42 protein-coding genes and 1 pseudogene are annotated in these 44,605 nt (G+C 59.7%); 19 read left to right on the forward strand and 24 right to left on the reverse strand.

Annotation, left to right across the window (positions count from 1 at the left end):
* Positions 1–354: 354 nt before the first annotated feature.
* The 7 genes from hflK (at position 355) to QZ377_RS06155 (ending at position 7,711) form a co-directional block, all read left to right on the forward strand.
* The gene (gene hflK / locus QZ377_RS06125; RefSeq protein WP_291440309.1) at positions 355–1,518 is read left to right on the forward strand and encodes an FtsH protease activity modulator HflK; all 1,164 of its coding nucleotides are present in this window, start codon (positions 355–357) and stop codon (positions 1,516–1,518) included.
* Positions 1,518–2,366 carry a protease modulator HflC gene (locus tag QZ377_RS06130; protein ID WP_291440310.1) on the forward strand — a complete coding sequence of 283 codons (849 nt, stop codon included), beginning with the start codon at positions 1,518–1,520 and terminating at the stop codon, positions 2,364–2,366. The genes hflK and QZ377_RS06130 overlap by 1 nt, the downstream gene beginning before the upstream one ends.
* A complete protein-coding gene (locus tag QZ377_RS06135; RefSeq protein WP_291440311.1) occupies positions 2,366–3,094 on the forward strand; it encodes a helix-turn-helix domain-containing protein in 729 nt (242 codons plus the stop codon). The genes QZ377_RS06130 and QZ377_RS06135 overlap by 1 nt, the downstream gene beginning before the upstream one ends.
* Before the next feature lie 2 nt (positions 3,095–3,096).
* Positions 3,097–4,341: a lytic murein transglycosylase gene (locus QZ377_RS06140; RefSeq protein WP_291440312.1), complete on the forward strand. Its 1,245-nt coding sequence runs from the start codon at positions 3,097–3,099 to the stop codon at positions 4,339–4,341.
* Between the two features lie 602 nt (positions 4,342–4,943).
* The gene (locus QZ377_RS06145; protein ID WP_291440313.1) at positions 4,944–5,600 is read left to right on the forward strand and encodes an HDIG domain-containing metalloprotein; all 657 of its coding nucleotides are present in this window, start codon (positions 4,944–4,946) and stop codon (positions 5,598–5,600) included.
* Positions 5,563–6,483, forward strand: coding sequence for a D-alanine--D-alanine ligase (locus QZ377_RS06150; protein WP_291440314.1), 921 nt, complete (start codon positions 5,563–5,565; stop codon positions 6,481–6,483). Before QZ377_RS06145 ends, QZ377_RS06150 begins: the two co-directional genes overlap by 38 nt.
* A 313-nt stretch (positions 6,484–6,796) precedes the next feature.
* Entirely contained in the window at positions 6,797–7,711 is a 915-nt protein-coding gene (locus tag QZ377_RS06155; protein WP_291440315.1) for a DMT family transporter, read from the forward strand.
* Between the two features lie 131 nt (positions 7,712–7,842).
* Here QZ377_RS06155 and QZ377_RS06160 read toward each other — a convergent pair whose 3' ends face one another.
* The 4 genes from QZ377_RS06160 to rfbF all read right to left on the reverse strand — a co-directional run bounded on the left by QZ377_RS06160 (position 7,843) and on the right by rfbF (position 11,330).
* Complete coding sequence (locus tag QZ377_RS06160) at positions 7,843–8,820, reverse strand: prenyltransferase (RefSeq protein ID WP_291440316.1); 978 nt, start codon at positions 8,818–8,820, stop codon at positions 7,843–7,845.
* Positions 8,821–8,822: 2 nt separating this feature from the next.
* On the reverse strand, positions 8,823–9,320 hold the full coding sequence (locus QZ377_RS06165) for a dTDP-4-dehydrorhamnose 3,5-epimerase family protein (RefSeq protein ID WP_291440317.1): 498 nt from the start codon (positions 9,318–9,320) through the stop codon (positions 8,823–8,825).
* A 1-nt stretch (position 9,321) separates the two neighbouring features.
* Positions 9,322–10,437, reverse strand: coding sequence for a CDP-glucose 4,6-dehydratase (gene rfbG, locus QZ377_RS06170; protein ID WP_291440318.1), 1,116 nt, complete (start codon positions 10,435–10,437; stop codon positions 9,322–9,324).
* 128 nt (positions 10,438–10,565) lie between these two features.
* The gene (rfbF, locus tag QZ377_RS06175) at positions 10,566–11,330 is read right to left on the reverse strand and encodes a glucose-1-phosphate cytidylyltransferase (protein WP_291440319.1); all 765 of its coding nucleotides are present in this window, start codon (positions 11,328–11,330) and stop codon (positions 10,566–10,568) included.
* A 186-nt stretch (positions 11,331–11,516) separates the two neighbouring features.
* On the opposite strand from rfbF, the gene QZ377_RS06180 reads away from it, so the two are divergent.
* Positions 11,517–12,203: a hypothetical protein gene (locus QZ377_RS06180; RefSeq protein WP_291440320.1), complete on the forward strand. Its 687-nt coding sequence runs from the start codon at positions 11,517–11,519 to the stop codon at positions 12,201–12,203.
* 179 nt (positions 12,204–12,382) lie between these two features.
* Here the strand turns inward: QZ377_RS06180 and hflX are convergent, their stop codons facing one another.
* Both hflX and QZ377_RS06190 read right to left on the reverse strand, forming a co-directional pair.
* Complete coding sequence (gene hflX / locus QZ377_RS06185) at positions 12,383–14,029, reverse strand: GTPase HflX (protein ID WP_291440363.1); 1,647 nt, start codon at positions 14,027–14,029, stop codon at positions 12,383–12,385.
* A gap of 125 nt (positions 14,030–14,154) precedes the next feature.
* On the reverse strand, positions 14,155–14,745 hold the full coding sequence (locus QZ377_RS06190; protein ID WP_012624512.1) for an IMP cyclohydrolase: 591 nt from the start codon (positions 14,743–14,745) through the stop codon (positions 14,155–14,157).
* Between the two features lie 180 nt (positions 14,746–14,925).
* Between QZ377_RS06190 and QZ377_RS06195 the strand changes: the two genes are divergently transcribed.
* The 3 genes from QZ377_RS06195 (at position 14,926) to QZ377_RS06205 (ending at position 18,489) form a co-directional block, all read left to right on the forward strand.
* Positions 14,926–15,732: an exodeoxyribonuclease III gene (locus tag QZ377_RS06195; RefSeq protein ID WP_291440321.1), complete on the forward strand. Its 807-nt coding sequence runs from the start codon at positions 14,926–14,928 to the stop codon at positions 15,730–15,732.
* A 190-nt stretch (positions 15,733–15,922) separates the two neighbouring features.
* On the forward strand, positions 15,923–17,344 hold the full coding sequence (locus QZ377_RS06200) for an FAD-linked oxidase C-terminal domain-containing protein (RefSeq protein ID WP_291440322.1): 1,422 nt from the start codon (positions 15,923–15,925) through the stop codon (positions 17,342–17,344).
* A gap of 2 nt (positions 17,345–17,346) precedes the next feature.
* Positions 17,347–18,489, forward strand: coding sequence for a (Fe-S)-binding protein (locus QZ377_RS06205; RefSeq protein ID WP_291440323.1), 1,143 nt, complete (start codon positions 17,347–17,349; stop codon positions 18,487–18,489).
* 271 nt (positions 18,490–18,760) lie between these two features.
* Here QZ377_RS06205 and QZ377_RS06210 read toward each other — a convergent pair whose 3' ends face one another.
* The 6 genes from QZ377_RS06210 to QZ377_RS06235 all read right to left on the reverse strand — a co-directional run bounded on the left by QZ377_RS06210 (position 18,761) and on the right by QZ377_RS06235 (position 23,245).
* Positions 18,761–19,051, reverse strand: coding sequence for a pseudouridine synthase (locus QZ377_RS06210; RefSeq protein WP_291440324.1), 291 nt, complete (start codon positions 19,049–19,051; stop codon positions 18,761–18,763).
* Positions 19,052–19,265: 214 nt separating this feature from the next.
* On the reverse strand, positions 19,266–19,889 hold the full coding sequence (locus tag QZ377_RS06215; protein ID WP_291440325.1) for a tetratricopeptide repeat protein: 624 nt from the start codon (positions 19,887–19,889) through the stop codon (positions 19,266–19,268).
* The gene (locus tag QZ377_RS06220; protein WP_291440326.1) at positions 19,886–20,278 is read right to left on the reverse strand and encodes a hypothetical protein; all 393 of its coding nucleotides are present in this window, start codon (positions 20,276–20,278) and stop codon (positions 19,886–19,888) included. Before QZ377_RS06220 ends, QZ377_RS06215 begins: the two co-directional genes overlap by 4 nt.
* 145 nt (positions 20,279–20,423) lie before the next feature.
* Positions 20,424–21,095, reverse strand: coding sequence for a YkgJ family cysteine cluster protein (locus QZ377_RS06225; RefSeq protein WP_291440327.1), 672 nt, complete (start codon positions 21,093–21,095; stop codon positions 20,424–20,426).
* 300 nt (positions 21,096–21,395) lie between these two features.
* Complete coding sequence (locus QZ377_RS06230) at positions 21,396–21,584, reverse strand: ferredoxin (protein WP_291440328.1); 189 nt, start codon at positions 21,582–21,584, stop codon at positions 21,396–21,398.
* Between the two features lie 218 nt (positions 21,585–21,802).
* A complete protein-coding gene (locus QZ377_RS06235) occupies positions 21,803–23,245 on the reverse strand; it encodes a trypsin-like peptidase domain-containing protein (RefSeq protein WP_291440329.1) in 1,443 nt (480 codons plus the stop codon).
* Positions 23,246–23,379: 134 nt separating this feature from the next.
* Between QZ377_RS06235 and cobT the strand changes: the two genes are divergently transcribed.
* The gene (cobT, locus tag QZ377_RS06240) at positions 23,380–24,498 is read left to right on the forward strand and encodes a nicotinate-nucleotide--dimethylbenzimidazole phosphoribosyltransferase (RefSeq protein ID WP_291440330.1); all 1,119 of its coding nucleotides are present in this window, start codon (positions 23,380–23,382) and stop codon (positions 24,496–24,498) included.
* A 119-nt stretch (positions 24,499–24,617) separates the two neighbouring features.
* Positions 24,618–25,577: an oligopeptide/dipeptide ABC transporter ATP-binding protein gene (locus QZ377_RS06245; protein WP_291440364.1), complete on the forward strand. Its 960-nt coding sequence runs from the start codon at positions 24,618–24,620 to the stop codon at positions 25,575–25,577.
* Positions 25,578–25,854: 277 nt separating this feature from the next.
* Here the strand turns inward: QZ377_RS06245 and proC are convergent, their stop codons facing one another.
* The 5 genes from proC to QZ377_RS06270 all read right to left on the reverse strand — a co-directional run bounded on the left by proC (position 25,855) and on the right by QZ377_RS06270 (position 31,187).
* Positions 25,855–26,685, reverse strand: coding sequence for a pyrroline-5-carboxylate reductase (gene proC / locus QZ377_RS06250; protein ID WP_291440331.1), 831 nt, complete (start codon positions 26,683–26,685; stop codon positions 25,855–25,857).
* A gap of 3 nt (positions 26,686–26,688) precedes the next feature.
* Complete coding sequence (gene ndk / locus QZ377_RS06255; RefSeq protein ID WP_291440332.1) at positions 26,689–27,108, reverse strand: nucleoside-diphosphate kinase; 420 nt, start codon at positions 27,106–27,108, stop codon at positions 26,689–26,691.
* A gap of 204 nt (positions 27,109–27,312) precedes the next feature.
* Positions 27,313–28,785, reverse strand: coding sequence for a divergent polysaccharide deacetylase family protein (locus QZ377_RS06260; protein WP_291440333.1), 1,473 nt, complete (start codon positions 28,783–28,785; stop codon positions 27,313–27,315).
* Between the two features lie 26 nt (positions 28,786–28,811).
* On the reverse strand, positions 28,812–30,143 hold the full coding sequence (locus tag QZ377_RS06265; protein WP_291440334.1) for a S41 family peptidase: 1,332 nt from the start codon (positions 30,141–30,143) through the stop codon (positions 28,812–28,814).
* A 540-nt stretch (positions 30,144–30,683) separates the two neighbouring features.
* Entirely contained in the window at positions 30,684–31,187 is a 504-nt protein-coding gene (locus QZ377_RS06270) for a rubrerythrin family protein (protein WP_291440335.1), read from the reverse strand.
* A gap of 399 nt (positions 31,188–31,586) precedes the next feature.
* Here QZ377_RS06270 and QZ377_RS06275 point away from each other — a divergent pair, with 399 nt between their 5' ends.
* Positions 31,587–32,171: a cupin domain-containing protein gene (locus QZ377_RS06275; RefSeq protein WP_291440336.1), complete on the forward strand. Its 585-nt coding sequence runs from the start codon at positions 31,587–31,589 to the stop codon at positions 32,169–32,171.
* Entirely contained in the window at positions 32,168–32,803 is a 636-nt protein-coding gene (locus tag QZ377_RS06280) for a YigZ family protein (RefSeq protein WP_291440337.1), read from the forward strand. The genes QZ377_RS06275 and QZ377_RS06280 overlap by 4 nt, the downstream gene beginning before the upstream one ends.
* A 264-nt stretch (positions 32,804–33,067) precedes the next feature.
* On the opposite strand, the gene QZ377_RS06285 is transcribed toward QZ377_RS06280, so the two are convergent.
* Entirely contained in the window at positions 33,068–34,222 is a 1,155-nt protein-coding gene (locus tag QZ377_RS06285; protein ID WP_291440338.1) for an efflux RND transporter periplasmic adaptor subunit, read from the reverse strand.
* Positions 34,223–34,232: 10 nt separating this feature from the next.
* Positions 34,233–34,478 (reverse strand): hypothetical protein, encoded by a 246-nt coding sequence (locus tag QZ377_RS06290; protein ID WP_291440339.1) that lies wholly within the window; start codon positions 34,476–34,478, stop codon positions 34,233–34,235.
* Between the two features lie 79 nt (positions 34,479–34,557).
* Here QZ377_RS06290 and speA point away from each other — a divergent pair, with 79 nt between their 5' ends.
* The gene (speA, locus tag QZ377_RS06295) at positions 34,558–36,474 is read left to right on the forward strand and encodes a biosynthetic arginine decarboxylase (protein WP_291440340.1); all 1,917 of its coding nucleotides are present in this window, start codon (positions 34,558–34,560) and stop codon (positions 36,472–36,474) included.
* Positions 36,475–36,751: 277 nt separating this feature from the next.
* On the opposite strand, the gene QZ377_RS06300 is transcribed toward speA, so the two are convergent.
* From QZ377_RS06300 to pyrR, 5 genes are all read right to left on the reverse strand, one after another.
* Positions 36,752–37,639 carry an NAD(P)H-hydrate dehydratase gene (locus QZ377_RS06300; RefSeq protein ID WP_291440341.1) on the reverse strand — a complete coding sequence of 296 codons (888 nt, stop codon included), beginning with the start codon at positions 37,637–37,639 and terminating at the stop codon, positions 36,752–36,754.
* Entirely contained in the window at positions 37,627–38,289 is a 663-nt protein-coding gene (locus tag QZ377_RS06305; protein WP_291440342.1) for a DUF3343 domain-containing protein, read from the reverse strand. Before QZ377_RS06305 ends, QZ377_RS06300 begins: the two co-directional genes overlap by 13 nt.
* Before the next feature lie 243 nt (positions 38,290–38,532).
* Positions 38,533–38,748 carry a sulfurtransferase TusA family protein gene (locus QZ377_RS06310; RefSeq protein WP_291440343.1) on the reverse strand — a complete coding sequence of 72 codons (216 nt, stop codon included), beginning with the start codon at positions 38,746–38,748 and terminating at the stop codon, positions 38,533–38,535.
* Positions 38,748–39,842, reverse strand: coding sequence for a YedE family putative selenium transporter (gene yedE / locus QZ377_RS06315; RefSeq protein WP_291440344.1), 1,095 nt, complete (start codon positions 39,840–39,842; stop codon positions 38,748–38,750). The genes QZ377_RS06310 and yedE overlap by 1 nt, the downstream gene beginning before the upstream one ends.
* Before the next feature lie 309 nt (positions 39,843–40,151).
* On the reverse strand, positions 40,152–40,691 hold the full coding sequence (gene pyrR, locus QZ377_RS06320; RefSeq protein WP_291440345.1) for a bifunctional pyr operon transcriptional regulator/uracil phosphoribosyltransferase PyrR: 540 nt from the start codon (positions 40,689–40,691) through the stop codon (positions 40,152–40,154).
* Positions 40,692–40,818: 127 nt separating this feature from the next.
* Between pyrR and QZ377_RS06325 the strand changes: the two genes are divergently transcribed.
* The 3 genes and pseudogenes from QZ377_RS06325 to mfd form a co-directional block, all read left to right on the forward strand.
* A complete protein-coding gene (locus QZ377_RS06325) occupies positions 40,819–41,136 on the forward strand; it encodes an IscA/HesB family protein (RefSeq protein WP_081428279.1) in 318 nt (105 codons plus the stop codon).
* 90 nt (positions 41,137–41,226) lie between these two features.
* Positions 41,227–41,547, forward strand: a complete 321-nt coding sequence (locus tag QZ377_RS06330; RefSeq protein ID WP_291440346.1) for an IscA/HesB family protein — start codon at positions 41,227–41,229, stop codon at positions 41,545–41,547.
* A gap of 291 nt (positions 41,548–41,838) precedes the next feature.
* A pseudogene (gene mfd / locus QZ377_RS06335) lies at positions 41,839–44,605 on the forward strand (transcription-repair coupling factor); the annotation flags it as partial.

Here is a 44,605-nt window from a genome sequence, read left to right on the forward strand (position 1 = left end):
TGAAAATAAAAAAGAAGTTGCAAAGCGCAGCAGTCTCTGGAATACTCTAAAATGTATGCCGTTGACCCCTATATTTGTGCTTCATCCTTCATGATATGAAGTAGTTAGGGGAGTCGAGCGGAGGCAGATGATGAACAAGACAGGGCTGCCGGTGAAGTACCGGGCAGGCTTGACGGTGGATATGCTGTATCTTGTTTAGTATGCACTTGCTTACCACGGAAGCATTGGCGTTCTTGACCACACCGCATTCATGCCCTATTTTTATCTCTTCACACATATTAAAATCGCAAACATTTTGTCAGTCATGATCGGCTGAAATCATGTCGCGAACCAAAAAAAAGGTAAACCTCCGTCATGAATTGGGATTGGGACAAGCTACAGGAAAAGAGGCAACGGCAGCAGGGGGCCAATCCTCCCCCCAAGCCGCCCCGCAATACTGACCTTGACAATGATGAAGGGCAGGACCGGCAACCCCCACGGGCGCGGCGAAATCCTTTTAATGGTCGCGGCAGAGGGGATGACAATCCTTTGAAAAAACTGTCGCAAATGAACCTTCCCAATGGAAAGGCCTTTTTTCTGATTGGCCTGGCGGTGGTGGGGTTGTGGCTTTTATCCGGCATTTATATCATTAACCCTGACGAACAGGGTGTGGTGTTGCGCTTCGGCAAGTACAACCGCACTGAAGGTCCCGGCCCTCATTACGCATGGCCTGCACCCATAGAAAGCGTGTACAAGCCGCAGGTTACCCAGGTGCTGCGTAGTGAGGTGGGTTTCCGCTCGGTGGGGCAGAGCACCACTTTTCAGCAGGGGCAGGTGCGTACGGTCTCTGAAGAAGCCTCCATGCTCACCGGCGATGAAAATATCGTCAATGTGCAGTTCAGCGTGCAGTACAAAATCGGTGATCCGGTACAGTATCTGTTTAACGTGAGCGCGCCCACGGCTCTTGTGCGCAATGCCGCCGAGGCCGCCATGCGCGAGGTCATCGGCAACAGCCAGATTGACTCGGCCATCACTGACGGCAAACTGAAAATCCAGAGCGAGGCCACGCAGCTTCTGCAGACCATTCTGGACCGTTACGGCGCGGGCATTCAGGTGCTGGCCGTACAGTTGCAGGACGTGCACCCCCCGCAGGAAGTCATTGACGCCTTCAAGGACGTTGCCAGCGCCAGAGAAGACAAGAGCCGCATTATCAACGAGGCTGAAGCCTACCGTAATGAACTGCTGCCCAAGGCACGAGGCCAGGCCGCGGCCATGCTCAACGAGGCAGAGTCGTATCATGCGGTGCGCGTGCGCACTGCCGAAGGTGAGACCTCCCGTTTTGACGCCCTGAGCGCGGAACATCGCAAGGCTCCCAAAGTCACTGAACAGCGCCTTTACTATGAAACCATGGAAGACATACTTGCCGGTGCTGATGAAAAAGTGCTTATGGATGCCCCGGCGGCATCCCGTGCCTTGCCTTATCTGAATCTGCCCAGCATGGGCGCCCCTGTCGCCCCCAAGGCGTTGGAGAGAAAATAATGCGTAATAATCCTCTGCCGGCTGTCATTGTACTGCTGCTGATCGTTGTGGTGGGTAGCCAGTGTTTCTTTACAGTTCATCAGACGCAAACGGCTCTTGTGCTTCAGTTGGGTGACCCTCTGGACAAGGTGTATGGTCCCGGCCTGCACTTCAAGATGCCTTTTATCCAGAACGTGGTGTATTTTGATTCGCGGGTGCTGGATTACGAAGCCCGCTCGCGTGAAGCCTTTACGGTAGACAAGAAAGCCATTGTGCTTGACAACTACGCCCGCTGGAAAATTATCAATCCCCTGCAATTTTACCGTACCATGCGCACCATACCCGGAGCGCAGGCACGGCTTGACGACGTTGTTTACTCCCAGCTGCGGGCGCTGGTGGGCGCGTACACCCTCACTGAGGTTGTCTCCTCCCACCGTGCGGCCATTATGAAGGAAGTAACAAACAAGGTTTCAGCCTTGATGCATAGTTACGGTGTTGAAGTGCTGGACGTGCGTATAAAACGCACCGACCTGCCGCCGGAAAACCAGCGCGCCATCTTCGGGCGCATGCGGGCGGAGCGTGAGCGCCAGGCCAAGCAGTACCGTTCCGAAGGTGAGGAAGAATCCACGCGTATCCGTTCCGACGCTGACCGTCAACGTGCAGTTATATTGGCTGAAGCCGCGCGCGAGGCTCAGATAAAGCGCGGTGAAGGCGACGCCAGCGCCGCGTCTATCTACGCCCAATCCTATAATAAGGCGCCTCAGTTCTATGCGTATCAACGCTGGCTGGAGGCCATGCGCAAATCTCTCAAGGAGAACAGCAAGATGGTGCTGGCCAACGAAGCGCCTCTTCTTAATCCTCAACATTGATGATGCGGCTTGTCCGCATTATGGAGTTCAAGATCATGCCTGCCTTTGCAGAAATATACGAACGCATCAAACTGGCGACAAACAGCCGCACTCAGGTGGAATTGGCCGAGGTGCTGGATATACGCCAGTCGAGCATTTCTGATGCCAAGCGCCGCAATTCCGTTCCCGGCAACTGGTTTATGAAGCTGTTTGAAAAGTTCGGGCTCAGTCCCGACTGGCTCAAACAGGGCATAGGGCCCATGTACCTGCGTACCGAGCAGGGCTACATGCCGCAGGATGCGCCTGCGGCGCTTGCAGAAAACGCCGCCCACTACGGCGATACTCTTGCAAGAGGATCTGTGGTCTCTGTTTATCACATGAACTGCGACTATGATGACGAGCAGCCACGCCCGTCCCTTGAAGTGGCAGGAAAAATTTCCTTGCCGCATTCTTATATGAAAGACAGCCTTGCTGTCCTGCGCATGCGCGGAACCAACATGTCTCCCACTATCATGTCTGATGCTCACCTTGGTGTGGACACTATGGACAGGGACGTGATTTCCGGCCGCGTGTACGCACTCTTTGCACCCAACGAAGGCGTGATTCTTCGCCGTCTGTTCCTGAACAGTGCGCAGGACGGGTATGTGCTGCGTTCTGATTCTGCGAACTTTCCCGAAACGACACTCGCACCCGACCTGATGGCCAAGCGCTTGCTGGGCCGGGTTGTGTGGGTATTTCAGGACTTATAAGCATGACCGTAAAACTGGCCGGAAAAGCTTCTTTAGCCACGTTCAGAACGGTCAGTCTGGTCTGTTGTCTGGCTTGTTGCATGCTTGTCGCCGCCTGCGGCGGCGCGCATACCCAGCCTGTTTCCGAACCTGAAGCCGGACCGGCCCATGGGGCTGGTCCGGCCAGGGTTGCCGGCCACGATTTGCCCGCAACGGGCGAAGCGGCAACTGGCCGGAGCGGCGGGGGAGAGTTTTCCCCCGTTCGTCCCGGCCTCCAGGCGCAGCCGGAACTACCCGGCAGCCAAAACACTCCTCAAGCGGGCATACCTGCCATGGCTCCGGTCTGGCAGCCGCTGGCCACGCGGCTCGCCGCCGACGGGCTTTCCGGCCCGCGGGTAGACGCCCTGTTGGCTACGCTGGCTTCTACGCCCAGCCAGTCGCCCATGGGGCGCAAAATGCTCGAGCTTTACAAAAGCCGTTTCATGCCCCGGCCCCCTTCCGCCAAACCCACGCCCACAACGTATTACAAAGGGGTCGTAACGGAGCAGAATGCCCGCCTGTGTCGCGCTTTCATTGCCGAGCACAAACAGGCTTTCAGCCAGGCCCAGGCCCGCTACGGGGTTCCTTCATCCGTGGCTGTGGCGCTGCTTTTTGTAGAAACACGCCTTGGCAAGGTTTTGGCTGATGTGCCGGAAAACGCCCTTTACACCCTGGCCAGCATGGCAGTAAGTCGCGACCCTTCGCAAATCGATCAATGGCTGCCGCGCATGCCGGGGTATGAAGCGCATATGGACTGGTTGCAGGAAACCATGCCGAAACGTGCCGACTGGGCCTATAAAGAAGTGCGGGCTCTTGTACGTCACATCCTGCAGGATGACCTGGATCCCCAATATCTGCCCAGCTCCATTTATGGTGCAGTAGGCCTGTGTCAGTTCATGCCCTCCAATATCGCGGCTTATGGCGCGGACGGCGACGATGACGGCAAGATTGACCTGTTTCATGTGCCGGATGCTGTGGCAAGCCTGTCCAACTATCTGGCCCGGCATGGCTGGAAACCCGGCATAAGCCGTGCGCAGCAGCACAAGGTGCTCATGACCTATAACCGGTCAACGGTCTATGCCAATACCATTCTTGCCCTGGCCGATCTCGTGCAAAAGCCTGAAGCTGCCGCCGGTAAGACCTCTGCGCGGGGCCAGAAGGAAAAAAACACTGGTTCCGGCAAAAGCGGCAAGACCCGTCCCGGTGTGCCTGCCGGGCAGGGTTCTTGAAGCAGGCTGCACAGCACGGATTTACCGGTCTTGTCGGAGCAACTGGATGTGTGGCGCATACGCCCGCGCCGTTTGCCTGATGTTCCGTCCACGGAATCTTGAAAAAACAGACGTTTTTGTGATAAGCTGGCATATTCTGCCAGTCAGGCGCGACACCTGCCCGGCAGGGTTGTTGCGCGGTTATGCCGGAGGTGTGCTCCGGGAAAAACACGCAACGCATACCGATTTTTTCAATACAGGGACATTCCGCTTTCCGAGCCTCTTGTTCCTTGTTCTCTCAAGTTATTATTTCATCTACCGATGAAGTGAATGTGGGGGTTCCCCACTGTGGCTGCCTGTTTCGTCAACAGGCCTGCTCCGGTGTATCTGGCGATATACCGGAGATGGATGAGCCACCGCTGCCGGGGTGTCCCGGTAATGGCTCGCTTTCATGCTGCCCGGCACAGGGTCGGAGCAGTCATCCGAAAGCGAGTATTTGCGGTTGTGTGCCCGCAAATCGCCCGGCGTTCTTTTGAGCGCCGGGCGCACTTTTTGGGCCGCGTAAACATATGAGCCTTGCGGCTTTTCTTGCCATCGCGCCTGCTGGGTGGCATACTTTACAGATGAAGTGTTCATCACAGTCCGAGTTTCCCCGGATCCGGCGGCCGCTGGCTGATCTGCCGCAGTTGCCGGAGCTTGAGGATCCCACCCGGCCCCGCAGCGTGCCTGACGATGCGGCATGCTTTGCCCTGTGGGATAAATACGAAATGCTGCCCAACATCCGGCGGCATTCGCTTCTTGTGGCCCATATTGCGGCTACCCTGGCCGCGCGCGCGGCCTTGTCGGGTTTTGACGTCAATGTGTCCGAAGTGCGTGCCGGAGGGCTGTTGCACGATATCGCCAAAACGTACTGCGTGCGCCATGGCGGCAGTCATGCCCAGGTGGGCGCTGCCTGGGCCGTGGCCGAAACAGGCAACTATGCTGTGGCACAGGGTGTCATGATGCATGTCTGGTGGCCTTGGGACCTGCCTTCGGGGCGGGGCATCTGCGCGCTGCCGTTTTTTGTGATGTATGCAGATAAAAGAGTCAGACACGATGCTTGCGTCAGTCTGGAAGAAAGGTATGACGACCTGCTGGGCCGTTATGGGCACAGTGAGGCGGCGCGTGAAGGTATTTGCGCCGCCTTCCGTCAGGGAAAAAATATTGAAAGCGCTCTTTCGGAGCAACTGGGATGGACACTGAATGAAGATTCTTTTGATTGCGGGCGGCTGGTCTCCTGAACGGCAGGTATCATTGAACGGCGCAAGGGCCATGGTTCCTGCCCTGGAGGCGCGCGGTCATCAAGTGACGTTTTTTGACCTCCTGGAAAATTTTAACGGTTTGCTTGCCGCCGCCGAACAGCACGATTTCGCCCTCATCAATCTGCACGGAGCTCCGGGCGAAGATGGCCTTGTGCAGGCCATGCTGGATCAGGTGGGCTGTCCCTATCAGGGGTCCGGCCCCGCAGGCTCTTTTCTGGCGCTCAACAAGTGCGCGGCGAAACAGATTTTTCGTCGGGCGGGTCTGCCCACGGCGGATTGGGACTTTGTGCCCGCGTTTCCCGGAAAAGACTGGCAGCCCCGTCTGCCATATCCCCTGTTCGTCAAGAGCAATACGGGCGGTTCATCGCTGCGCCTTGGCCGCGCGAGCAACCGTGCTGAGCTTGATGATATTATGGGCCAGATATTCGCCGCGGGCGAAGAAGTCATCATGGAACCTGTGCTGCCGGGCCGTGAAGTGACGTGCGGCATTCTGGGCGAAGACCCTCTGCCGCCCATACTTATTGAGCCGGTAGCGGGAGATTTTTTCAATTACGAGAGCAAGTACGAGCAGGACGGCGCACGCGAGCTATGCCCGGCCCCCATCGGTGACGAACTGACCGCACGCGTGCAGGAACTGGCCCTCGCCGCACACAGGGCGCTTGGTCTCAGGGGCTACAGCAGGGCGGATCTTATCCTTGGGCCGGACGACAGCCTTACCCTGCTGGAGGTCAATACCTTGCCCGGCATGACCTCCACCAGTCTTGTGCCGCGCGAGGCCAGAACCATCGGTCTCGATTTCGGCCAGCTACTTGAGCGCCTTATGGAGCTGGGTTTCGACGACTGTAAGAAAAAGCAGCCGTAGCGCGGCCTTGAAGGCTTGCTGCGGGCAGGAAAAGTCCGTGCCGCCTCTCCAGCCCGCCGCGGTAAGCATGACGGGCCGGAGGGGTTTTTTGTCAGCATGCCAAAAGGCCTGAATCCCTTTGCCGTAACGCGCATGCCGCGCAGGCATGCCTGGTGCGCCCAGTTGCCGTTCCGCCGTGTCGCATACGACAGGGTAAAGACTCCGCAGGGTATTATCCCTTGCTTTCGGGGCGGAGCACAGATTCAAAGGGCCTGCCCGCATCCATTCTGGAATATCAAAGGCATAACAGTCCACACCTAACAGCGACGGTTCCATGTCTGACAAAAAAAATTCTGCTGGCCATCTGGCGGCTTTGCTTTGCATTCTTGTCTGGGGTGCAACGTTCATTTCCACCAAGGTACTGTTGCGCGACTTCAGCCCTGTTGAAATTCTTTTTTTCCGGTTCAGTCTGGGCTTTGCCGCCCTGTGGCTGGCTTGTCCTCGCGCTTTGCGGCTGAAGGATAAAAAACAGGAATGGCTTTTTGCAGGAGCGGGGCTTGCGGGGGTAACGCTTTATTTTCTGCTTGAAAATATCGCGCTTACTTATACCTTCGCCTCCAATGTGGGCGTTATTGTGGCTGTTTCTCCCTTTTTTACGGCCTTGTTGTCGTTCTGGCTGTTGGCGGCGGAAAAGCCGGGGCTTAACTTTTTTCTGGGCTTTGCGGCAGCCATTCTGGGCATAGGACTCATAAGCTTCAGCGGAAGCGCCAGCCTGCAACTCAACCCGTTGGGAGACCTGCTGGCGGTGCTGGCCGGGCTTGCGTGGTCGTTTTATTCCATCCTTACGCGTAAGATTCTGGCCTTTGGCTATAACAGCCTTCAGGTGACGCGGCGCTGTTTTTTCTACGGGCTGCTTTTCATGCTGCCCTGTCTGCCTTTTATGGGTTTTCACTGGGGGGTGGAACGCTTTGCCAAGGTCGTGAACTGGGGCAACATGGTCTTTCTTGGACTTGGGGCCTCGGCCTTGTGTTTTGTAGCCTGGACGTTTGCCATCAAGCGTCTGGGGGCGGTGAAAAGCAGCGTCTACATATATCTTGTCCCTGTGGTGACGGTTATTACCGCGGCACTCATACTGGATGAACGCATCACCTGGATGGCCGGGCTGGGAACCGTGCTGACGCTGGCAGGTCTGGCGCTTTCGGAGATGCGGCAGTTCCGCCTGTGGAAAAAGGCCGCCTCACTGCGATAATGAGGTTCGCCGGAAAATTGCCGTACAGGCCTTGTACTCCTGATCCCTTTGCATGAATGCCCGGAAGGCCTGCCAAAGCAGACTTTCCGGGCATTCATGCTTTCCGGTTCGGAGCTTTTTTGTCGTGCTGATTACAGGGCTACCCCCGCAATAAGCGCGGCACCGCTCAGCAGGTAGCACTTGCGCACAAGATGACCGAATGAATCCAGGTGCAGCCAGTCACCTGTTCCCGCACGGCTGATGTGGCGGCAGGCCTGTAAGTAAAAAGGCAGTCCGAGCAGGGCCAGAGCCACCGGCCATCCGGCCAGGCCCGCGGCCCACAGATTGAGCAGTAAAATCCACACTGCGGGCCACCACAGGCGAAAAACAAGGGCGGCCCTGTCCTTGCCCAGTGTGTTGGCAAGCGTATGCTTGCCTGCGGCCAGGTCTGTTTCGATTTCAGGCAGACTCTGGTAATAGAGCACCCCCGCCACCATAAGGCCCACAGGCAGCGACAGGGCCAGACTGCGCGGGTCGAATCTTTCAAGCAGCAGGGCGGCGCCAGCGCTGACCATGATGACGCCCATGTTCAGGCAGACAAAAAGCTCGCCAAGCGCCCTGTGTCCGTAGCGTATGGGCGGGGCTACATAAAAGATGGCCGAGGAGACGGCAAAAATACTTACAAACCACAGGCCGGGCCGCAGACCGGCAGGCGCCAGCGCGGCAAGCATGCCGCCCACAGCCAGCGTGGCCGGAGCAAGCAGCAGAAGCGCCACGGAGAGCTGGCGGGGGCTGATAAAGCCGCTCTGTATCACACGGGAGCCACCGATATTGTCGCCGCCATCCACGCCAAGGATGTGGTCAAACAGGTCATTGGCAAAATTGGCGATGGTCAGGCCCAGAAAGCAGCCCAGCAGAAGCAGGGCATATATCAGCCATTGATGGGGAGTAATCTGCCCTTGCAGGCGAAAGGCAAAGGCCAGAGCCAGGGTGACGGGTATGGCCGCAGTGATGAGAAAAGGCGGGCGGCAGGCTTGCCACCATGCCCGAAAATGCCCGGCAGCCGAAAGCCGTGGGGCATCGGCGGGCCGCCCTTGCCAGGCAGCCCGCAGCAGATTGCCGTAATTCATGATTATGCCTTTTCCGTTTTCCAGCAATAGGGAATGGACGGATCATCCACGGGCAGGCGCTGTCCTTCGGCGGGGTCGTGGGGAATATCCGCACAGTTGCAGATGAGCGCCGGGGCATCGCCCATGGCGGCAAAGCCGTACCATACGCCAGTGGGGATACGCAGGAGAAAATAGTTTTCCGGCCTGCCCAGGGCCAGTTCGCACACGACGCCTCTGGTGGGGGAGTCCGGGCGGTCATCGTAAAGCACAATGCGCAGCAGCCCCGTGGGTACGGCAAAATGCTGCACCTGCCGGGTATGGCGCTTCCAGGCCTTGATGTGGCCGGGCAGCACTTCTGAGAAGTATATTTCACCGAAGCCCTTGCTGAAATCCGGGAGCAGGGCGGAGCCGGGGCGCAGCATGTGCAGCACCGGCCCGCCAGGCGTGGGAATTATCCCCAGCGATTGCAGCAGCGCCCCGTCAATGCCCACATCCCGGGTCACGGTTTCAAGGGCGTCCATGCTACTTTACCCATACCTGGCCGCGCTGCTCGGCGGCATTGACGTAGGCTGCGATCTGCCCAAGGCTGAAGTCCAGCATGTTTTGCGGTTTTTTGCCGCCAACGCCCTGATAGAAGCAATGATACCATTCGGCAGTATAGCGGATGGTTTCCTCAAAATTGAGGGTGGCCTTCCAGCCCAGATGGGCAAGGGCTTTGTCGCAGCAGAGTTTGAGCAGTGTGCATTCTTTCATGCCCGCCTGTCCGGCCTTGTCCATTTCGCTGGCAAAGCCGGGCCAGTGCAGGGCCAGGGCGTCTACCACCTCGGCCACAGTGTTGTTCACGTCAGCGGCGGGGCCAAAATTGTAGGCCTGGCCGCGCAGGTCAAAGGGGCTGTTTTGACCGAGCAGCAGGCGCGCGCCCAGCCACAGATAGCCGGACAGGGGCTCAAGCACGAGCTGCCAGGGGCGGGTGGCCCAGGGGCTGCGTATCTGCACTGCCTGCCCCGCAGCCCAGGCACGGGCGCAGTCGGGCACGATGCGGTCAATGGCCCAGTCGCCGCCGCCGATGACGTTCCCCGCGCGAACCGTGGCGCAGGCGGGGCCATCCTTGAAAAAACTTTCAAAATAGGAGTGGGCAATGATTTCGGCGCACCCCTTGGAGGCAGAGTAGGGGTCGTGTCCGCCCAGGTGGTCTGTTTCACGATAGCCCCAGACCCATTCATCATTTCTGTAGCACTTGTCTGAGGTTATCATCACGGCTGCGCTCACGTCCGGGCAGGCGCGTATGGCTTCCAGTACATTGAGGGTTCCCATCATGTTGGCCTCAAACGTGAGGGCCGGATCATCATAGGATTTGCGCACAAGAGCCTGGGCGGCCAGATGAAAAACCACATCCGGGCGGAACTGGCGCATCGCGCGCACCATGGCATCGCGGTCGCGTATGTCGCCGCGCAGGTCGGCCTCAAGGTGTGCGCCCAGGTTCATTGCGGCATAATGAGAAGGTTCGGTGGGTACATCGTCGGAAAACCCGCCCACCACAGCGCCGAGCTGGCTCAGCCACGCGGCCATCCAGGAACCCTTGAAACCCGTGTGCCCGGTTACGAAAACCCGGCGTCCCTTATATGCATTGGCAAACATATGTGTTCCTTATAGTAATTTCTTGCTGAATTTGCGTGCAGCCGCGCATATTCAGCGTCGGGCCGGGCCGGGCGCGCAGCCTGCCGACCATCCGGCCCGCAGGCTGCGCCGCTTGCGCTGCAAACGTGTTACATCCAGAATGCGCGCCCGGAATCCCACATTTCGTTGAGTTTTATGGAGTCGCGCAGGGTATCCATGCACTGCCACTGGCCGGGGTGAGGATACATGGAAAGCTGCCCTTCTGCCGCCAGCCGCTGCAGGGGTTCTTTTTCAAGATCGCAGCTTTCATCTTCGCTGAGGTAATCCAGAAACTCGCGCTTGAAGACAAAGAAACCGCAGTTGATGTATTCATCCAGCACGGGCTTTTCTTCCCAGGAGAGTATCCTGCCCTGATCATCGGTGCGCACAGTGCCGAAACGTGAAGGCATGCGTACACCGGTGAATGTTCCTATGCTGCCGGACTGCTTGTGGAACTCTATAAGCTTGTTCAGGTCTATGTCAGCCACGCCGTCGCCGTAGGTGACCATGAAACGGTCGGTATCAATATACTTGGCCACACGTTTGAGGCGTCCGCCCTTGAGGGTCTCTTCACCCGTATTGCACAGGGTGACGCGCCAGTCTTCTATATGACTGGGATATGTGGTGATGTCTCCGCTTTTCAGATCAACGGTAAAGTCTGTGTTGCGGATGTTATAGTCGTGAAAATATTGCTTTATGACCTGGCCCTTGTAGCCCAGGGGCAGCACAAAATCCTTGAAACCGAAACGCGCGTAGATGGACATAATGTGCCACAGCACGGGCCGTCCGCCGATCTCAACCATAGGTTTGGGTTTGACCGAGGTTTCTTCGCGCAAGCGCGTTCCCTTGCCGCCACACATAATAATGACTTTCATGTAAGTGCCTCCTGACGCCGCGCCTCAGGCCCAATGCCGTGCGCCGCGTGTGGCCCATGTGTAGCAGAACGCCGTGAGGAAAAAAAGCCCCGCGGCCTTCCCGCCCCCCTTTGCATAGGCGCGCGTGAAGGGGTATAAGAATTTATGGCGTTTGTATGCATGCTTCGCCTTTACCAAGGGGTATATATGAAAAAAGACAATCGTTCCTTCCGTTTTTTGCCGTTGATTCTGATCATGGCCGGGCTGCTGGCTGCCTGCATTGCATCCGGCCCGCAGAAGACTTTGAAAGATATGGCAGAAGCCCTGAAAAAAAATGACAGCGCGACGTTTCTTGCCCAGGTTGACCTCAAAAGCTTTGCCGCCAACGAAGTCAAAAACATGACCCGCGAAGACGCGCCGCTGGGGTTGCTGGACAGTTTGGGCCGTTCGCTGGGCATCGGCGGCGTGGACCAGTTGATCGGCAGCATGGTGGATATGGAGGCGCGTCTTCAGGGCCACTTTAACCGTGGCGTCAGCACGGGCGAACTGATGGCCCAGTGCCGTGAGGCGCAGACGCCCGACTGCCCCTGGGTGCCGGAAAGCCTGGCTGATGCCAAGGTGACGGAAATCGGCCCCAATGCCGCCGTGGCTCAGGTAACCACCCCTGCCCGCATGACAAGCTGGCTTGCGTTGCGCAAGGTCGGCGAGAAATGGCAGGTGGTGGGTCAGGCGGTTATGGAAAGCACGGCCCGGCAGTATGCAGCCGGTTCCGGCGCGGCGGCCCCGGAAAAGGCTGCGCCCCAGACCCCGGCGCCCCAGAAGCCCGCTCCTGAAAAAAATGTTCCGGATCAGGACAACAGGGCAGGCAACAACCAGGATGTAAGCAGAATCTGAAGCAGTGCACGGGGTTCGGCCCCTTTTGACGTGTAAAAGGCGCATGCCGGATGGTGCAGTACCTCCGGCATGCGTTTTTATTTGGGCAGATTCGACAGATGGCGACGGCTGCGGCGGTTCAGGCTGGTGACGTGGGAGCTTCCGCACAGCCTCCAGAGCAATATCAAGATAAAACGGCCTTAATTCAGGCTGGGGGATATTTCGGTCACGATATTGGTGGCCTGATGCAGCAGGCGCATTTCAAGCTGTTCAAGCAGAGCCTTGCACCCTTCGCCGGTTTTGGCAGCCACGGGCAGGGCATGGGGAAAGGCGTCGGCCAGTTCAGCCCTGGCAGGAGCCGCAAGCTGGTCCCACTTGTTCAGGATGAGCAGACGGGGCATGCGGTCAAGCTCCATTTCCGCCAGGATGGTTTCAACGGCGCTGATCTGCTGCAAAAGGTCAGGGTGAGAGGCGTCAGCCACATGCAAAAGCAGGTCAGCCGCCTCCAGCTCTTCAAGAGTGGCGCGAAACGCGTCCATCAGCTCTTTGGGCAGATTACGGATAAAGCCCACGGTGTCCGCCAGGATAAGTTCTTTCTCGGCGGGAAAGCGCAAACGCCGCGTGGTGGGGTCAAGCGTGGCAAAAAGCTTGTTTTCAACCAGAACCTCAGAGCGGGTGAGCGTATTGAGCAGGGTGGATTTGCCCGCATTGGTATAGCCCACCAGTGCGGCCAGAGGAATGCCCTGGCGTGAACGGCGGTCGCGGGTGAAAGCACGCTGGCGGCGTAACCGCTCAAGGTCTTTCCGGATGCGGGCCATGCGTTCGCGTATTTTGCGGCGGTCGGTTTCAAGCTTTGTTTCGCCGGGGCCGCGCCCGCCGATACCGCCCATAAGACGGTCCATGGCGCGGTTTTTGCCCACCAGACGCGGTTGGGTATAGCGCAACTGGGCCAGTTCCACCTGTAGCTTTCCGGCTCGGCTTACCGCATGCTGGGCAAAGATATCAAGAATAAGCTGGGTGCGGTCAATGACCTTGCGCTCGGTAATATCTGCCAGATTATGCAGTTGTGCTGGCGAAAGTTCACCGTCAAAAACAAGAGTGTCCGCCCGGCCTTGCAGGGTCAGTACTTCCAGTTCCGCCACCTTGCCCCGTCCCATGATCAGACGCGGATTCACCTGGGGTACGCGCTGCACCATGCGTCCGGCTATGCCAAGCCCGGCCGTGCGGGCCAGTTCGGCCAGTTCGTCCAGGTTGCGCTCCTGAATGATGCGTGGCAGGGCTGCCACAGAGATGAGCAGGGCGCGGGGTTTGTTTTCCGCTTCGCGGCTGCTTTCGGCCCGGCGGGAAAGGTCTTTTTCCAGCGCTTCGGCCGTACCGACCACCTGGGCCGTCGTGCGGTCCCACGGGCGTGGCTGTTCCAGATGATAGCCCTGACCGTTGACGTTTGTGGGCAGAAGGTGCGCCGCCTGCCACTGAACCGGTTCGCCCACCGGATTGACAGTCAGGACGATGACGGCATCCAGGCGCAGAAAGAGCATGTCCATCAGGTCTTCCTGGCTGAGGCCGTCGGGGGTCAGGTGGGTATGCAGCAGCCGCAGGCCGCGCAAACGCTCGCCGCCGCTGCGACCTCGGGGCAGTTCGGGTATCAGGATACTGCCGGCCTTGCCCACAATAACCGTCTGTACACGGCCCTTACGGTCAATGAGCAGGCCTATTTGCCGCCCGATAGCGCGTGACAGCAGGGCCAGTTCGCGCGCCTGCTCCACCGTATACACGTCTTCCGCCGGAAAACGGCGGTTGAACAGTCGGTTGAGGGCGGTAAGCTGGCTGGGTTTCAGCCCTTGCAGGTTGCCTTCTGGTTTTGAAATACTATGCTCCTGGCGCAGTGGCGCGCTTTTCGCACTGGCCCGCCAGCGTGCGGGCCACGGCTGAAAAAAGCAGGGCGGCTACGGGCCGCCCTGCCTGATGGCGGTTATGGGCGCAGATAGGACGTGATGAGGGCGTCGTAGCGCGATGTGGCTTCAAAAGCTCTTGAGGCCATGGTCTGGCGAAACTCCAGGCTCACGGCATTGTCGTGGCTGCGCATTTCATCCATGGCAGTGGGGTACCATTGGGGAGAAGGCAGCACAAGAATGCTGTGAAAGTTCTTGGCCGCGGCACGCAGCATACAAGGGCCGCCGATGTCGATTTCCTCCACGGCTTCTTCAAGGGAGAGCTTGCGCTCCACAGCTCCTGCAAAGTCGTAGAGGTTGACGCAAACCATGTCAAAGGGGCGTATGCCTTTTTCAGACAAGGTCTGCATGTGGGATTCTTCGTCCTTGTTTGCCAGGATTCCGGCATGGATCTTGGGATGCAGGGTTTTTACCCGGCCCCCGAGAATCTCGGGAAATCCGGTAACCGTGCTCACTGCGGTGACGGGCAGGCCCGCCGCCTCCAGCGCTTTCTGCGTGCCGCCGGTAGAGACAAGCTCCACACCGCGGGCAGTCAGAAAGGTGGCAAAATCCACAAGGCCGCTTTTGTCCGTAACGCTCAGAATGGCACGGCGGATGGGCAAGATGTCCATATGAAGCGACTCCTAAAATTTCGTGGGCTTACGCGCCGGAAAGTCCGGCACGGCATAAATGTGACCCACCCCTGTGAGTACAGTAAAATGCGTGTTTGCGCAATCTTCGCGGGTGGGCGTCATTGACGGCAGCCCTTGCGGGCCGGGACGCGCAAGGCTATGCTCAAAGCCGGAGGTTTTATGCTGTTTAAACTCGTATCCTGGAACGTTAACGGTCTTAGGGCGGTTTCTGCCAAGGCTGATTGGGACTGGTTTGCGCACAGTGACGCCCAGGTGGTGGCCTTGCAGGAAACCAAGGCGCATCCGGAACAACTGGACGAAGACGTGCGTGAGCCTGCTGGCTGGGAAAGCCGCTGGGCGTCAAGCACTGTCAAAAAAGGATATTCCGGCGTGGCCGTGTTCAGCCGTGTGCCTTTTCTTTCATGGAGCGCCGAACTGCCGCAGCCGGAATTTCAGGGCGAAGGCCGCCTGCTGCATCTGGAATATCCGGATTTTCATTTTTTCAACGGTTACTTCCCTAACGGCGGAGCCGAAGAGCTGGACGAAAGCGGCAAGCCCACAGGCAGTTTCAAGCGCGTTCCCTATAAGATGGCTTACTTCGAGGCTTTTCTGGCCTATGCCGAAGAATGCCGTAAAAGCAAGCCCATTGTGGTCTGCGGCGATTTTAACATAGCCCACAAGCCCATTGATCTGGCCCGGCCCAAGCCGAATGAAAAGTGCACGGGATTTCTGCCCGAAGAGCGCGCTTTTCTCGACCGCTTCACGGCTCTGGGCTATGTGGATACCTTCCGCCACGTGCATGGCGATGCGCCGGACAACTATTCGTGGTGGTCGTACAAGACCCGCGCGCGTGCAAAAAATGTCGGGTGGCGCATTGACTATTTCTTTGTATCGCAAGAACTTGCGCCCGCCATTCGCGATGCCTGGATAGAAAATGATGTGCACGGTTCAGACCACTGCCCTGTGGGCCTGAGCCTGGAAATATAAAAAATGGCTGCCATGAGCGGGTCATGGCAGCCATTTTTTCGGGTGGATGTGCCACACGCTTGTCAGGGCGTTGCCGCATCCGCGCCGCGCCTGACGTCCCCCGGCCGTTCTGCCGCCATACCGGGCGTTCCGGTGTGAATATGGCCGGCTCATGCGCGGCCTGTATCTTAGCTGCCCGGGAGCGGGTTTCATGACGCAAACGCCATTTCTTAATCCACTGCCCCGCAGTGCCGATCCCCAGCCTTACGCGGACAGGCTCGAACATGCGGATATGGATTTTCTGCGCCGGACGCTGGGCGAAGACCTGCTTGTCACGGCGGAAGAACTCCATGTCTATGCTTCTGATGCCAGCCTGAAAACGGGCAGACCGCTCGCCGCTGCCCGGCCCCGGCGTGTAGAGCAGGTGCAGGATCTGCTGGCCTGGGCGCAGGACAGGCGCATGCCCGTCTACGTGCGCGGCCGGGGAACAAATCTGGTGGGTGACTGCGTACCCGTGCTGCCGGGACTGGTTGTTTCCACCCTGCTGATGGACAGGATAGAGGAGATTTCCGCTACGGATTTTGTGGCCGTGGTGGAGCCGGGGCTGACCACGGGCCGTCTTCAGGATGCCTGCGAGGCCCGGGGGCTTTATTATCCGCCGGACCCGGCCACGGTCCGTTCTTCCAGCATCGGCGGCAATGTCATTACCTGTGCCGGGGGCATGCGCGCGCTCAAATACGGTGTTACCCGCGACTTTGTGCTGGGTATGGAGGCTGTTTTGCCCGGTGGCCGCCTTGTGCGTTTTGGCGGGCGCACACACAAGAACGTGGTGGGGCTGGACCTGGCCCGGCTTATGGTTGGCTCGGAAGGCACGCTGGGCTTCATCAGCAAGCTCTGGCTCAAGCTTTTGCCCAAACCGGAAGCCTCGGCTACCATTATGGCGGGGTACGGCTCACATGCGGAGGCCCTGGGCGCAGTGGGCGAAATTTTTGCGGCGGGCATTGTTCCCTGTGCGCTGGAGTACATTGGCGAGGGCATCATTGACCTCATGACCGGGAGTGGCCCTGTACCCTGGCCGCGCGAGGTACGCTCAATCCTGCTCATCCGGCTGGACGGCAGCGCCGACACTCTGCCGCTGGAGGCGGAACACCTGCTGCGAAGCATGCCCACGGCGTTCTGGCATATGACGGGGCTGAACCCGCAGGATGAGGAACGTCTGTGGGAAATACGCCGCCGCATCAATCCCACCACATTTCTGGCCGGGCCGGACAAAATGGCGGACGATGTTACCGTGCCGCGCGGACAGCTTGTGCGGGCGCTTGCGGAAATGGAAGCAATCGCCCGCGAGCACGATGTGACATTTCTGCATTTCGGGCATGTGGGAGACGGCAATATCCACGCCAATATTCTTTATGACGCGGCCGACCAAAACATGGCCCGCCGTGTGGAAAAAGCGCGTCTTGCCATGGAGCAGGCCGTGCTGCGCCTCGGGGGCGTCATGTCGGGCGAGCATGGCTGCGGCATCTGCAAGGACGCCGGTTTGCAGATTCCTCCGGCGGAGCGGGCGCTTATGCATGATATAAAGGCTGTTTTTGACCCCAGGGGCATTATGAATCCCGGCAAGGGCTATTAGGCATGGCGGCGCTCAAGCAGTGCACGCAGTGCGGGGCCTGCCTGGATAACTGCCCGGTATTTCTGCTGCGCAAAGGCGAGGAATTCAGTCCCAAGGCCAAGCAAAACCTTTTGCGCGCCAGCCTGAACGGTGATGCGCGGCTTGATTGGCGCGCGCTTATGCAACTGGCAGGGCAGTGCGCCGGTTGCGGGCGCTGCAAGACCGCCTGCGCAAGGGCTTTATCCGTCCCGGAAGCGCTGGCCCCGGCCCGTGCCCGGCAGCCGCGCTGGCAGCAGTATTTCTGGCGTTACTGGATCGAGCGTGGCGGCCACCTGTGGCGCGTCGCAGCCCGTATGGCTCCATTGGCCCCACGTGCGCTTCTGCCTAAAAAACTCGGCATTCTGCATGCCTCGGCGCTTGCCATGCGGGCGTCTGACGTTGAAGCCCCCTGGCTGCGTTTGCCCCCGCAGGGCGTGAAGCCCCTTGCCGGAAAAACGTTTGCTGTTTTTGGGGGCTGCACCGCCGACCGGCTGCGCCCGCAGTGGACAGACAAGGCCCGGTGCATTGTTACCGCGCTTGGGGGCAGTGTGGCCGATGCTCCCGGTTTTACCTGCTGCGGCGGCACATACGAGCATGCAGGCATGCCGCAACGGGCGCTGGAAGCGGCGCAGGCCAATGTGAACCGCTGGCGCGCGCTTGGCCGCCCGGCACTGGTGATTTTTTGCGCCTCCTGCCTGCACAGTCTGCGGCAGTATGCCGTCATGGCCGGATTACTGCCGCCGGAAGAAAGACAGGTGTGGCTTGAAAACCTTACGCCGCTTTCGTCTCTTTTCAGGGGTGTGCATGTGGAACGCACGACGGCGGCTTTGCCTGTTGCGGCATACCATTCGCCATGTCATTGGGATGGCCGGGACGAGGACCTGGCTTTTCTTGCCCCCTTGCTGCCCGATCTGCATAAAGGCAGGGCGCTTTGTTGCGGCTTTGGCGGTGTGCTGCGGATGCTGCACCCCGAATTGAGCCGAGACCTGGCCGAAGCCTGCTGGCAGGGGCTTGCGCCTGTGCCGACAGTGGCGCTGACCGGATGCAGCGGCTGTGTCATGCAGTTGCGGGCGCATGCCCCGCAAGGGGTTCGGGTTGCGCACTGGCTGGATGTTTTTCAGGTCTGAGGCGCGCGCCGCGGCATGGACGGCACTGCGCGTTTTTCATACCCGGAAAAAGCGTCAAAAAATGGACGCTGAACGCCGCGCCGCACACGGGGGCTGGGCGACTTCGCCTGAGTGCCGCAATGCTGCGGACCATATTTTCAACGCTGCCACGCTCTGGTAGCAGGCGCTAGAGCAAAATACTCTACAAGTATTTATCTCCAAATCCTTGCCGCCAAATGATTGCAGGGCGGTTTTGCCGACCGGTAAGCAAGCATTTGAAGCGTTAATTGCCCTAATCCAGCAGGCCAAGCAGGCGTGCTACCCGCTGCTCATTGAGGCCGGAGTGCGCCTGAAGCATTTCCTGACTGTGCTGGGCGGCTTCTTCTTCCACCTGGGCCAGGGCCTGGGTCATTTCTTCGGTGTTGAGCATGTGAGGCGTTTCAACTGCCGGAGCCTCAAGGGCTGGGGCGGCAGAAGACGCCGCGTCTGCATGGCTGGCGGGTAGCATGGCATTGACCCTTTCCTGAAACGTGGGAAAAAGCGGTCCCATATCATTATTGCGAAAACGGAATTCCAGTTCCACGAGGCTTCTCCTTATGCTTTGCGCTTTCGCCCTGTTCTGCGGCGGCAAGCGGTGGGGCGGCAAAATCGGCCGCACCCGTTTACTGCGCATAACCAAGCAAAAAGCGTGCCTGTGTGCCGGGTTCATTACCTGTATCCGGAGGCCCCTGCGCATATAACAACGGCCCGCGAGCATGCGCTCGCGGGCCGTTGCGGTGTACAGCAAAAAATGCTTGCTAGCAGTGGCTCTTGAGTTCCTCAAGAAAGCCTTCAGATACTTCAAAGCCCAGTTCCTGCGCCTTGTCGGCCGCTTCTTTGGCCTTGGCAAATTCGCTCTGGTCAAAATAGGCCAGGGCCAGGTTGTTCCAGGCCGGGGCAAAGGCGGGTTCTTTTTTGATGATGGACAGGCACTGCGCTTCGCACGCCTTGATGTCGCCCTTCATGAAGTAGGCGGTCGCCAGCGCGTTCTGGGCCTGCACAAAGTTGGGGTCCCACTTGAGGGCCTTGTTCAGGGCGGTGATGGCCTTGTCCGGTTCGCCGCGCTGCAGGTGCACAAAGGCAATGTTGCTCCACGGCACGGGAAACTTGGCGCGGCAGTTGGCGGCTTCTTCATTGTACCGCAGGCAGCCGTCAAGGTCGCCGCGCTCAAGGCAGATACCGCCCAGCTGCACGTAGCCTTCGGCCAGGTGCGGAGAATTGCGCACGGCGTTCAAAAAGGCTTCTTCGGCGGCGATGAAGTCGCGCTTGGTCAACAGGGCCAGACCCAGGTTGTAGTAATGGTTGGCGCACTGCTCATTTTCGGCAATTTCCGCCTTGAGGTCCGCAATGTATTCGTCCAGGTCATTGTAGCGAGCTTTCATTGGATGTGCCCCTCTTTTTTCAAAAGATCATAGTACCAGCGGCAAAAGTCGAAAATGCCCATGTATTTTTCGTCTTTATTGATAACGCCCAGGGCGCATTCCGTAGCGCCCTTGCTGTAAGCCTTGCCATACGGGCCTTTTTTGCCCGCGTCGTGCAGAAATTCGTTTACAAGCTGCTGCGTGGTGCGCTTGCTTATGTCTGTGCGCAGGTCAAGGGGATCGTTGGGCTTCTGGAAGGGATCCCAGTTGTCGTAGCCCAGCCGGTCCACAAACTTGCGGCGGCGCGGATTCATGCGCTCATAAATCTCGCGTTTGAGCTTTTCCTGCTCTTCCGTAAGTTCCTGCGGCGTGCCGTCTCGAAAGACGGTAGCGGGTATGCTGCCGAACATGCCGGACTCCTTGCGATGCGCGAAAATCCGTTTTCCGGCGCGTAACTACGGCCCTGTCAGGCCTGCGCCGCCGCCACGCCCCCGCGCGCACGGGCGGTTGCGGCTGTGTCCGGCCCGGCAAAATACAGTGCCGTGCCGTTCTGTATCAGGCCTGTTCTTTCTTGGCCGGCCCAATGCCGAGATAGCTTTCATCGTAGCGGGTCAGCAAGGCCATGGACAGCGGCACGTACACCTCGTGCAGTTCCTTGAAGCGTGACTTCACCGTGGTTTCGATGTCCTTGCTCAGTTCTTCGAGCCTGTCATACATCTTGTCCATATGTACGGTGGGGTAGGCCTTGCCTTTTTCAAATGCGGAAAAACCGCAAACATGACCCTGACCACGGATAGCCGTAGGCACGCCATAGATGCGACAGGTGACGGGCCGGGCTTCATAAAGAAGGCAGCGGTCGGCGTCGTCCAGCAAAGGACAGCGCATTTTGATCTTGGCGGCGATGCTCAGGATTTCTTCGGGGCTTTCGCCGTCTTTTTCCGCCCTGTACAGCTCGCGTTTGAGACGGGTGATGTGGCGGTCAAGTTCTGAGGCGCGTTCCAGTATGGCCGAGCGCTCGGGACCATGCCCGAAAGTGGCGTTAAAGGCCCGGTTGATATACATGGCTTCCACCAGCGAAAGGTCAAACATGGCGTGGCAGCAGTCGCTGCAGCCTTCTTTACAGGTCACACACTGGGGATAGCTGTCGCGCACCCGTTCAAACAGGGCGTCGGCCTCGGCCCGCAGGCTCTCGTAGCGGGTGAAAATAGCGGTCAGGTCAGGGATCATGATTTTCCTGTGTCTGTGCGGAAGGCGTATGGGCCGTCCGGCAGGTGTGCGGCGGGGCGGGCTCTCGGGCTTTGCATCTCGCCCGTGCGCTTGTGGCCCGGGGCCTTTGGCGGGTACCGTTTCAGAACCCGCGCGGGCTCGCCGTATACGTATCAGGTGTTTTATGCAGACCTGCACATGCGGGCGGCCGTGGTTTGCGCATTTTATGTAAGTGCCGCCTGGCGCGCGAGCGTCGGGCGGCACAACACTCTGTCTGCGAGTGGGTCAGCAATGGAATGCCGTAAGGCCTTCCATCATCACCTAGTTTTCGTCAATGGTGATGGCGCTAACTTCGCAGACTTCCACACAGGATTCACAGCCGAGGCACTCTTCGGGGCTTACGGCTTCGCACTTGCTGTCTTTGATTTCATAAACTTCAACGGGGCACACGTCCACGCATTCGCCACAGCCTATGCACTTGTCCACATCGACATTCACATTGTAACCCATGATCGTCCTCCCAATAGGTTGTCTTGCTTGATCACACAAGCGGGTAGAATTAGCTTGTGCAATTGGATAGCTTTAGGCCATCCCCCTGTCAAGTGTCCTTTGCGCCGTGCCGTAAAAACGGCTATCGGCGGCGGTTTGTAAGCATCAGCCCTGTGACTGGCTCCGGAATCGGCATCAAGATTCCGTTTTCTCCGGACAGTCGGGGCTGTTGTTTTTTCTTATGGAACAAGCCGCGCATAATAGCCCTTGCCGTTACGCGTGATTTGCATAAGTACTTGACCTGACATGCGTTCCCGCCTGAAGGCCTGTAAGAGATCCTTTTCTTCCTGCACAGGAATCGTCCCTACTGCGGAGATAATATCGCCTTTTTGCAGAAAGGGCGAAGGCCCATTGGCGCTAACGCTGCTCACAGTCACCCTTCCTGCACCTTGCGCCACCCTGAAGCCCCACCGCTTCAGCATGAGGTTGCGGGCATTTTCATCGGTAAAGGGGGCCGGTGTTATATCCAGCGGCACGGTTTCGCCATCGCGCCGCAGACTCAGGCGCAGTTTGGCGTCTGCGGTCTGGTTGCGCAGAATGTCAAGGTAATCGCGCCTGTCGCGCACGGGTGTCGCGTTGATGCTATCTATGATGTCCCCGGGGCGCAGGCAGGCCTTTTCAGCCGGAGTACCGGGAAAAACCGCTGTAACCAGTACACCGCGCGCCCTGCTGAGGCCCAGAGCCATGGCCATGTGCGGGTCTACATCCTGCACATCAAGGCCGAGCCAGAGCGGGCCAACCCCACCTTTGTTCATAAGGTCAGACATGACGCGCCTGGCCTTGTTGACGGGTATGGCAAAGCCGATACCCCCGCCACGGGCGTCTACTGCGGTATTGATGCCTATGAGCACGCCTTCGAGATTCAGCAGGGGGCCGCCGCTGTTGCCGGGATTGATGGCGGCATCAGTCTGGATAAGGTCGGTAAACGCGCTGTTGCGACTGCGTATGGTGCGCCCCAGGGCGGAAATAACGCCTGTGGTCACCGTATGGCTGAAGCCGAAAGGATTGCCGATGGCAATGGCTGTTTCGCCGGGCAGGATATTGTCCGAGTTGCCCAGGTTTACAGAGGGCAGGTCGCTGGCTCCCTTGATCTGCAGCACGGCTATGTCAAAATCCTGGGCCGCGCCACATACGGCGGCGGGAAATTCGCGGCCGTCCAGCAGACGCACCATAACTTCATCACCACCCGCGATAACGTGAGCGTTGGTGAGCACAAGGCCTTTCTTGCCGTCTACAATAACGCCCGAGCCAAGGCTCTCGCGCTTTTGCTTGCGGGGCGAGCGCGGTCCGTTAGCGCCCGGTCCCTGGCCCGGTCCGAAAAACTGTTCCAGCGGCGAAAGGGTTTGCCCCTGGATTACCTGCGTGCTGGTGATATTGACTACTGCCGGAGCAACTGCCTGAACCGCACGCACAACAGGCGTCATGCGCGGGCTGCTTTCCTGCGGGGCCGCGCCTGCCGTCAGGGGGGCCAGAGTGAGCATCCCGCCTGAAAGAAATGTCAGCAAGGTCCAGTACATGGCCCAGGCCAGGGTGCGGTGTATGCCGCAAAAATGTCTGGGTCCGGCAAGCTGTCTGATGCCGGAAGGCATTTTTTTGTATATGGCTGTAAGCGAGTGGGTCATTGTTGGTATCCCTTTGGGGCTTTTTACCTCACATACATAAGCACCATGAACTGTTCGTAAAGGGCCGCGAAGCAGATTGCCGTATAAAAGGCCCGGCCCTTGCGCAGGACTGCCGGAAAGGCTAGAGAAAAAACATGAACGACAGCACTTTTTCATCGTCTTGCCCGCCACCCTGGCTGGAGCGCTTTTTTCCCGGTTTGCGAATTGAACCGCTGCGGCAGCAGGATATGTCTGCGGCCCAGGCCCATCTGGACAATCTTACCAAGCCCCGGGGCAGCCTCGGCAGGCTTGAGGACCTGGCCCGCAGGATTTACGCCATGCGCCGGGGGCAAACGCCCTTGAGCGTCAGCCCGGCCCTCATGCTGACGGTGGCCGGCGACCACGGTGTGGCGGCGCAGGGTGTTTCACCTTTTCCCCAGGCTGTGACGCGGCAGATGGTGCAGAACTTTTTTGACGGCGGCGCGGCCATTAATGTGCTGTGCCGCAGCACGGGCATGGATCTGCTTGTTGTGGACGCCGGATGCGCGGGCGGCCCCTTTGCGCCACACGCCATCCTGCTTGATCGCCGCCTCGGCGACGGCACGGCGGATTTGAGCCTTGGCCCGGCCATGAGTGTTGATGTCTGCCTGGCGGCCCTGCGCACGGGCATTGAACTGGCTCATGATGCCGCTGACAAAGGCTATCAATGTCTTGGTGTGGGTGAAATGGGTATTGCCAACTCCACTTCCGGCACTGCGCTTTACTGCGCTCTGCTGGGGCTTGCCCCCGAGGTCATGGCCGGACCGGGAGCGGGGTCGGACGCGGGCATGGTACGTCACAAGGCCGAAATTGTGCGCCGTGCTCTTGCTGTGAATGCAGACCATTTGCGCGGCGGCGACCCGGTGGCGGCCCTTGCGGCCCTTGGCGGATTTGAAATTGCCGTCATGAGCGGCATTATGCTGGGCGCCGCTTCGCGCCGTCTGCCGGTACTGGTGGACGGATTTATCTGTAGCGCCGCATATGTGGCGGCTTTGCGCATATGCCCGACCCTGGCTGATTATGCGGTGCTGGCTCACGCTTCGGCCGAACAGGGGCATGGGCGCGCTCTGACCCGGCTTGAAACAGCCGCTACCGACCACCGCCCCCTCCTGCATCTGGACATGCGACTGGGCGAAGGAACAGGCGGGGCCACTGCCTATACGCTGTTGCGCTGCGCTGTGGATATATACAATGATATGGCTACATTCGGCGCCGCAGGGGTAGATGCGTGCTGAGTAACGAGCAGGACAAGCGGGCTGACGGTGCGGAACCCGCCACGGGGCCGGACGCGGTTGGAACGGGCAGGGCCTCTGGGCCTGCGGGCGGCACGCCGCCGGTTGCGGATGCCGCCTGCCTGCCGCAGCCTGCTGCCGCTTCGCTGCTGGAACTGCGCAGCGTATCGCGGCATTTTTCCATCAGGCGCGGCTTGTTCGCGGAGCAGCGCGTACTGGTTGCCGTGGACGACGTAAGCCTGAGCCTTGCTCCGGGTGAGAGCCTGGGCCTTGTGGGTGAATCGGGCTGCGGCAAATCTACCTTGGGGCGTCTGACTTGTGGCCTGCTGCCGCCAACTGCTGGCCGCGTACTGCTGGATGGCAGGGGGCTGCCCTCTGCCGGTGCGGGCAGTTGGGCCTCCGGCCGGATACAGATGGTTTTTCAGGATCCTTTTTCTTCACTTAATCCACGCCGTTCTGTGCGGGCCTCCATTGCCGAACCCTTGGCCGCCCGCAACCTGCCCCGTGCCGAACGCCACGAGCTGGCCGACCGGATGCTTGCCACCGTGGGCCTTGAGGGCATGGGGGGGCGGTATCCCCACGAGTTTTCCGGCGGGCAGCGCCAGCGCATTGCCGTAGCCCGTGCCTTGATTACCCGGCCTGATGTGGTCATCTGCGATGAGCCGGTGTCAGCCCTGGACGCTTCGGTACAGGCCCAGATCCTCAATCTGCTTCGCGAGGTGCAGGAGCATTTCGGCCCGGCCTATCTTTTTATTTCTCACGATCTTGCCGTGGTAGGCTTTTTATGCAGCCGCATTGCGGTCATGTATCTGGGCCAGATTGTGGAAGAGGCCCCGGCAGGGCAGCTTTTTTCGGGGGCGGCGCATCCGTATACGCGCGCGCTTATGGCTGCCATGCCCAGCGGAACAAGTGGGGGCCGTCTGGCAGAACCGCTTGAAGGCGAACTGCCCAGCCCGCTGGACCCGCCGGACGGGTGCCGCTTTCACCCGCGTTGCCCGTTGGCGCAGGATGTCTGCCGCAACGAGGTCCCGGCCTGGAAGGAGTGCGCGCCGGGCTGGCGCGTGCGCTGCTGGCTGGCCTGACCGGAAATGCGAAAGAACCGCTGTCTCCCTTCGCGTAGGCGGCTTCAATGGAGACGCTGGGAGCATTTCAATCGTTAAAAAGGCCCAAAGCCTTTTAACAAGGTATTCCCCTTAAAAGTAAAAGCGCTCACGACAGCCACAAAGCGCTGCTTTCCTTTCCGCAAGTTCTTCGGCCAACGGCTGAAGCTGTGTCTAATCCTTCGTGCCCGGCGTCCGCTCGCGCAGACGCCGGAACAGCGCCACAATGCAGCGTCATAATTCCAGGGGCTGACAAGCTCTATCCGTTATCCCGTTCCATTTCAGCCCCCCGGGCATTGGCGGCCAGCACCGCATCCACCAGCAGGCCGGTGAGGCCCGCGCGGTCCAGGGCGTTGACCCCGGCGATGGTCAGGCCCCCGGGCGAGCACACATTGTCGCGCAACTGGCCCAATGGCGTCGCATCTTCTTCCGCCATGCGCGCCGAACCGGCAAAAAGGGCCGTAACCATTTGCCGCGTCTGGGCATGGGGCAATCCCATCGTTACCCCCGCCTGCACAAGGCCCTGCATCATGGCAAAAACATAGGCCGGGCCTGCGCCGATAAGGGCGGAAAAAGCCGTAAACTTGTCTTCGGCCATCTCGACGCACTGCCCGAGGCCGCTGAAAATCTGCAGGATAGCCTGCCTGCATTCACTGCTGAGCGCAGGATCGTCAAAGCACAGGGCAAACACGCCCATGCCCACCAGAGCCGGTGTATTGGGCATGCAGCGCACCACGGGACAGAGCGCTTCGGCCCATTGGTGCAGGTTGTGCATGGTGATGCCCGCCGCCACAGATATAATGACCTTGTCCTTGTTCAGGGCGGGGCGTATCTGCTCCATTATTTCGCGTATCTGGTAGGGCTTGACGGCCAGCAGGATGATATCTGCGTTTTCCGCCACAGCCAGAGGGGACGCCATGACGCGCACCCCGGCTTCTTCCAGGGCCTGCATGCGCGAGGCTGTGCGGTTGTAACCGCAGAGCGTGTAGGCGCTGTTCCGGTTTTCGTTCCGCGTTCCAGGACGGGCCAGACCGGACATGATGGCCCCGCCCATGTTGCCACAACCCACACAGCCTATGCGCAGCGTCATAATTTACTCCGAAATTTCCAGTCCGTTGAAGAAGTAGCCGATTTCAAACGCCGCAGTTTCCTGCGCGTCAGAGCCGTGTACGGCGTTGGCCTCAAGACTCTGGCCGTACCGGGCGCGCAGGGTGCCGGGCTCTGCCTGCGCGGGATTGGTGGCTCCCATGAGGGCGCGCCACCGGGGTACGGCGTCTTCACCGTGCAAAACAACACAAACAACCGGGCCGGAAGACATATAGTCCGTCAGGCTGTCAAAAAAAGGACGCTCGCGGTGAACGGCATAAAAACCGGCAGCCTGCGCCTTGGAAAGATGCAACCTTTTAAGGGCCACGATCTTCAGCCCCGAAGTTTCCATAGCCGCCAGTATTTCACCGGTCAACTGGCGTGAAACAGCGTCGGGTTTGATTATGGCAAAGGTGGATTGCATCATGGCGTACTCCTCATGCTAGATTGGTGAAATCAGGACGCCGCATGCGTCCTGCGCGCCCCTTGCGGCGCGTCGCCTGTCTGGATTCTGCCCCCCATTGAAGCAGCTCCGCCAGGCAAATTTTTCAGAAACCGGTTTGGCTGCCGCTTTTGGGCGCGCACCGGATCTGCTGTGGCCGCCTTTGGGACGGCAGCGCCCGCAGCGTTTTCAGCGCAGAGGCATTTGTAAAGCGTTGTCCGCAGCCGCATCGCTGGCTGTTCCGGCTTTTTCCAAAGCCAGGGTCCAGATGAGGCGGCGCAAGGGTACAAGCGCGACGCCTTCCGTGTTTTGCCAGGCGCGCAGGGCGCTCAGGGTCTCGGCGTAGGGGTGGCCGATGGCAATGGCGTATCCCCGGGAGCGCGCCCGGTCCGCTGCCTGGTCCAGAGCCTTGAGAATGGCCGGCGTCTGGCGGTATGTATCAAGAAAAACATCCCGGCTGGCACTCACCAGCCCCTGGGCGCGGCCCTGCTGCGCCAGCCGGGAACCGGGAGTTGTGAGACTGTCCAGCAGAAAAAATCCCGTACCCGCAAGGCGCGCGCACACAATACGGCAGGCGGCGGCATCGCTTGTAAACGCGGAACCCATATGGTTGTTCATGCCCACGGCAGTGGGCAGGGTCGCCAGATCTTCCTCAAGGGTGGCCTGCACGCGGTGCGGCTCCATGCCGACCTTCAAGGCTCCCTGCCCGGGGTTGGGGATGGTTCCGTCCTTTCTGGGCAGGGCTTCCATCGGCACATGGACGAGCACGTCCATACGTCTTTGCGCCGCCAGTGCCGCTGTGGCCGTGGCATGTGGCGCGTGGGGCCATATGGCGGGCGTAACGGCATAGGGCAGGGCGGCAAGCGCCCCCGCAGCTTCGAGGCTTTGCCCCATGTCGTCAATGACCAGCGCCAGAGCCGGACGGGGCAGGGGCATGTCCAGCCCGGCCAGTTCGCCCGCGCGCCCGGGAAAAAGAAAGCGGTGCGTCAGGCGGCCGTGGTCGCGTATTTCCAGTTGCCCGCCGCTGGTCCAGCGCAGGCGGATATTTCCGTCGCGCAGGAAAGAGGCGTCCGGCGCGGCCCTGTCTGCTCCTGTTTTTTCTGTCCCGGCGGAGCCTGTGCCTACAGGTGGCGCTGCCCGCGCCGTGAGTCCGGTGGACCCGGCCTGGGGGAAAGCCCCGTCAGCATGTGCTGCAAACCTGTCCAGCAGCGTCAGCCCCAGGCGCAGTGGCGCACAGGGGCCGGTAATGGTGTAGACGCGGATGCCGGAAAGTTCCGGCAGGGTTTCAGGTCCATTGGCCCGATCTCCCGTATGGGAGGCAGCGGTCAGAACTTCGCGCTGCCAGCGCGCCCTGGGCAGCGCGGCTGACATGGCTTCTTCCGCTGCCATATCCAGTGCCGTCAGGCGTGCCTGAAAACGTTGGCCGTCGTCTGCTGCCGTGGATTCCAGGGGGCGGGCATGTCCGTATTCAGCTTGCGCCGACGCGGTAACGGCGTCAGCCCTGAAAGGCTCTTCTTCCCCACGGCTCAGCCAGAGCGCCAGGGCAAGGCAGCCCACCAGCCAGAGACCGCCGCCGAGGGCCATGCGCCATGAAGCGGAAAGCCTCCCGACCGGCCATGAGCGGACGGACGGGAGGCTTGTAGTATGTTTTTTATCAGACATGTGCCACTGGATTGCGCTTCAGGGCGTTATTGAGCCTTGATTTCACTCATCTTGGGCAGGTTTTTGACCATCTGCAGGCCCATGCGCAACTGATTGTCGCGGGCAAGCTGCTCCTGGGCATCATTGGCCGTATTTTTGCCCTTGGGAGCCTTTTTGTCGTTCTTGGTTTCAAGGTGGCGGTTCAGATCCTGCTCGCGCAGGAGCATGCGCGGATTGTCCTTGTCGTCGGAACGCGGCGCTTCAAAGGGAATTTCAAGGTCAGGCACGATGCCTTCGGCCTGAATGGAGCTGCCGTTGGGCGTATAGTAAAGAGCCACCGTGAGCTTGAGTCCGGAACCATCGGAAAGGGGAATGATGTTCTGCACAGAACCCTTGCCGAACGAGCGCTCACCCATGATGAGGGCGCGTTTCTGGTCGCGCAATGCCCCGGCCACGATTTCAGACGCCGAGGCGGAGCCCGCATTGATCAGGACCACCATGGGCACTTGCACATCGTCGTTCTGCTTTTTTGCCGAATACACACGTTCTGTGTTTTCGCGGCGACCCTTGATGGAAACAATGGTGCCTTTTTCAAGAAAAGCGTCGGCCACACTTACGGCCTGGTCAAGCAGCCCGCCGGGATTGTTGCGCAGGTCAAGCACAATGCCCTTGATGCCGCCATTGCCCTTGCTTTCTTTTGCCGCCGCCTTGAGCGCGTCTTTCAGCTCATCGGTGGTGCGTTCTGAAAAGCGTGTGAGGCGTATCCAGTAATAGCCGTCCTCAAGCTTTTTGGACTTGACGCTGATGAGGGGAATGGCATCGCGCGTAATGCGAACAGTTTGCGGGTTTTTCGAGTCATTGTGCAGGATGACCAGTTCCACTTCAGATCCCTTGGGGCCGCGGATGCGCGAAACCACTTCCTGAAGCGACAGCTCCTGGACGGGCTGGCCGTTGATGGACAGAATGATGTCGCCCGGTTGCAGCCCGGCGCGGAAGGCCGGGGTGTCTTCAATGGGGGTCACCACGGTAATCTGGCCGTTTTCCTGTGAGATTTCTATGCCCACGCCAAAGAATTCGCCGGAGGTAGTCTCCTGCATTTCTTTGTATTCATCTGTGCTCATGAAGGTGGAGTGGGGGTCAAGCCCCTGCAGCATACCTTTGACGGCCCCGTTGATGAGGTCGCCCTGGGTTACATCGCGCACATAGTAACGCTCTACCAGGTCAAGAACCTGGCTGAAGCGCTTGAGGGCATCAAATTTATTGGGGGCTTCCTTGACAGGCTCTTTTGCGTCAGCGCCGTAGGATACGCCGGGAAACGCCGCGGCAGCGCCAATGAGCAGAAGGAATGCAAACATGTGTGAACGGAAAAGAAGACGCATACAGACGTTCTCCAGGCATACAGAATGAACATAAAAGTACGTTGCGGCGTTCTGGCCGCAACGCGGAAAAGAAGCGCCGTCCGGTCGGAAGCCCGGTCCGGCGTACATCAATTCATAATGAACTTTTTTATGGTAAAAGGCAAATCAAAAGGCAGCTATTGCGATATCTGATTGAATTTTTTGTAAAAAGAAAATCAGAGGATGTGGAATGGCCGGGATGTTCCTGAGTGACGCCTGCACACAGGCATGGTCCTGCAACAGTGCATACAGGAAAATAGATATCCAACAGTGCGAATCTCATGGCTTTTGTTGTAATCAACGCGGACGGGGGCTGCCGCAGGCAGCGGCAGATTCCGCATGCGCTCCGGCTGCAAAGGCTGGCACGGGCGAACAGAAGGCCGGTATTCGCCATAAAAACAGGGGGCTGCCGTCTGGCGGCAGCCCCCGAGCCGAAAGGCTCCTCCAACCATCATCCATCCAGAGCCGCGCGGTCAGCAGGTCTGGCGTTTCGGGCAACCGGTCAGGCCGCCGGAAACAACCCTACTTGCAGCACTCGCTGGCATTGAAAAATGCAGCCGTACCGGCGCCGCACACGGGGCAGTCGTCGCAGGGGCCTTCGTGCGTGTAGCCACAGACCTTACAGATGTAGTAATCGGTTTCGGGCAGGCCGCCGGGATTTTCCAGAGCTTTTTTATACAGGTTGGCGTGTATTTCTTCCACGCTGTTCACAAAGTCGAAGTACTTGGCAATGGCGGTCTTGCCTTCGGCTTCGGCTTCTTTGATCATTTCGGGGTACATCTTGGTGAATTCGTAGGTTTCACCTTCGATGGCGGACTTGAGGTTGGCCGTGGTGTCGCCGATTTTACCGGCATTACGCAGGTGGGCGTGGGCGTGGATGGTTTCGGCGGCGGCAGTGGCGCGGAAAAGCTTGGCTACCTGGGTCAGGCCTTCCTTGTCGGCCACCTGGGCGAAGGCAAGATATTTACGGTTGGCCTGGGATTCGCCGGCAAAGGCCGTCATGAGGTTTTCCTGAGTCTTGTCCATTTTTTACTCCTTTTATGTAAAGCTGTTGCTTTTTATTATCGAGAACAATTCCTATTTAAACAATCTCACGCTTATTGTAAAGCTTTTTTTCAGGCCAGCTTGGTATTTTGCATTTTACTGACACAGTATATCATACTTTTCAATATGTTGCTACATAAAGTAGCGGCAATGCCCGTTTGGCTGCGCGTTTTGCCTGTTGCGTTCGTGGCATTTGGGGCCGCTGTTGCGGAAATATGGTTACTGTGGAGCCTGCTTTCCGTCAATGAAGCAGGGCCTCGGCGGCGTGGCGCGGAGTAGGGGGGTACACGGCCCGGTTGGGTGGGCCTGTTTTATGCCCGGTTCGGCTTGCTCCTCTGATAAGCCCTTCCCTAAGAAAGGCGCAGCGGCTACACTGGCCGCATGGACCCACAGCATATTATTGATCATCTTGGCCTCGCTCCGCACCCGGAGGGCGGGTATTACCGCCGCACGTACTGCTGCGGCCACACGCTCGCCGCGCAGGATCTGCCCTGTGGTTTTGACCGGCCCCGGCCCGTATCCACTGCCATTCTTTTTCTATTGCGGGCAGGGCAGTATTCGCGCCTGCACCGCATACGGCAGGACGAACTGTGGCACTTTCACCTGGGTGGCCCCTTGCGGCTGGCGTGGATAGACCGGGACGGGCGCGCTCACGAGACGATTCTTGGCCCGGATATTCTGAACGGCCAGGCTTTGCAGTGGGCCGTGCCGGGTGGCTGCTGGTTCGGCGCGACACCCGCGCCGGCATCAGCCTACTCGCTGGTGGGCTGCACCGTGGCCCCCGGTTTTGATTTCAGCGATTTGTGCTTTGGCAGCCGCAGCGAACTGGAGAGGCGCTATCCCCTGGCCGTGGACTGCATCCGCGAATTTTGCCCGCCTGATGCCGCCCACCCCTCGCAATCCGGCCATATGAAAGATGCCCCCTGCGGCGGTTCCGCCCATCGGGCGGCAGGTGGCCGTTTATGAGCCGCTACCCCGTGCCCGCTTCCACTGCCGCAGAGCCGCATTGTACAGAGCTTATCATACGGCGCAGCCGTTTCCTTACCCTGTGCGCCCACACCCCTGGGCCAGCCGCATCGCGCGCCTTTGTGGAGGAAATACGCCGTCGCCATGCCGACGCCACGCATAACTGTTGGGCCTATGCGGCGGGCGCGCCGGGGCATACGGCACAGATCGGTTCATCGGATGATGGAGAACCACACGGAACCGCAGGACGCCCCATGCTCCAGGTGGTGCTGCACAGCGGGGTGGGCGAGTTGTGCGTAGTGGTGAGCCGCTGGTTCGGCGGTGTCAAGTTGGGAACCGGTGGGCTTGTTCGCGCCTATCAGGACAGTGTGCGTGAAAATCTCGCTTCGCTGCCGCAGGTGGAAAGAGTGCCGCAGGTGCACCTGGCTGTTACTGTGGAGTACGCGCATGTAGACGCCCTGCGGCGTCTGCTGCCCGGCTTTGAGGCCCTGGCCGTGAATGAAACCTATGAGGCCGAGGCGCATTTTGTTCTTCTGCTGCCCGAGGAGCATCTGGAGCGGTTCAAGCCGGCGCTTGCCGGTCTGAGTAACGGTTCGGCGTGTTGCCGCCTTGTGGAGGATGAGAACGCCTGAGTTTTTTCCGGCAGGTGTGACTGGCGCGCCTGTCCCGTGCGCTTCGAGCATCCGGCGCGCCCGATGCGCCAACCATACCCTGTGCGCCTGATACGCCGATGCACCCGATACGCCGATGCACCCGATGCGCCCGATACACCCTATACGCTCAGATAGCGCAGGGATGGTTACCCGGTGCGCTGTACGGCAGCTTTGGGGCATCAGGGCTTTTCGGAGCGCGGGCGCCTGAGGCAACGGGGCGCGCCATGCCTGCTGTCAGCGGCCCTACTCGACCACCTTTACCGGAAGCCCCGGCGCAAGGCGCACCTGGCCTTCCACCACCACCTTGTCCCCTTCGGCGATAGTCCCTTCGATCACGCTGACATCCTTGTGTTCAAACAGGACCTTTACCGGGCGGTAGGCGGCATTCTTTTTTGCGTCCACCACGTATACATAGGATTCATCGCGGCCGGACTGCACCGCGCGTGAAGGCACGGTAAGCACATTGCTGCCCATGCCGAGGGGAAGTTGCACCTGCACAAACTGGCCGGGCCACAAGCGGCGGGAGGCGTTTTCAAACGTGCCCCGCAGACGGATAGTGCCTGTGCGCGTGTCAACGCTGTTGTCCACCAGGGTCAGCAGACCCTGGTCCGCCTGACCTCCGGCGGGGGTTGCCGTAACTGGAACGGGGTCGCCGTCCATACGTTCAAGAATCACGGGCAGATGCGCTTCCGGCACTGAAAAACTCACATAGATGGGCGAAAGCGTGTCAATGGTGACTACGGGGGCGGCATCTGTGGATTTCACCATATTGCCCCTGTCCACATTAAGAGCGCCCACCCGCCCGCTGATGGGGGCCACCACCGTGCAGTACGCAAGGTCAAGGGCCGCGCTTTCAACGGCGGCCTTGTCGGATTGCACGGTAGCACGCAGCGCAGCGGCCTGGGTCGCGGTCTGTTCATAGGCTTCACGGCTTACATAGCCGCCGCCCACCAGCTTGCCGTACCGCGCCATGTCATCAAGGGCCTTGTTCAACTGGGCCTGTGATTTTGCCAGCAGACCACGCTTTTCGCGCAGGGCGGCCTCAAAAGGGCGTGGGTCGATGGTGATGAGAGGCTGGCCTTCCTGCACATCCTGGCCTTCCGTAAAGTGGACCTGCTGGATTTCTCCGGCTACTCTGGGTCTGACGCCCACCGAGGCGGAAGCCCGCACATTGCCCACAACGTGCAGCAGGCGCGGCACATCAGCGCGCGTTACCGGGGTAACACGCACGGGAGCCGGGGCCGGACCGGAGGTTTCCTGCTCGTTGCCGGAACAGCCGTTCAGGGCGGGGAGCAAGGCCAGAACCAGAGCCAGCAGCAGGCCTGAAGCCCGAAGCATCCACGCAGGGCGCGTGCGGGAAAAAAAGGGTATGCGTAAGCAGTTGTCAGGGCGCGTCATGGATATATCCTTAAAGAGAAAGCGTGGACATGGCTGCGGAACGGCCGTAAACAGGTCGTGCCAAAAGCCTGCGGGTTCTGGTGTCCACAGGGTGAAGCAAGCCACGCTCCGCGTCAAGGGGCGGTGACCCTTCAATGAGCCTTGTGTTTTCCGGGCCGGTGCCGCAAGGTTCAAGAGCTTGCGGCAGGGGCCTTTGCCGGGGCCGGGCGGCGATAAAAAAAGCCTGTTCCGCAGGATTGCCAATATTGACTTTCACCCCCTTCCCGGCATAATTACGCCTCTTTTTTGCGTGCAGTATTTAACCCTCGCCCGGCGGGCGATACAAGGAGTGAGAATTGGCAAAAAACCGCGCATTGCAGCAGTGGCGGGTGGAGGATTCCATCGAACTGTACGGCATCCGCAATTGGGGGGCCGGATATTTTGACGTTTCCGACGCGGGCGAAGTGGTTATCTGCCCGCAAGGTCCCAAAGGCCCGCAGGTTTCCATTCCGGAGATTATCTCTGGTCTGCGTGACAGGGGCTATGACATGCCCGTGCTTTTGCGCGTGGAAAATATTCTGGACTCGCGCATAGCGAACATTCATGAAAGCTTTCGTAAGGCCATAAAAAATCTCGGTTATACCGGGGCCTACCGTGGCGTTTTTCCCATCAAGGTGAATCAGCAGCAGCAAGTGGTGGAAAAGATCGCCCAGTTCGGCGCGCGGTACCACCACGGGCTTGAGGTCGGCTCAAAGGCCGAGCTTATTGCCGCAGTGTCGCTCATGCAGGACAGGGAAGCCTGCATCGTGTGCAACGGGTACAAGGATGAAGAGTTCATGGACCTGGGCCTTCAGGCCCTGCGCCTGGGCTTTAACGTGTTTTTTGTGCTTGAAATGCCCAGCGAGCTGAATGTGCTGCTGGAACGCAGCAAGGCTCTTGGGGTGCGGCCCAATATCGGCGTGCGCGCCAAGCTGGCCGTAAAGGCTGGCGGCCACTGGACGGATTCCGGCGGCGAGCGTTCCACCTTCGGCCTTTCCCCGGCGCAGGTGGTGGACGTGGTGGACACCCTCAAAAGCCACGACATGCTGGACTGCTTCAAGCTGTTGCACTACCACCTTGGTTCGCAGGTTTCCAACATCCGCGACATCCGCACGGGAGTGATGGAAGGCGCGCGTCTTTATGTGGGCCTTATCCAGGAAGGCGCGCCCATGGGCTACCTTGACCTGGGCGGCGGCCTGGCTGTGGACTATGACGGTTCGCACACCAACTTCATTTCTTCGCGCAACTATAATCTGGATGAATACTGCACCGACGTGGTGGAAACCATCATGAGCATCCTGGACGAGGAAAATGTGCCTCACCCGCACATCATCACCGAGTCCGGCCGCGCCACCGTGGCGTACTATTCGGTGCTGCTTTTCAACGTGCTGGACGTCAGCATGATTGAAGAGGTGCAACTGCCCGAAAGCCTGCCCGAAGGCACGCCCGAGCCGGTGCAGAACCTGCGGGAAGCCCTGGCCAACATCAGCCTGCGCAATTTGCAGGAATGCTATAACGACGCCATCTATTACCGCGATGAAATGCGCCAGCTTTTCTCCACCGGCCGGGTAAATCTGCGTCAGCGCACCATTGCCGAGCGTTTTTTCTGGGCCATCATCATGCGTATCGCCCAGGAAAAAACCCGTCTCAAGAATGTGCCGCGCGACCTGGCCGACATTGATGTAAGCCTGGCCGACATCTATTATGGTAACTTCAGCGTGTTCCAGTCCTTGCCCGATACCTGGGCCATTGACCAGCTTTTCCCGGTCATGCCCATACACAGGCTCAAGGAGTTTCCTGCGCGCCATGCCATCATTTCGGACATCACCTGCGATTCCGATGGCCGTATCGACCAGTTCATCGACCCCCAGGGCATGAAGCCCACGCTGGAGCTGCACCCCCTGCGTGACGGCGAGGAATACTATCTTGGCGTGTTCCTTGTGGGCGCATATCAGGAAACCCTGGGCGACCTGCATAACCTCATGGGCGACACCAACGTGGTGTCCATCCGTGTGGCCGAGGATGGAAGCTACGAATACGTGCGTGAAATCCGCGGCGACTCTGTGGCGGATATTCTGAGCTATGTGGAGTACGACCCCCGCCGCATACTTGAGGACCTGCGCAGCACAGCAGAACTGGCCGTGCGGCAGGGCCGCATTTCGCCAAGCGAGAGGTTCTCTGTCATGCAGGCCTTTGAAGACGGACTGCGCGGCTATACCTATTTTGAGCGGTAAAAAGCCTGAAACAGAACGGCCCGTGCCAAAAGCGCGGGCCGTTTTTCGTTGCACGGGCGAAGGGGCAGGGGCTGGCTGTCCGCAACTGCCGACGGCAGCATTCTTACAGCCGCCGCTTTTTATGCGGGGTCGTGACGGAGCGCCGCCGCGAACTGTCTGATGTAAGCCGCCCGGCGTGAACTGTCCTGAATGCAGGCCCGTTATGAAGTGAATGGGCTGCCGTGAGCTGCCGCGCTGCCCGCAAGGGGCGCAGGCGTACGCGAAGTGCCGCGCACGGTCAGGATTGCCGCAGCACTTCCTCGGCATAGTTATGGAGCACATGCGGCAGGCCTTGCAGCAGAGCGCCCACCTGGGTGCCGGGATCGGGCGCGCAGTGTTCTGCCAGCAGGCGGGCAATGCGTGCCGCCGCAAGGCTGGCCCGGCACATGGGTATGCCGCCTGCCAAAAGCGCCGTTACAAGGCCCGTCACCAGATCGCCGGTTCCGCCAATGCACTCCATAGCCGCTACCGAAGGCTCTTTTACCGTACCCGTCAGACGGCCGCCGCAAACAATGTGGTCAATCCGGCCCTTGATGATCAGGTGGGCCGGGCAGTTGCCGTGGGCATTGGCTCTTTCCAGCAGGGCGGCGACATTTTCTTCCTCGGCCAGCAAAAAACCTCTGGTATAAAATGGATGCGGGGCTTTTTCATCGGCAAGAAAGGCCATTTCGCCAATGTCAGGGGTGAAAAGGTCATAAGCGTCGGCATAGCCGCTCATTTTGGCCACATACATAAAGCCCGCGTCCGCCACCAGCACGGGCGGGGTGGGCAGCGCCTGCAGGGCCATGAGCACGCGGTTGTGCCAGTCCACATCGGGAAAAAGATAGTGAAATGTCATGCCCTCAGGGTTCAGGGTATCGGCGTGCTCTGTAAGCCAGGCATACAGGGCGCGGCTGCCCTCTCCCGAGCCCGTGTCTCCGGCCAGCAGCAGGCGGGGCGGCTGAAACCCCAGTGCCTCACAGGCCAGAAGGGCGGTGGCGGCCAGAGCCTCGGTGCCGCGCTGCACGGGAAAGGCGCTGCCGTCCGCGAGGTGAAGCCATCCATCGCACATGCGGGCAGGGCCTTGGGCCGCTGCCTCGCGAAAAACCGGGTCCGGCCCCGGTAGAGTGCCGGCTATGTACCACATGAATATTGCCTCCGCAGTTCTTCAAAGGCTTTTTGCAGGCTGTAACAGCAGAGCGTCTGCCCGAGGCTCAGGGGGTCCGGGGCCTCGGCAAGGCGCAGGCCGCACAGGCAGTGCGCAAGCCACGGCACGTCCGGGCAGCCCCCGCCGGAAATATTCACAATACGGCCGTCCTGCGTGTCCAGGGTGATTTTCATATTGGCGGCACGTACCATAATCCAGCGGTCCATGCGCCTGACCTGGTAAAGTGATACCGGCTCAAGCAGCACATCATGGGCGCTGACCACCTGTTCCGGCTCGATGCCATCCTTGTGCAATATTTCCAGCACGCGGGCCTGGCTCACCAGTTCAAATACGATCACCATATCGCAGCCCGTGCGCAATTGCGGCGGCGGCCCTTTGACTTCCACATCAAGACCGGCAGTGCGAAGCAACTTTTCTGCCTTGATGACTTCGCCCGTATGGGCAAAAACCAGCAGGCCCCTGTCGCTGACGGCACGGGCGGTGCGGGACGAGGGCTGCCCGCCTTTGGCGGGGTGGGGTTGGCGCTGGTCCGCTCTGGTTTTCTTGCCCAGCAGGGTACGGGCGGCGCGGCCAAGGTTGCCCATAAAGCCGCCGCCCGTTTTGCGTATGCCCTTTGGTTTTTTATTCATGCAGGTATCCCGCCGGGCGGACACTGGTCCGCCCGGCTGTTTGTTGGCTTTTCATCTGCTTTCGGAGCCTTTGGGCGTTGCTCTGCGCAGGGCGGCTCCGGCTTGTCTGTTATGTCCGGGCTTCATCTGTATGAAGCTGCATGGGGGCAGCGGCGTGCTGGCAAATGCCTTTGACCTTGCCCGCCCGCGGTCTGCCATGTCTGACATCAGCCTGGAATGCCCAGAGTCAACTGCTCCAGGGAGCTAGTCCTTGCACAGCTCCAGCCTTGTAATTCCTTGTCCTTCGTCGGCGGGGTCCACGCGGAAACCTCGGTTGCGGGCTGCGCGACTGACGTTTTCGCGGCTGGCGTCGTTATCTACAAGTACACTGAAGGGACCGTCGCCCGCCTTGGCGGCATTGAGAAAGAGAAGCACCGGCTGCGGGCATGAAAGACCGCGGGTATCTATAAGTACGGACATTACGCGCCTCGCTTGCAGTTGTAAAATCCTATGCACAAACAAATGCCAAGGCCGGCCAGGGTGGCGGCCATGCCGTGGGGGCCGATGCCGGCGGGGCTGGAGGCCATGCCGAAGTTGTGGGCCATGGCCGTACCCGCGATGAGGCCCATGACAAACACGGCGGCGTCGTTGTCGCCTTCGCCCGCCATAAAGAGCTGGCGTCCGGGGCAGCCGCCCGCCAGGGCAAAGGCAAGACCCGCCGTAACCATGCCCATAAAGTTCCACAGGTCATTAGGCTGTGAAACCGGCTGGTTTTCAAAACCCCAGTGGAAGGAGCCGAAACTGATGTTCATGACCAGGGCCGCCGCAAACATGGCGATAAAGCCCAGGGCCAGAAACCACTGGTTGAACAGGATGACGTCGCGCAGGGCGCCCATGGTGCAGAAGCGGCTGCGTTGCGCCAGAAAGCCCACGGCCAGTCCGGCGCATAGTGAAAAGATAAACGGCGCATGCTGTGAGCCGGGGCCTTTGATGGAGTAGAAGAGCACGCCGCTTTTAAGCTCGCCGATTATCTGCGGGTCGGCAAGATACAGAGCCACAAGGGCGATCATAAGCGCGGGCAGCAGCAAGCCCGATATTTTCCCCTGCCCCTGACTGCGGCCCAGGGAGAATCCCATGCGGAAAAAGACCGTGCCTATGCCCACGCCTACGATAAGACCGGCCAGGCCGAAAAGGGCATGGGCATCGCCGCCGGCCAGGCGCAGGATGACGCGCCAGGGGCAGCCCAGAAAAACCAGCGCGCCTATGCCAGCGATGGCCCCGAGAAAAAAGCGGATGATCGGCGCCGAGCCGCCGCGCGGCTTGTACTCGCCGAAAAGCATGGCCGCCGCAAAGGCGCCCAGTACCATGCCCATTATTTCCGGGCGCAGATACTGCACAAGGTCAGCCCTGTGCAGGCCCACAGCCCCGGCAATGTCGCGGTTAAAGCAGACTACGCATATGCCCATGTTGCCCGGATTGCCCGCCTGTTGCAGCAATACGGCCAATACGCCGAAAATAAGGCCGACCACGATGATGCCCGTGGTGGTGGAAAGAATATTGAAGCCCTGTTTCATGGCTTTCCTCCTGTTTGCGGGCGCATGCCCATTGCGTAGGCGGCCTGTATGGCCGCATTACGCGGACGGAGGGTTACCGTTTGTCAGGGTTGTCGCGTCATGCTCCCAAGTCTCAAGACGCGCCGCCGCCCGCATATACTCCACACCGTGAAGCCTGTGGGCTTGCGTCAGGTTTTGCGCTTGGGCATGTGCGCTCCTTGTGTTGCGCCGCACGGTCTGAGCCGTGGACAGGGGCGGCAGGGCCGCCCGGCAAGGTTACAGCCGGGGAATGTTTCAGGCAAACTCGATCCCGGCAGGTTGCCCCTGAAGTCAGGCAGGGCTGGCCGTAAGATGAACCGCGTCCTGCCCGTCCCTTTCGGTGAGCAGCACATCCACACGTTCCTGGCGGCTGGTGTTGACCGTGCGGCCCACATAGTCGGCATGTATGGGCAGTTCGCGATGGCCCCGGTCTATAAGGGCCAGCAGCTCCACAGCCCTGGGGCGGCCGTAGTCCAGCAGGGCTTCAAGGGCGGCACGGATGGTGCGGCCCGTATAGAGCACGTCATCCACAAGAATGATCACGCGCCCGTCCACGCTTGCGGGTATGCGCGACTGGCCGATATGCGGCTGGGCCTCAAGGCTTGTCCAGTCGTCACGGTAAAGGTTGATATCCAGTGTGCCAAGCAACACCGGATGCCCCAGGCGTTCCTGCAGCAGGTCTGCCAGGCGGTGGGCGAGGTCCGCGCCGCGCCGCTCGATGCCTACCAGCATGACATGCCCGCAGTCTGCGTGGCGCTCCATAATCTGGGACGCCAGGCGCTCCAGCATGCGGGTCATTTCATGTTCTTCAAGCAGCAGGGTTGTGCCCATGTTTCCTCCCGTAACGTCTCGCTGAAAGCAGCGTAACGCTTTTTGTGGCCGAAGAAAAGTCCTCCGGTAATTGACAAGGCCGGTGCATGGCCTTAGTTACTAGGTCACCAGAAATATGGAGGACACCATGATTCAGTTGACCGACAACGCCCGCAAGGAACTCGATTCCTTCTTTGCGGACAAGAAAAAGGATCCCATCCGGATCTACCTTTCGGCCGGTTGAGGCGGCCCGCGCCTTGCACTGGCTCTGGACGAGCCTAATGATCAGGATTCAACCGAGGAACAGGCCGGGTACACCTTCTGCATGAGCCAGTCTTTGCTGGACGAAGTGAAGGGAGTCACCATTGATTTGACCTATATGGGCTTCACGGTTACCCCCGAGGTGCCCTTTGCTTCCAGCGGCGATGGCGGATGCAGCAGCTGCACAAGCTGCGGCAGCCATTAACAGAGCGGGCTTGGTTCCCCGCTGGCCGATGAAGCATATCTGCCTGTTTTTCGGTATTTTTTTATATACTTGAAAAATATTGGAGGAACCATGCTTGAATTGACCGAAAGCGCCCGTCAGGAACTGGATGCCTACTTCAAGGGCAAGGAAAAGAGCGATATCCGCATCTATCTCGCCCCCGGCGGCTGCAGCGGCCCGCGCCTTGCGCTGGCTATCGACACTGTCACTGAAGATGACCAGAGCGAAGAACAGGGCGGTTTTACCTTCTGCATCAATAAAGAACTGCTGGGCCAGATCGAGGGCGTGAAAATCGACCTCACCCACATGGGCTTTATGGTCGAACCCACCGTACCCCTGCCGCAGAGCGGCGGGGGAGGTTGCTCCGGCTGCTCCGGCGGCTGCGGCGACTAACTGGGCGGATTGGTATAGTTGACCGGGGGCGGCCTTTGGGCCGCCCCCTCGCCGCTTTAAGAGCGCGGGTATTTTTACCATGGCCGCTCCATCATATAACACTGCGGTTTTACGCCGCGCTCCCGCATTGCGGCCGTGTCGAAAAAGCACGCCACATGGAATATTTTCATGAGTAATTTCAGCACAGTACTGGCAAGCAAGGAAGGGCAGGTTTATATCGAGCGCAGCGGCATGGCTACACGCTGCCGCCTCGCCGCCGAAGCGTTTGCCCAAGGGCGTACCGTGGTGCTGGTGGCCCGTGACCGGGAAGAATACAACAGCGCCCGCGCCTTGCTGACGCTTTTTACCCCCCAGCTTTCGCTGGCCGACAAGTCTGTTTCCGAACCCCAGTGGAACAGCCCCTGCCTGACCCTGCCGCCCCTGAGCCAGTGGCAGGACAAGGCCTCATGGTCAGCGCGCCTTGCCGCTCTGTACGGCCTTGCGCAAGGGCGGCCGCGCTGCATTGTGTGCAGCGTGGAAAGCCTGCTGCTGCGTCACATCCCCCTGGATTTTTTTGCCGCCCGCAATCTTGATTTGCGCAAAGGCAGCGATTATGCGCCGGAGCTGTTACTGGATCAGGCCGTTGAATGGGGGTATGAGCGCGTTCCCATGGTGACGCGGCCCGGAGAAATGGCCCGCCGCGGCGATATTCTGGATATTTTTCCCACAGGCCATGTAAAGCCGGTACGTCTGGAATTTTTTGGCGACACGCTGGATGAAATGCGCGTTTTTGACGCTGAAAGCCAGCGTTCGTTGCAGGGCTGTGATGAACTGGTTCTTTTGCCTGCCAGCCCGCTTGCCCTGGATGCCAAAAGCCTTGCCGCGGTGCGTGAACGCTGCGACCGCATGTTTGCCGAGGGCCGCATCAGCGAAAACGAGTGCTATTCTTTCAAGAAAGCTCTGGATGGCGGCGGCCTGGGGCTTTTGCCCGGCAGTGTGCTTGAAGCGCCAAGCCTGTTTGAAGACTGGCTGCCCAAAGACAGTCTGTGGCTTTTGCCCGGCGAAAGCGACAGTGCCGACGCCCTGCGCGATGGCCGCCTGAGCCTCAAGGAACGGCTGGAAGCTGCCGACACGCCCTTGCCGCAACCCGCGTCGCTGGCCTTGCGTAAAAGTTCGCAGCCCGCCCCCTGGAACACATTTCAGCGCGTTTACGCCGAACCACTGGTTATGGGCGTGGAAGAGCGGGGGCTGGACCTGCCCGAACGCCCATTGCACTCCTTTACCGATCTTTTCCCCCTGCCCGGGGCGCAGGACCGCCCCTGGCAGCATCTCGCCGCGGGGCTCAAGGAGTGGAAGGGCAGCCGACGCCAGATTGTGTTGAGCTTTTCTTCCGGCAGAAGCCGCGCAAAATTTCTGAAACTTGCGGAGCAGGACGGCATCGTACCCGCCTTGCGTTATGCGCCCGAGCAGCGGGGATTGTTCGCCCTGGTTGCACCTTTCCGCTCCGGAGCCGAGCTTGTCTGGGACGATGTTCTGGTGCTTGGCGAAGACATCCTTTATCCCAAGGCTGAAAAAACGCCGCGTGTTTCTTCCCGCGTGTTCAAGGGCCTGGACTCTTTTGACGACCTGAAACCCGGCGACCTCCTTGTCCACAGGGATTACGGCATAGGCCGTTTTGCTGGTCTGCACCATCTTGATCTCAACGCTGCCGCCAACGACTTTCTGCTGGTGGAATACTCCGGGCATGACAAGCTTTATGTGCCTGCCGACAGGCTGGGCCTTATCCAGCGCTTCAAGGGAACTGAAGGCGTGGAGCCTTCCCTTGACCGCCTGGGCGGCGCTGCCTGGGTGGCCGGCAAGGAAAAGGCGCGCAAGGCCATTGAAAAGATTGCCGCCGACCTTGTGGAGATGTACGCCTACCGCAAGGTGACCAAGGGTTTTCGCTACGATCCCCCCGGTGAGCTGTACCACGAGTTTGAGGCGACATTCGGCTTTGAGGAAACCCCCGATCAGGCCAAGGCCATTCAGGACGTGCTGGACGATATGGACAAGTCGCGCCCCATGGATCGCCTTGTGTGCGGCGATGTGGGCTTCGGCAAGACCGAGGTGGCCCTGCGCGCCGCCTTTCGTGCTGCTTCCGAAGGGCGGCAGGTGGCCCTGCTGTGCCCCACCACAGTGCTGGCCGAGCAGCATTATCAGACATTTCGGGCGCGTCTGGCGGGCTTTCCCGTCAATGTGGGGCTGCTCAGCCGCTTTGTGCCGCGGCCCAGGCAAAAAGAGGTGCTCAAGGCCGCCGCTGCCGGGCAGATTGATATTCTTATCGGCACGCACCGCATTCTTTCCAGTGATGTGAAGCTGCCCAACCTGACGTTGCTTGTTCTGGACGAGGAACAGCGTTTCGGCGTGCGGCACAAGGAAAAGCTCAAGGCCCTCAAGAAAAACGTGGACGTATTGACGCTCACGGCCACGCCCATACCGCGCACCCTGCAGCTTTCAATGTCCGGCATACGCGAGCTTTCCATCATCGAGACAGCGCCGCAGGACCGCAAGCCCGTAGCCAGCGCCGTGCTGCGCAAGGACGACAATGTGCTGCGCAAGGTGCTGGAGCGGGAAATCGAGCGGGAAGGGCAGGTCTTCTGGGTCTACAACCGTGTGCAGGGGCTGGAGCGCGTGGCCGAATATGTACGCGGCCTTGTTCCTGATGCCCGCGTGGGCATGGCCCACGGCCAGATGTCCGAGGCCGAGCTTGAAGACACCATGCACAAATTCTGGCATGGTGAACTGGATGTGCTTGTCTGCACATCCATTGTGGAATCCGGGCTGGATTTTCCCCGTGCCAACACACTGGTGGTGGATCAGGCGCAGATGTTCGGCCTGGGGCAGTTGTACCAGCTTCGCGGGCGTGTGGGCCGCAGCGACAGACAGGCATACGCCTTTTTTGTGGTTCCCGATGCCGAGCGGCTGACGGCCGTGGCCGAAGAACGCCTGCGTATCATTCTGGACATGGACTATCTGGGGGCAGGTTTTCAGGTTGCCATGGAGGATTTACGGCTGCGCGGCGCCGGGAATATCTTGGGTG

Source organism: Desulfovibrio sp. (genome assembly GCF_019424165.1).
GTDB lineage: Bacteria > Desulfobacterota > Desulfovibrionia > Desulfovibrionales > Desulfovibrionaceae > Desulfovibrio.

What these genes read in the sequence shown, in the direction of transcription:
- QZ377_RS06180 (WP_291440320.1), top strand. Translation starts at nt 11,517, where the DNA reads ATGAAAAAAGACAATCGTTCCTTCCGTTTTTTGCCGTTGATTCTGATC.
- QZ377_RS06235 (WP_291440329.1), bottom strand. Translation starts at nt 23,245, where the DNA reads ATGACCCACTCGCTTACAGCCATATACAAAAAAATGCCTTCCGGCATC.
- QZ377_RS06135 (WP_291440311.1), top strand. Translation starts at nt 2,366, where the DNA reads ATGATGCGGCTTGTCCGCATTATGGAGTTCAAGATCATGCCTGCCTTT.
- QZ377_RS06130 (WP_291440310.1), top strand. Translation starts at nt 1,518, where the DNA reads ATGCGTAATAATCCTCTGCCGGCTGTCATTGTACTGCTGCTGATCGTT.
- QZ377_RS06260 (WP_291440333.1), bottom strand. Translation starts at nt 28,785, where the DNA reads ATGTCTGATAAAAAACATACTACAAGCCTCCCGTCCGTCCGCTCATGG.
- QZ377_RS06300 (WP_291440341.1), bottom strand. Translation starts at nt 37,639, where the DNA reads ATGTGGTACATAGCCGGCACTCTACCGGGGCCGGACCCGGTTTTTCGC.
- yedE (WP_291440344.1), bottom strand. Translation starts at nt 39,842, where the DNA reads ATGAAACAGGGCTTCAATATTCTTTCCACCACCACGGGCATCATCGTG.
- QZ377_RS06220 (WP_291440326.1), bottom strand. Translation starts at nt 20,278, where the DNA reads ATGTTCGGCAGCATACCCGCTACCGTCTTTCGAGACGGCACGCCGCAG.
- QZ377_RS06310 (WP_291440343.1), bottom strand. Translation starts at nt 38,748, where the DNA reads ATGTCCGTACTTATAGATACCCGCGGTCTTTCATGCCCGCAGCCGGTG.
- ndk (WP_291440332.1), bottom strand. Translation starts at nt 27,108, where the DNA reads ATGATGCAATCCACCTTTGCCATAATCAAACCCGACGCTGTTTCACGC.
- QZ377_RS06140 (WP_291440312.1), top strand. Translation starts at nt 3,097, where the DNA reads ATGACCGTAAAACTGGCCGGAAAAGCTTCTTTAGCCACGTTCAGAACG.
- QZ377_RS06155 (WP_291440315.1), top strand. Translation starts at nt 6,797, where the DNA reads ATGTCTGACAAAAAAAATTCTGCTGGCCATCTGGCGGCTTTGCTTTGC.
- QZ377_RS06200 (WP_291440322.1), top strand. Translation starts at nt 15,923, where the DNA reads ATGACGCAAACGCCATTTCTTAATCCACTGCCCCGCAGTGCCGATCCC.
- cobT (WP_291440330.1), top strand. Translation starts at nt 23,380, where the DNA reads ATGAACGACAGCACTTTTTCATCGTCTTGCCCGCCACCCTGGCTGGAG.
- pyrR (WP_291440345.1), bottom strand. Translation starts at nt 40,691, where the DNA reads ATGGGCACAACCCTGCTGCTTGAAGAACATGAAATGACCCGCATGCTG.
- QZ377_RS06190 (WP_012624512.1), bottom strand. Translation starts at nt 14,745, where the DNA reads ATGGACATCTTGCCCATCCGCCGTGCCATTCTGAGCGTTACGGACAAA.
- QZ377_RS06305 (WP_291440342.1), bottom strand. Translation starts at nt 38,289, where the DNA reads ATGAATAAAAAACCAAAGGGCATACGCAAAACGGGCGGCGGCTTTATG.
- rfbG (WP_291440318.1), bottom strand. Translation starts at nt 10,437, where the DNA reads ATGTTTGCCAATGCATATAAGGGACGCCGGGTTTTCGTAACCGGGCAC.
- QZ377_RS06330 (WP_291440346.1), top strand. Translation starts at nt 41,227, where the DNA reads ATGCTTGAATTGACCGAAAGCGCCCGTCAGGAACTGGATGCCTACTTC.
- rfbF (WP_291440319.1), bottom strand. Translation starts at nt 11,330, where the DNA reads ATGAAAGTCATTATTATGTGTGGCGGCAAGGGAACGCGCTTGCGCGAA.
- QZ377_RS06145 (WP_291440313.1), top strand. Translation starts at nt 4,944, where the DNA reads ATGAAGTGTTCATCACAGTCCGAGTTTCCCCGGATCCGGCGGCCGCTG.
- QZ377_RS06275 (WP_291440336.1), top strand. Translation starts at nt 31,587, where the DNA reads ATGGACCCACAGCATATTATTGATCATCTTGGCCTCGCTCCGCACCCG.
- proC (WP_291440331.1), bottom strand. Translation starts at nt 26,685, where the DNA reads ATGACGCTGCGCATAGGCTGTGTGGGTTGTGGCAACATGGGCGGGGCC.
- QZ377_RS06230 (WP_291440328.1), bottom strand. Translation starts at nt 21,584, where the DNA reads ATGGGTTACAATGTGAATGTCGATGTGGACAAGTGCATAGGCTGTGGC.
- QZ377_RS06215 (WP_291440325.1), bottom strand. Translation starts at nt 19,889, where the DNA reads ATGAAAGCTCGCTACAATGACCTGGACGAATACATTGCGGACCTCAAG.
- QZ377_RS06280 (WP_291440337.1), top strand. Translation starts at nt 32,168, where the DNA reads ATGAGCCGCTACCCCGTGCCCGCTTCCACTGCCGCAGAGCCGCATTGT.
- QZ377_RS06165 (WP_291440317.1), bottom strand. Translation starts at nt 9,320, where the DNA reads ATGGACGCCCTTGAAACCGTGACCCGGGATGTGGGCATTGACGGGGCG.
- QZ377_RS06265 (WP_291440334.1), bottom strand. Translation starts at nt 30,143, where the DNA reads ATGCGTCTTCTTTTCCGTTCACACATGTTTGCATTCCTTCTGCTCATT.
- QZ377_RS06205 (WP_291440323.1), top strand. Translation starts at nt 17,347, where the DNA reads ATGGCGGCGCTCAAGCAGTGCACGCAGTGCGGGGCCTGCCTGGATAAC.
- hflK (WP_291440309.1), top strand. Translation starts at nt 355, where the DNA reads ATGAATTGGGATTGGGACAAGCTACAGGAAAAGAGGCAACGGCAGCAG.
- QZ377_RS06270 (WP_291440335.1), bottom strand. Translation starts at nt 31,187, where the DNA reads ATGGACAAGACTCAGGAAAACCTCATGACGGCCTTTGCCGGCGAATCC.
- QZ377_RS06285 (WP_291440338.1), bottom strand. Translation starts at nt 34,222, where the DNA reads ATGACGCGCCCTGACAACTGCTTACGCATACCCTTTTTTTCCCGCACG.
- QZ377_RS06225 (WP_291440327.1), bottom strand. Translation starts at nt 21,095, where the DNA reads ATGATCCCTGACCTGACCGCTATTTTCACCCGCTACGAGAGCCTGCGG.
- QZ377_RS06195 (WP_291440321.1), top strand. Translation starts at nt 14,926, where the DNA reads ATGCTGTTTAAACTCGTATCCTGGAACGTTAACGGTCTTAGGGCGGTT.
- QZ377_RS06150 (WP_291440314.1), top strand. Translation starts at nt 5,563, where the DNA reads ATGAAGATTCTTTTGATTGCGGGCGGCTGGTCTCCTGAACGGCAGGTA.
- QZ377_RS06160 (WP_291440316.1), bottom strand. Translation starts at nt 8,820, where the DNA reads ATGAATTACGGCAATCTGCTGCGGGCTGCCTGGCAAGGGCGGCCCGCC.